The organism is Neobacillus ginsengisoli, from assembly GCF_030813055.1.
This window is the reverse complement of sequence record NZ_JAUSTW010000009.1, coordinates 57,672-115,342: the sequence shown is the minus strand read 5'-3', so window position 1 is coordinate 115,342 and position 57,671 is coordinate 57,672. Positions and strand designations below refer to the sequence as shown.

The 57,671-nt window shown below is 37.3% G+C and carries 55 protein-coding genes, 1 tRNA gene and 5 pseudogenes; 41 read left to right on the top strand and 20 right to left on the bottom strand.

What is annotated here, in order from left to right:
• The first annotated feature begins 189 nt into the window (after window positions 1-189).
• The 8 genes from J2S10_RS22710 (at window position 190) to J2S10_RS22675 (ending at window position 9,773) form a co-directional block, all read left to right on the top strand.
• Window positions 190-1,542: an NAD(P)-dependent oxidoreductase gene (locus J2S10_RS22710; RefSeq protein WP_307412898.1), complete on the top strand. Its 1,353-nt coding sequence runs from the start codon at window positions 190-192 to the stop codon at window positions 1,540-1,542.
• 58 nt (window positions 1,543-1,600) lie between these two features.
• The gene (gene preA, locus J2S10_RS22705; RefSeq protein ID WP_307412629.1) at window positions 1,601-2,887 is read left to right on the top strand and encodes an NAD-dependent dihydropyrimidine dehydrogenase subunit PreA; all 1,287 of its coding nucleotides are present in this window, start codon (window positions 1,601-1,603) and stop codon (window positions 2,885-2,887) included.
• 19 nt (window positions 2,888-2,906) lie between these two features.
• Entirely contained in the window at window positions 2,907-4,325 is a 1,419-nt protein-coding gene (gene hydA / locus J2S10_RS22700; protein ID WP_307412627.1) for a dihydropyrimidinase, read from the top strand.
• 183 nt (window positions 4,326-4,508) lie between these two features.
• The gene (locus tag J2S10_RS22695) at window positions 4,509-4,727 is read left to right on the top strand and encodes a hypothetical protein (RefSeq protein ID WP_307412625.1); all 219 of its coding nucleotides are present in this window, start codon (window positions 4,509-4,511) and stop codon (window positions 4,725-4,727) included.
• 35 nt (window positions 4,728-4,762) lie between these two features.
• Complete coding sequence (locus J2S10_RS22690) at window positions 4,763-4,996, top strand: hypothetical protein (RefSeq protein WP_307412623.1); 234 nt, start codon at window positions 4,763-4,765, stop codon at window positions 4,994-4,996.
• Window positions 4,997-5,088: 92 nt separating this feature from the next.
• On the top strand, window positions 5,089-6,699 hold the full coding sequence (locus tag J2S10_RS22685; RefSeq protein ID WP_307412621.1) for a PucR family transcriptional regulator: 1,611 nt from the start codon (window positions 5,089-5,091) through the stop codon (window positions 6,697-6,699).
• 186 nt (window positions 6,700-6,885) lie between these two features.
• Window positions 6,886-8,346, top strand: a complete 1,461-nt coding sequence (locus J2S10_RS22680) for a CoA-acylating methylmalonate-semialdehyde dehydrogenase (RefSeq protein WP_307412619.1) — start codon at window positions 6,886-6,888, stop codon at window positions 8,344-8,346.
• Between the two features lie 71 nt (window positions 8,347-8,417).
• Entirely contained in the window at window positions 8,418-9,773 is a 1,356-nt protein-coding gene (locus J2S10_RS22675; RefSeq protein WP_307412617.1) for an aspartate aminotransferase family protein, read from the top strand.
• A 223-nt stretch (window positions 9,774-9,996) separates the two neighbouring features.
• On the opposite strand, the gene J2S10_RS22670 is transcribed toward J2S10_RS22675, so the two are convergent.
• On the bottom strand, window positions 9,997-10,704 hold the full coding sequence (locus tag J2S10_RS22670) for a hypothetical protein (protein WP_307412615.1): 708 nt from the start codon (window positions 10,702-10,704) through the stop codon (window positions 9,997-9,999).
• 101 nt (window positions 10,705-10,805) lie between these two features.
• On the opposite strand from J2S10_RS22670, the gene J2S10_RS22665 reads away from it, so the two are divergent.
• The 17 genes from J2S10_RS22665 to J2S10_RS22585 all read left to right on the top strand — a co-directional run bounded on the left by J2S10_RS22665 (window position 10,806) and on the right by J2S10_RS22585 (window position 27,954).
• Entirely contained in the window at window positions 10,806-13,067 is a 2,262-nt protein-coding gene (locus J2S10_RS22665; RefSeq protein WP_307412614.1) for an AAA domain-containing protein, read from the top strand.
• Between the two features lie 362 nt (window positions 13,068-13,429).
• Window positions 13,430-13,795: a MarR family winged helix-turn-helix transcriptional regulator gene (locus tag J2S10_RS22660; protein WP_307412896.1), complete on the top strand. Its 366-nt coding sequence runs from the start codon at window positions 13,430-13,432 to the stop codon at window positions 13,793-13,795.
• Window positions 13,796-13,824: 29 nt separating this feature from the next.
• Window positions 13,825-14,223 carry a DoxX family protein gene (locus J2S10_RS22655; RefSeq protein WP_307412612.1) on the top strand — a complete coding sequence of 133 codons (399 nt, stop codon included), beginning with the start codon at window positions 13,825-13,827 and terminating at the stop codon, window positions 14,221-14,223.
• A gap of 125 nt (window positions 14,224-14,348) precedes the next feature.
• Window positions 14,349-15,284, top strand: coding sequence for a ring-cleaving dioxygenase (locus tag J2S10_RS22650; protein WP_307412610.1), 936 nt, complete (start codon window positions 14,349-14,351; stop codon window positions 15,282-15,284).
• 20 nt (window positions 15,285-15,304) lie between these two features.
• A complete protein-coding gene (locus J2S10_RS22645) occupies window positions 15,305-15,913 on the top strand; it encodes a flavin reductase family protein (RefSeq protein WP_307412608.1) in 609 nt (202 codons plus the stop codon).
• A gap of 39 nt (window positions 15,914-15,952) precedes the next feature.
• Window positions 15,953-16,564 (top strand): alpha/beta hydrolase, encoded by a 612-nt coding sequence (locus tag J2S10_RS22640; RefSeq protein WP_307412606.1) that lies wholly within the window; start codon window positions 15,953-15,955, stop codon window positions 16,562-16,564.
• A gap of 337 nt (window positions 16,565-16,901) precedes the next feature.
• Window positions 16,902-18,014 carry a glutamate 5-kinase gene (proB, locus tag J2S10_RS22635; protein WP_307412604.1) on the top strand — a complete coding sequence of 371 codons (1,113 nt, stop codon included), beginning with the start codon at window positions 16,902-16,904 and terminating at the stop codon, window positions 18,012-18,014.
• Window positions 18,015-18,019: 5 nt separating this feature from the next.
• Complete coding sequence (locus J2S10_RS22630) at window positions 18,020-19,261, top strand: glutamate-5-semialdehyde dehydrogenase (RefSeq protein WP_307412602.1); 1,242 nt, start codon at window positions 18,020-18,022, stop codon at window positions 19,259-19,261.
• A 264-nt stretch (window positions 19,262-19,525) separates the two neighbouring features.
• Entirely contained in the window at window positions 19,526-19,765 is a 240-nt protein-coding gene (locus J2S10_RS22625; RefSeq protein ID WP_307412601.1) for a hypothetical protein, read from the top strand.
• Between the two features lie 238 nt (window positions 19,766-20,003).
• The gene (locus J2S10_RS22620) at window positions 20,004-20,243 is read left to right on the top strand and encodes a hypothetical protein (protein WP_307412599.1); all 240 of its coding nucleotides are present in this window, start codon (window positions 20,004-20,006) and stop codon (window positions 20,241-20,243) included.
• A gap of 201 nt (window positions 20,244-20,444) precedes the next feature.
• Entirely contained in the window at window positions 20,445-20,630 is a 186-nt protein-coding gene (locus J2S10_RS22615; protein ID WP_307412598.1) for a hypothetical protein, read from the top strand.
• A 75-nt stretch (window positions 20,631-20,705) separates the two neighbouring features.
• Window positions 20,706-20,957 carry a hypothetical protein gene (locus tag J2S10_RS22610; RefSeq protein ID WP_307412596.1) on the top strand — a complete coding sequence of 84 codons (252 nt, stop codon included), beginning with the start codon at window positions 20,706-20,708 and terminating at the stop codon, window positions 20,955-20,957.
• 285 nt (window positions 20,958-21,242) lie between these two features.
• The gene (locus tag J2S10_RS22605; RefSeq protein ID WP_307412595.1) at window positions 21,243-23,528 is read left to right on the top strand and encodes an ATP-dependent DNA helicase; all 2,286 of its coding nucleotides are present in this window, start codon (window positions 21,243-21,245) and stop codon (window positions 23,526-23,528) included.
• 46 nt (window positions 23,529-23,574) lie between these two features.
• On the top strand, window positions 23,575-24,099 hold the full coding sequence (locus J2S10_RS22600; RefSeq protein ID WP_307412593.1) for a type 1 glutamine amidotransferase domain-containing protein: 525 nt from the start codon (window positions 23,575-23,577) through the stop codon (window positions 24,097-24,099).
• Window positions 24,100-24,252: 153 nt separating this feature from the next.
• The gene (locus tag J2S10_RS22595; RefSeq protein WP_307412591.1) at window positions 24,253-25,740 is read left to right on the top strand and encodes a spore germination protein; all 1,488 of its coding nucleotides are present in this window, start codon (window positions 24,253-24,255) and stop codon (window positions 25,738-25,740) included.
• The gene (locus tag J2S10_RS22590; protein ID WP_307412589.1) at window positions 25,730-26,839 is read left to right on the top strand and encodes a GerAB/ArcD/ProY family transporter; all 1,110 of its coding nucleotides are present in this window, start codon (window positions 25,730-25,732) and stop codon (window positions 26,837-26,839) included. Before J2S10_RS22595 ends, J2S10_RS22590 begins: the two co-directional genes overlap by 11 nt.
• Complete coding sequence (locus tag J2S10_RS22585; RefSeq protein ID WP_307412587.1) at window positions 26,836-27,954, top strand: Ger(x)C family spore germination protein; 1,119 nt, start codon at window positions 26,836-26,838, stop codon at window positions 27,952-27,954. The genes J2S10_RS22590 and J2S10_RS22585 overlap by 4 nt, the downstream gene beginning before the upstream one ends.
• Window positions 27,955-28,098: 144 nt before the next feature.
• Here J2S10_RS22585 and J2S10_RS22580 read toward each other — a convergent pair whose 3' ends face one another.
• Genes J2S10_RS22580 through J2S10_RS22570 form a run of 3 tightly spaced genes read right to left on the bottom strand, consistent with a single transcriptional unit; the run spans window position 28,099 to window position 31,757 of the window.
• Window positions 28,099-29,184, bottom strand: coding sequence for a Ger(x)C family spore germination protein (locus tag J2S10_RS22580; protein WP_307412586.1), 1,086 nt, complete (start codon window positions 29,182-29,184; stop codon window positions 28,099-28,101).
• A complete protein-coding gene (locus J2S10_RS22575) occupies window positions 29,177-30,262 on the bottom strand; it encodes a GerAB/ArcD/ProY family transporter (protein ID WP_307412584.1) in 1,086 nt (361 codons plus the stop codon). Before J2S10_RS22575 ends, J2S10_RS22580 begins: the two co-directional genes overlap by 8 nt.
• Before the next feature lie 19 nt (window positions 30,263-30,281).
• On the bottom strand, window positions 30,282-31,757 hold the full coding sequence (locus J2S10_RS22570; protein ID WP_307412582.1) for a spore germination protein: 1,476 nt from the start codon (window positions 31,755-31,757) through the stop codon (window positions 30,282-30,284).
• A 166-nt stretch (window positions 31,758-31,923) separates the two neighbouring features.
• On the opposite strand from J2S10_RS22570, the gene J2S10_RS22565 reads away from it, so the two are divergent.
• On the top strand, window positions 31,924-32,088 hold the full coding sequence (locus tag J2S10_RS22565) for a nitric oxide synthase oxygenase (RefSeq protein ID WP_307412894.1): 165 nt from the start codon (window positions 31,924-31,926) through the stop codon (window positions 32,086-32,088).
• Between the two features lie 31 nt (window positions 32,089-32,119).
• Here the strand turns inward: J2S10_RS22565 and J2S10_RS22560 are convergent.
• The 5 genes from J2S10_RS22560 to J2S10_RS22540 all read right to left on the bottom strand — a co-directional run bounded on the left by J2S10_RS22560 (window position 32,120) and on the right by J2S10_RS22540 (window position 35,979).
• Window positions 32,120-32,204: transfer RNA gene (locus J2S10_RS22560), tRNA-Asn, on the bottom strand.
• 53 nt (window positions 32,205-32,257) lie between these two features.
• Window positions 32,258-32,554 carry a hypothetical protein gene (locus J2S10_RS22555; protein ID WP_307412581.1) on the bottom strand — a complete coding sequence of 99 codons (297 nt, stop codon included), beginning with the start codon at window positions 32,552-32,554 and terminating at the stop codon, window positions 32,258-32,260.
• A gap of 178 nt (window positions 32,555-32,732) precedes the next feature.
• Entirely contained in the window at window positions 32,733-33,467 is a 735-nt protein-coding gene (locus tag J2S10_RS22550) for a biosynthetic peptidoglycan transglycosylase (protein ID WP_307412580.1), read from the bottom strand.
• A 446-nt stretch (window positions 33,468-33,913) separates the two neighbouring features.
• Window positions 33,914-35,494 carry an alkaline phosphatase family protein gene (locus J2S10_RS22545; RefSeq protein ID WP_307412578.1) on the bottom strand — a complete coding sequence of 527 codons (1,581 nt, stop codon included), beginning with the start codon at window positions 35,492-35,494 and terminating at the stop codon, window positions 33,914-33,916.
• Between the two features lie 215 nt (window positions 35,495-35,709).
• Window positions 35,710-35,979: a hypothetical protein gene (locus J2S10_RS22540; protein WP_307412577.1), complete on the bottom strand. Its 270-nt coding sequence runs from the start codon at window positions 35,977-35,979 to the stop codon at window positions 35,710-35,712.
• A gap of 195 nt (window positions 35,980-36,174) precedes the next feature.
• Between J2S10_RS22540 and J2S10_RS22535 the strand changes: the two genes are divergently transcribed.
• Complete coding sequence (locus J2S10_RS22535) at window positions 36,175-36,447, top strand: DUF1292 domain-containing protein (protein WP_307412575.1); 273 nt, start codon at window positions 36,175-36,177, stop codon at window positions 36,445-36,447.
• 37 nt (window positions 36,448-36,484) lie between these two features.
• Here J2S10_RS22535 and J2S10_RS22530 read toward each other — a convergent pair whose 3' ends face one another.
• Window positions 36,485-37,774, bottom strand: coding sequence for an NCS2 family permease (locus tag J2S10_RS22530; protein ID WP_307412892.1), 1,290 nt, complete (start codon window positions 37,772-37,774; stop codon window positions 36,485-36,487).
• Window positions 37,775-37,999: 225 nt separating this feature from the next.
• On the opposite strand from J2S10_RS22530, the gene J2S10_RS22525 reads away from it, so the two are divergent.
• Together J2S10_RS22525 and J2S10_RS22520 are read left to right on the top strand one after the other, a co-directional pair.
• A complete protein-coding gene (locus J2S10_RS22525) occupies window positions 38,000-38,248 on the top strand; it encodes a hypothetical protein (RefSeq protein ID WP_307412574.1) in 249 nt (82 codons plus the stop codon).
• A 103-nt stretch (window positions 38,249-38,351) separates the two neighbouring features.
• Window positions 38,352-39,143 (top strand): alpha/beta fold hydrolase, encoded by a 792-nt coding sequence (locus tag J2S10_RS22520; protein ID WP_307412572.1) that lies wholly within the window; start codon window positions 38,352-38,354, stop codon window positions 39,141-39,143.
• Window positions 39,144-39,350: 207 nt separating this feature from the next.
• Here J2S10_RS22520 and J2S10_RS22515 read toward each other — a convergent pair whose 3' ends face one another.
• Window positions 39,351-39,890 carry a helix-turn-helix domain-containing protein gene (locus J2S10_RS22515; protein ID WP_307412890.1) on the bottom strand — a complete coding sequence of 180 codons (540 nt, stop codon included), beginning with the start codon at window positions 39,888-39,890 and terminating at the stop codon, window positions 39,351-39,353.
• Window positions 39,891-40,026: 136 nt separating this feature from the next.
• Between J2S10_RS22515 and J2S10_RS22510 the strand changes: the two genes are divergently transcribed.
• The 6 genes from J2S10_RS22510 (at window position 40,027) to trhO (ending at window position 45,778) form a co-directional block, all read left to right on the top strand.
• Window positions 40,027-40,671, top strand: a complete 645-nt coding sequence (locus J2S10_RS22510; protein WP_307412570.1) for an alpha/beta hydrolase — start codon at window positions 40,027-40,029, stop codon at window positions 40,669-40,671.
• 24 nt (window positions 40,672-40,695) lie between these two features.
• On the top strand, window positions 40,696-41,478 hold the full coding sequence (locus J2S10_RS22505) for a DODA-type extradiol aromatic ring-opening family dioxygenase (protein WP_307412568.1): 783 nt from the start codon (window positions 40,696-40,698) through the stop codon (window positions 41,476-41,478).
• A gap of 195 nt (window positions 41,479-41,673) precedes the next feature.
• Window positions 41,674-42,441, top strand: coding sequence for a 3-hydroxyacyl-CoA dehydrogenase (locus tag J2S10_RS22500; RefSeq protein WP_307412566.1), 768 nt, complete (start codon window positions 41,674-41,676; stop codon window positions 42,439-42,441).
• 163 nt (window positions 42,442-42,604) lie between these two features.
• Window positions 42,605-42,904, top strand: coding sequence for a 4a-hydroxytetrahydrobiopterin dehydratase (locus tag J2S10_RS22495; protein ID WP_307412564.1), 300 nt, complete (start codon window positions 42,605-42,607; stop codon window positions 42,902-42,904).
• A gap of 12 nt (window positions 42,905-42,916) precedes the next feature.
• Window positions 42,917-44,704: an oligoendopeptidase F gene (gene pepF, locus J2S10_RS22490; protein WP_307412562.1), complete on the top strand. Its 1,788-nt coding sequence runs from the start codon at window positions 42,917-42,919 to the stop codon at window positions 44,702-44,704.
• A gap of 114 nt (window positions 44,705-44,818) precedes the next feature.
• Window positions 44,819-45,778, top strand: coding sequence for an oxygen-dependent tRNA uridine(34) hydroxylase TrhO (trhO, locus tag J2S10_RS22485; protein WP_307412560.1), 960 nt, complete (start codon window positions 44,819-44,821; stop codon window positions 45,776-45,778).
• Between the two features lie 46 nt (window positions 45,779-45,824).
• Here trhO and J2S10_RS22480 read toward each other — a convergent pair whose 3' ends face one another.
• The 5 genes and pseudogenes from J2S10_RS22480 to J2S10_RS22460 form a co-directional block, all read right to left on the bottom strand.
• A complete protein-coding gene (locus tag J2S10_RS22480; protein WP_307412558.1) occupies window positions 45,825-46,988 on the bottom strand; it encodes a glycosyl hydrolase family 18 protein in 1,164 nt (387 codons plus the stop codon).
• Between the two features lie 159 nt (window positions 46,989-47,147).
• Window positions 47,148-47,531 carry a hypothetical protein gene (locus J2S10_RS22475; RefSeq protein ID WP_307412557.1) on the bottom strand — a complete coding sequence of 128 codons (384 nt, stop codon included), beginning with the start codon at window positions 47,529-47,531 and terminating at the stop codon, window positions 47,148-47,150.
• 193 nt (window positions 47,532-47,724) lie between these two features.
• The gene (locus J2S10_RS22470; RefSeq protein WP_307412556.1) at window positions 47,725-48,786 is read right to left on the bottom strand and encodes a phosphodiester glycosidase family protein; all 1,062 of its coding nucleotides are present in this window, start codon (window positions 48,784-48,786) and stop codon (window positions 47,725-47,727) included.
• A gap of 276 nt (window positions 48,787-49,062) precedes the next feature.
• A pseudogene (locus J2S10_RS22465) lies at window positions 49,063-49,446 on the bottom strand (TetR-like C-terminal domain-containing protein); the annotation flags it as partial.
• 342 nt (window positions 49,447-49,788) lie between these two features.
• A pseudogene (locus J2S10_RS22460) lies at window positions 49,789-50,319 on the bottom strand (PLP-dependent aminotransferase family protein); the annotation flags it as partial.
• Here J2S10_RS22460 and J2S10_RS22455 point away from each other — a divergent pair.
• The 3 genes and pseudogenes from J2S10_RS22455 to J2S10_RS22445 form a co-directional block, all read left to right on the top strand.
• A pseudogene (locus J2S10_RS22455) lies at window positions 50,315-50,710 on the top strand (AzlC family ABC transporter permease); the annotation flags it as partial. The pseudogenes J2S10_RS22460 and J2S10_RS22455 sit on opposite strands and share 5 nt — an antisense overlap.
• Window positions 50,707-51,039 (top strand): annotated as a pseudogene (locus J2S10_RS22450) (branched-chain amino acid transporter permease). The pseudogenes J2S10_RS22455 and J2S10_RS22450, both read left to right, overlap by 4 nt.
• A 98-nt stretch (window positions 51,040-51,137) precedes the next feature.
• Window positions 51,138-51,593 carry a PaaI family thioesterase gene (locus tag J2S10_RS22445; RefSeq protein WP_307412553.1) on the top strand — a complete coding sequence of 152 codons (456 nt, stop codon included), beginning with the start codon at window positions 51,138-51,140 and terminating at the stop codon, window positions 51,591-51,593.
• Window positions 51,594-51,861: 268 nt separating this feature from the next.
• Here the strand turns inward: J2S10_RS22445 and brnQ are convergent, their stop codons facing one another.
• The 3 genes from brnQ to J2S10_RS22430 form a co-directional block, all read right to left on the bottom strand.
• A complete protein-coding gene (gene brnQ, locus J2S10_RS22440) occupies window positions 51,862-53,232 on the bottom strand; it encodes a branched-chain amino acid transport system II carrier protein (protein ID WP_307412550.1) in 1,371 nt (456 codons plus the stop codon).
• A gap of 142 nt (window positions 53,233-53,374) precedes the next feature.
• Window positions 53,375-54,184: a TrmB family transcriptional regulator gene (locus tag J2S10_RS22435; protein WP_307412549.1), complete on the bottom strand. Its 810-nt coding sequence runs from the start codon at window positions 54,182-54,184 to the stop codon at window positions 53,375-53,377.
• Window positions 54,185-54,326: 142 nt separating this feature from the next.
• A complete protein-coding gene (locus J2S10_RS22430; RefSeq protein ID WP_307412547.1) occupies window positions 54,327-54,611 on the bottom strand; it encodes a hypothetical protein in 285 nt (94 codons plus the stop codon).
• 574 nt (window positions 54,612-55,185) lie between these two features.
• Here J2S10_RS22430 and J2S10_RS22425 point away from each other — a divergent pair.
• A complete protein-coding gene (locus tag J2S10_RS22425) occupies window positions 55,186-55,572 on the top strand; it encodes a DUF1259 domain-containing protein (RefSeq protein WP_307412545.1) in 387 nt (128 codons plus the stop codon).
• Between the two features lie 82 nt (window positions 55,573-55,654).
• Here J2S10_RS22425 and J2S10_RS22420 read toward each other — a convergent pair.
• A pseudogene (locus J2S10_RS22420) lies at window positions 55,655-55,798 on the bottom strand (excalibur calcium-binding domain-containing protein); the annotation flags it as partial.
• Window positions 55,799-56,153: 355 nt separating this feature from the next.
• On the opposite strand from J2S10_RS22420, the gene J2S10_RS22415 reads away from it, so the two are divergent.
• A complete protein-coding gene (locus J2S10_RS22415) occupies window positions 56,154-56,462 on the top strand; it encodes a hypothetical protein (protein ID WP_307412543.1) in 309 nt (102 codons plus the stop codon).
• Between the two features lie 687 nt (window positions 56,463-57,149).
• Window positions 57,150-57,410, top strand: coding sequence for an isochorismatase family protein (locus tag J2S10_RS27530; RefSeq protein WP_370876269.1), 261 nt, complete (start codon window positions 57,150-57,152; stop codon window positions 57,408-57,410).
• Window positions 57,411-57,671: the final 261 nt, after the last annotated feature.

Here is a 57,671-nt window from a genome sequence, read left to right as displayed (position 1 = left end):
GAATTTTCTGTAAAATACATAACCGCTCTAAAGGAGGATTGGTACCTACTCAAGAAGAGAGTTTTTTCGTCATCACTTTTTAGTAAAGCGCTTTCATTTCTGATAATACCTTTTTTAGGTAAAAAATTTCAGAGTTTGTAACCTCTATATCATTCAATTAAGGAGGGTTTCTTTTTGGCAAATGAAAAAATGCAGCGTATTTCCTTATCCAATCTTGAAAAGAACTTTCAAGAGGTGGAACAGGGTTTAACCAATCGGGAAGCAGTTGAAGAATCTAATCGATGCCTTTATTGTTATGACGCCCCTTGTATCAAAGCCTGTCCAACAGGAATTGATATCCCGACATTCATTAAAAAAATTGCCTCAGGAAATTTGCTTGGTTCGGCCAAAACGATTATGTCTTCAAATCCAGTTGGTGCAAGCTGTTCCAGGGTATGTCCAACAGAAGAGCTTTGTGAGGGCGCATGTGTGTTAAATCATTCAACAAAGCCGATTATGATTGGTAACCTGCAACGGTATGCGACGGATTGGGCGATAAAAAATGAGCAAACTTTGTTTCAGCCCGGTAACTCCAATGGGCGGACAGTTGCCGTCATTGGCGGCGGTCCTGCAGGATTATCTGCTGCAAGGGAGCTTGCAAGATTAGGTTATGAGGTTACAATTTTCGAAGCAGCGGAAAAGTGCGGCGGATTAAACACTTTCGGTATCGTTTCCTTCCGATTGCCGCAGGCTATTTCCTTTTGGGAAGTAGAACAAGTTGAAAAATTGGATGTAAAGATTAAGACAAGCACGTCGGTCGGAAAAGATGTTTCACCTGAATTCTTACTGGAAAATTTTGATCATATCGTCTTAGCTGCCGGGATGGCCCATGTTCCGAACCTCGGTGTTGAAGGTGAAGACTTAGATGGTGTCCATGATGCGATCGAATTTGTAAAAGCAACAAAAAGCGGTCAGCTATCAGAGGACTTTGTTGGAAAGCAAGTTGTTGTGATTGGTGCCGGAAATACGGCAATTGACGGAGCTACCTGTTCGGTTCGCTTAGGAGCTGAGAATGTAAAAATCTTGTATCGAAGAACGGAAGAGGAAATGACAGCCTATGACTTTGAATATGAATTTGCTAAGCAGGATGGCGTCGAATTCCGCTTTTTAACAGCACCAAAAAGAATTATCGGCGATTCATCAGGTAAGGTTACCGGTATTGAGTGCATCAAGATGAAACTCGGTGAACCTGAAAAAGATGGACGCAGGAGCCCGGTACCAATTGAAGGATCCGAGTACGTTATTCCCGTAGATGCTGTTGTAAAAGCAATCGGACAAACAAAACATTTAAATTTAATCGAGTCATTAGGCCTCAAACATGAATACGGTGTCGTTCAGGTGAATCAAGAAACATTCCAAACGTCAAACCCTAAAATCTTTGCATGTGGAGACGTTGTTTTCGGCAAAGGAAAAGGGGATGCCATGGTGGTAACGGCAGCAAAACATGGAAAAAAAGCTGCTTATGCCATTCATATGCAATACAGTGCGGTGGGGACAGTTTGATGCTATTCGCCGGCAACCTATTAATCTTCTTATTTGATAACAAAGGGGAGAAAAAGAGATGGCTGATTTAAGTATTAATCTTGCAGGTATTAAATCTCCTAATCCGTTTTGGCTTGCCTCAGCACCTCCTACCAATTCAGGCTATCAGGTGCAAAGAGCGTTTGAAGCAGGCTGGGGCGGAGCGGTTTGGAAAACGTTGGGGGATCCAATTTTGAATGTTTCCTCAAGGTTTGCTGCGGTAAGCTTTAACGGACAAAGAGTAGCCGGTTTCAATAATATTGAACTCATCACCGACCGGCCATTAGATGTTAATTTAAAAGAAATCTATGAAACGAAAAAGCGTTTTCCAAACCATGCGATTATCGCCTCGTTGATGGTTGAACCGAAGCAAGAAAAATGGCATGAAATTGTTAAACGGGTCGAAGATGTCGGCGTTGACGGACTTGAATTAAATTTCGGCTGTCCGCATGGAATGGCTGAGCGGGGAATGGGAGCAGCCTCCGGTCAGGTACCCGCGCTTGTAGAACGGCAAACGTTCTGGGTGAAAGAAGTTGCTAAAACACCTGTCATTGTCAAATTAACACCAAATATTACCGATATTACAGCTACTGCTGAAGCAGCCGTCAATGGCGGTGCAGATGCCGTTAGTATGATCAATACAATCAATAGTTTGGCAGGAGTTGACCTTGATACCTGGAATACAATTCCACATGTTGCGGGAAAAGGGGCACATGGCGGGTATTGCGGTCCTGCAGTTAAACCGATTGCCTTAAATATGGTGGCTGAATGTGCAAGGAACTCAAGAATTAACGTTCCAATCTCAGGAATTGGCGGCATTTCCAATTGGCAGGATGCGGTGGAGTTTTTACTAATGGGTGCAACCGGTGTTCAGGTCTGTACGGCTGCGATGCATCACGGTTTCCGCATTGTCGAAGACATGATTGAAGGACTTAGCCATTATTTAGATAGTAAGGGTATTGCTTCTGTTTCAGATATTATTGGGAAGTCTGTCTCCAGATACTCTGATTGGGGTAATTTGGACCTTAACTACAATATTGTTGCCAAAATCAATACTGATGTTTGTATTAATTGTAATAAGTGCCACATTGCCTGTGAAGATACCTCCCATCAATGTATTGACATGCTCACAGATGCAAACGGAAAGAGCTATTTGAAGGTTCGTGAAGAAGATTGCGTCGGCTGTAACTTGTGTTCGATCGTTTGTCCGGTTGACGGGGCTATCGATATGATTGAAGTGCCGAGCGAGCTGCCGCCGATGACCTGGAATCAACGCCAAGCTGCACTGAAATTGAAAGCAGAATGTAAAGTCGATATAAAAGGATAGTTTGAGGAGGGTATAAACGATGAAGAAGCTAATTAAGAACGGTACGATTGTAACGGCTGCAGATACTTTTCAGGCCGAACTATTAATTGAAGATGGAAAAGTTACTCAAATAGGAACGAACTTATCAGCAATTGGTGCTGAGGTAATCGATGCAAAAGGCTGTCTTGTTCTACCCGGAGGAATTGATCCCCACACTCACTTAGATATGCCATTTGGCGGAACGGTAACTAAGGATGATTTTGAATCAGGAACCATAGGAGCGGCTTTTGGCGGAACAACAACGGTCATTGACTTTTGTTTAACCAATAAAGGGGAGCCATTAAAAAATGCCATCCAAATCTGGCATGACAAATCAAAGGAAAAATCGGTGATTGACTATGGTTTCCACTTAATGATTTCGGAAATCAACGAGGATGTACTAAATGAACTTCCAGAGGTTATTAATGAAGAAGGAATTACTTCCTTTAAAGTATTTATGGCCTACAAAAATGTCTTCCAAGCGGATGATGAAACATTATTCAAAACGCTTGTATCGGCAAAAGAACATGGAGCACTTGTTATGGTGCATGCGGAGAATGGTGATGTAATCGATTATTTAACGAAAAAAGCCATTGAAGAAGGCAAAACAGAGCCGATTTACCATGCTTTGACAAGACCGCCTGAATTAGAGGGTGAAGCCACAGGTCGTGCTGCCAGTCTGACGGGTCTTGCAAATTCTCAATTATACGTGGTTCACGTATCCTGTGCAGATGCGGTAGAAAAAATTGCCCAAGCTCGCAGTAAAGGCTTTGATGTTTGGGGAGAAACATGTCCGCAATATTTGGTCCTTGATCAAAGCTATTTGGAAAAACCGAATTTTGAAGGTGCCAAGTATGTTTGGTCCCCTCCGTTGAGAGAAAAATGGAATCAAGATGTCCTTTGGAATGCGTTGAAAAGCGGCCAGCTCCAAACTATTGGATCCGATCAATGTTCTTTCGATTTTAAAGGACAAAAGGATTTAGGACGCGATGATTTTACGAAAATTCCAAATGGCGGGCCGATTATTGAAGACCGACTATCGATTCTGTTCTCTGAAGGTGTAAAGAAGGGGCGGATTAGTTTAAATCAGTTTGTCGATATTACTTCTACACGCGCTTCGAAATTGTTTGGTTTATTCCCGCAAAAAGGGACGATTGCCGTTGGATCGGATGCTGATATTGTAATCTTTGATCCAAATGCAGAACGGGTAATTTCTGCAGAAACTCACCATATGGCAGTTGATTACAATGCGTTTGAAGGAATGAAGGTCACCGGTGAGCCTGTTTCTGTTTTATCCCGCGGGGAATTTGTTGTCCGTGAAAAGCAGTTCGTCGGCAAACCGGGTTCAGGCCAATATTTGAAAAGGGCAAAATACAGTGTAAATACGCCGGTAACTCAAAATGAAACATTATCAATCTAACGTAAAACAACTTGCTTCATCCTCTTGTTAAATGAAAGCATTCCGCAATTGCTCGTTTCATTGAGCAATTGCCCTTTTTATTAATAAGTTATTTGAAAATTCAGAGGAAACAACACGGTCTTTATCGAATTTAATAAATGATTAAAGAATGCGTTTTTCACCATTTTGAATAGGGGGGATAAGATGTCAGAGTATCAACAATTTTTAGATGAAAGAGACAAAATCGATTTTTTCATTCAAAAGGGATATCGCATTAACGGAGTTAAGGAACAATTAAATGGGGATAGCGTCGGTTTTTTATCTCCGAATGGAAATATTACTGAAACAATTCTTATAAAAAATCCGAATGCAAGGAAATATTTTTCAAGTCTCCTTATTCAACAGAATCAAGGGACGAAGTAATGGAGAAAAAAAGATTTTGAAAATGGGGGAAGTAGATGGAATTCTTCTTAAAATCCAAGGACAATGCATACCCATGCGTTGTGACCATTGATGAGGATAATGGCCGTTACATGATTCGCAAGTCTGACTCAAGCGGTGAGGTTTTCAATACACCGGCAGAATTAGTGGTATGGATTCTGGAAAATTGGGGGGTAGATGATTTTATTGATAAAGAGGAGTTTGTATCGATGCTAAATGCAATCAAAGAATACTTCCCAATCATTCATTAATTTACTATTGGTCTTAAGGAAAGGGGTTGGTTAATCGTTGCCAATCCTTTTTTGTTCATTCCCAAATAAATAACTTCAAGGAGATTTAAAGGATGAAGGAACATTTACAACTTACGGTTGCAGATATTTTGGGGCGGAAGCACTTTGAAAATGCTATTTTGATTGCTGGGGAGGAAGGCATCCACCGGATCGTAAAATGGGTCCATGTTGTGGAAGTAACAAGTATTCGAAATCTCCTGAATGGAGATGAACTTATTTTATCCACAGGGGTAGCGTGGAAGGAAAATATCGAACTATTTGTCTCCATGGTTAAACAGTTAATTGAATTTAATGCTTCAGGGCTTTGTATTGAGATGGGGACTTATTTGTCGGAGATTCCGGCTGAAGTTATCGAAATTGCCAATCAGTATCAATTCCCTGTAATTGTGTTTCAGCAGGAGGTTCTGTTTGTGGAAATCACCCAAGATATTCATTCCTGTATTATCAATCAGCAATATCAAATGATTTCCGATTTAGAAAACTATTCACAAAACCTCAATAAACGGCTTTTGACAATTGAATCGTATGAAGATATTCTTCAATTTATCTTTGCAACGTTAGATATCCAAATCATTTTCCGAATAAAAGACAGGGAATATGAGTTTGTTCCTGAAATTAAACCAATTGAACAAAACGGGATTATTCAGCTACTAGAGAGGGCAAACAAGCAAAACAGTGATCATTTTGCGTTTGCCCCAATTTACCTTTTCGGTCAGGAATACGCAGATTTAGTCATTTTTTCGAAGGAAATTCCCATCGGTGAATTTGATTTATTAATTTTGGATCGTACGTCAACCGCTTTGGCTCAGCACTTATTAAGAGACTTATATGTCGAGGAAAAGAAGAGAGTAGAAGAGTTTGAGTGGTTGCAAGGGTGGCTTGAGGGTGAACATCCGCTCGAGAGCATTAACGATTATTTGCTTGAGAACGGTATCAAAGCCAGGACGAATGATGCAGTAGTTTTAATCACAAAGTTTTTTGCTATAAAAGGAAAATCTGATGTTACATACCTAAAATTATTATTTCGTTCTGTTTTTGAACAAAACGGTTTTTCTGTTTTTGCGGTGGAAAAAAGAAACGAAATAATTTTTATTCTACTGAACAATCGAACGAAAACAAATTTGAAAGAACGAATTAAAAAAGCGATTGAATCAATTAAAGACTCTGATTTTATCAAAAATCAAAGCTCGGCAAAAATGTTTATTGCTGCGGGAAGGTTTATTGATACGCTTAGTGATGTACATAAAAGCTATTATTCTGCTAAGGAAACCGTTCGAATTCAACACAAAATGACAAAGAAAGAAATCTATTATTTTTATGAAGATTTACATTTGTATCGTCTGATTTCCAAAATGAGCAAGCATATGGATTTACAAGAGCTTGCCATGGAGTACCTGCAGCCTGTTGTCCAATATGACGAAAAATATAATGGCAAGCTACTTGAAACGTTAAAAACCTATTTAGAGTGCAATGGTTCAAAGCAGGAAACATCCAGTAAGCTCTTCATCGTTAGGCAGACACTCTATCATCGTATTCAAAAACTGGAAAGCCTTCTTGGAAATGATTTTATGGAGCATGAAAAACGGGTTGCCATTGAATTTATGCTGCTTGTAAATGATTATGCAACTCCATTTTCCCAAAAGAAGGAATTTAAAACACGCTGATTTATGCTTTTAGCAAAGGAAATAGACAAAAAGTTGAAGAAGTGTTCACTATGTCGAAGAAACGAAGGAACTCATTTTACATTCTGTCTAATGAAAGAATTTTCAAATTACGAGATAATTACATTATAAAGTTTTTATAAGCTATTTATTCCAAATTAATTTTTAAAAAAATAAGGAGGCTAAAACATGAGTGTAACAAAAAATGATACTGCCATTTTAAAAAATTTTATTAACGGTGAGTGGGTTAATTCAAATAGTGATCAAACATTGGACGTCCCAAATCCGGCAACCAATGAACTTTTGACAAAAGTGCCGGTCTCAACTAAAGAAGATGTCGATCTAGCCGTTGCAGCTGCAAAAGAAGCATTTAAAACTTGGAAAAATGTTCCTGTGCCTAAACGCGCAAGAGTCCTGTTTAAGTTTCACCATTTGTTGACAGAAAACCATGAGGAACTTGCCAGACTAATAGTTTTAGAAAATGGAAAGGCTTACAAAGAAGCCTATGGAGAAGTTCAAAGGGGAATAGAGTGTGTTGAATTTGCTGCGGGGGCTCCGACATTAATGATGGGTGAAACCCTATCCGGAATTGCCGAAGAGATTGATTCCGAAATGTTCCGTTTTCCTTTGGGGGTTGTCGGCGGGATTACACCATTTAATTTTCCAATGATGGTTCCGCTTTGGATGTTCCCAATGGCCATTGCTTGCGGAAACACTTTCATTTTAAAACCTTCTGAGCGTACACCTATTTTAGCGAATAGACTAGCAGAGTTATTCCGTGAAGCAGGAGCTCCGGCCGGGATATTAAATGTGGTTCACGGTGCACACGATGTTGTCAATGGCTTGCTCGAACACAAGGACATTGCAGCAATCTCTTTTGTTGGCTCCCAGCCGGTTGCAAAGTATGTGTACGAGCGTGCCGCAGCCGAAGGCAAGAGAGTTCAAGCCCTTTCCGGTGCGAAAAATCATCATATTGTCATGCCTGATGCCGATTTGGAAAAAGCAGTCCAAAATATTATGAGTTCAACGTTTGGAAGTGCTGGGCAGCGTTGTATGGCATGCAGTGCTGTTGTCGTTGTTGGTGATAATGCTCCATTTATCGCCGCCCTTAAGAAGAGTGCGGATGAATTAACCATTGGAAATGGAATGGATGATGAAGTGTTATTAACACCGGTAATCCGCAAAGAACATCGCGATAAAGCTCTTGGCTATATTGAAAAGGGACTGGAAGAAGGTGCGGACCTGATTAGGGATGGACGTAGAGAAATGGATGAACTTCCTGATGGGAATTTCTTAGGACCAACCATTTTTGATCATGTTACTACCGACATGACGATTGCGAAAGAAGAAATCTTTGCACCTGTATTAAGCTTGCTGCGTGCAAAAGATTTAGATGAAGGCTTGGAATATATTCGGAAATCACGATTCGGAAACGGGGCAACCATCTATACAAACAGCGCTAAAGCTGTCCGTCAATTCCGTGAAGAAGCAGATGCAGGTATGTTGGGAATAAATGTAGGGGTACCGGCAACAATGGCCTTCTTCCCATTCTCCGGCTGGAAGGATTCTTTCTACGGTGATCTCCATGTAAATGGCAAAGACGGATTAAACTTCTACACTCGTAAAAAAATGATCACTTCAAGATTCTAAAGAGAAATTGCAGAATGCAAATTAACTGGGGGTCTATTCATATAAAGAAAAAGGAACAGGGGGAAATAGGAATGGTTCAAACAAGTAAATCCCAAGAAACGTTACTTGAACAGGATGAAAAGTATCTTTGGCATTCTATGAAGCCTTATAATCCCAAGGCCACTATCGTTGCAACGAAAGCGGATGGTTCGTGGGTAACTGATGCGGATGGGAATCGTTATTTAGATGCAATGGCAGGCTTATTTTGTGTCAATGTAGGCCACGGGAGAACAGAGCTTGCAGAAGCAGCATACGAACAGTTGAAGGAAATGGCTTATTTTCCACTTTCACAAAGCCATGTACCCGCGATTAAATTAGCTGAAAAGCTCAATGAAATGCTTGGCGATGAATATGTCATCTTTTTCTCTAATAGCGGTTCCGAGGCAAACGAAACAGCCTTTAAAATCGTTCGCCAATACCATCAACAAAAAGGCGAGCATAGCCGCTACAAAATCGTTTCTCGCTACAGGGCCTATCACGGTAATTCGATGGGAGCCCTAGCGGCAACTGGGCAGGCACAAAGGAAATACAAGTATGAGCCACTTGCACCTGGGTTCATTCACGTTTCGCCGCCGGATTCCTACAGGGATGATTGCAATGTTGCCGACCCGAAGGAATTATCTTCAGTAAAAGAAATTGATCGCACGATGACCTGGGAACTAAGTGAAACAATTGCTGCTATGATTATGGAACCAATCATTACAGGCGGTGGAGTCCTTGTACCACCGGAGGGTTATTTGCAAGCGGTAAAAGAAGTCTGTGAAAAACACGGAGCACTTTTAATCGTTGACGAAGTCATTTGCGGTTTTGGCCGCACCGGTAAGCCATTTGGCTTTATGAACTATGGGGTGAAGCCGGACATCATTACGATGGCAAAGGGAATAACCAGCGCCTATCTGCCACTTTCGGCAACAGCTGTAAGAAAAGAAATTTACGAAGCGTTCAAAGGATCCGAAGAATATGATTTTTTCCGTCATGTGAATACATTTGGCGGAAGCCCGGCTGCTTGTGCTTTGGCCTTAAAAAATCTTGAAATTATGGAAACGGAAAAATTATTTGACCGCTCTCATGATTTAGGTGCACAGACTTTAAATGATTTAACGAATCTGTTACAGGACCACCCGTATGTGGGGGATGTCCGTGGGAAAGGGCTTCTGATCGGTATTGAGTTGGTTAAGGATAAAAAGACGAAGGAACCTTTGGATAATAAACTCGTTACTCAGGTGATTGCCAATTGCAAACAGAAGGGTTTAATAATTGGTAGAAATGGAACCACGGTAGCTGGCTTTAATAATGTGTTAATCTTATCACCGCCTCTGAACATTGAGCAGGAAGATTTGGACTTTATCGTTCAAACCCTAACAGACTCGTTAAATAAAATACTTTAATCTTTAACGTAATGAACACTCGCTATTTACATTTTGTAAAAAGCGGGTGTTTCTTTTATGGGAATAATTCAAAAAGCGACAAAAAATACTAGATTACCCAGTTTGAATATTGCTCATTTGCAATTGGAGATATGTCGATTTAAAATTATAAAATTTAGATAAAATCGCCCTAAAGGCGATTTTTTATATAAAAAAAAAGACCAATGGTCTTTTCTTTGATAATTTATCTATATCTTTTCCTTTTTGGTCTATAGTGGAAAACATCTTCACTTTCGAATGTATTTATTTCTTCATCCAGTTCTTCTACATCAAAAGTTTTAACTTCATTACTAACAATTCCAACTTTTTCAATTACATTTGCACTTTTATTGCTTCCAACTTTAATTTTATCATTTACCGCTCGTTCAGCAGTAACACCAACATCCTTAGGATCATGGACTACGTTTGCACCACCAGTTACCACACTAACTTCATCAGCTGCATCTTTTTCTTCATCATCGTCCTCCTTTTCACTACTTATTTTAATTTCAAGACCTTCATCCTCCTCATCATCCGCTTCATCTTCCTGCATGGATTTTTTGATCCTTCGCAAGGTATCTGTTCTTGAATTTGCGACTCCAATAATCTCATCAAGTAGCGTTGTGAAATTATCAAAATCTACATTATTTACACCACTATTTTCGATAATACTAAAAAAATCATCATAAAACATATGATATTCTTTATTATATTGTTCGCTGGTCATATCTCTGAACAGTGTGCCGTTAGTTCGAATAAATCCATAAATTAATTTCGTTAATACCTGAGTAGTGGCTTGTATTTGTTCTTTATCCAATTCAGTATCATTTATGAGATAATAATTCACATCGCGAAGTGTTCGATAATAGCTTTTAAAATTTCGATTTATTTCTAAAAATTCCAATTTACTCATTAGAAATTCCTCCTAATATTATTAAAAAATTCGTCAAATGAACCATATTTCCATTGTATTACCGATATGTAAAGAACGTTCTTATAGAAGGGAATTATTTAATGAAGGTCATAACAAATATAAAAGAATGGCAGCAGGCACTTCAAAACGAAATTATTCATTTAAAAAAATACGGTAGTAATAAATTTCTTCTATCGAATGGCAGGCTGTTATCAAGCGAAGGGTCTTTTACCTATTACTTTGATACCGTTGCTCCCGTTCGAATTCCTGTAGGCTCCTCCATCAAACTGGAGTGGGGGGGCAGCCGGCAGAACGGGCGTGTACTTTCTTCAGAAGATCAAGGCGTGATGCTTGCAATGGAGCAATCATTCGGGGAGTTAATTCGTGAGGCCTATTTATATCATGATCCCTGGGAGCTGCTCGAACAGCTTATTCAAAGGTTTGATGAAATCAAGAAAAGTAAACAAAAACGGTTACGAGTGAAAAAATTGATGGATCCCTCGATGCCGTCAAAGCATCCAATCGATAAAATTAAAAGTAATATCCATGAGCTCGTTTTAAGGTCTAAATACAACCCAGTAACCTTTGTCTGGGGGCCGCCCGGTACCGGTAAAACCTACACACTTGCACGAGTTGCTGCAAATAAATATTTTCATGAAAATCGGGTGTTGATTTTATCTCACAGTAACCAAGCAGTCGATGTTATTTTAAGTGAAATCTCAACCTTTATTAAAAAGAAAAACCGTTTCCAAGAAGGAGATGTGCTTCGATACGGTTTTAATTCCGGGGACACTCTAGCGGTTTCTGAAGCTGTTACCACCGGTCAGTTGCTGCAAAAGCACGACCCGCATCTTGCTGAGGACAGACAAATGTTAATAAATGAAAGAAGAAAACTAAAGCATGATTTGGCGCGGTCTTTTAGCAAAAGGGATTCTAACCGGTTATTAGAACTTGAGACACAGATTGCAAGAGTTCTCGAAAAAATTCGTCAAAAAGAAATCCAGTTTGTAAAAGATGCGTTTGTTGTCGGAACTACACTTGCAAAAGCAGCCGGTGACGCTGCTATTTATGAAAAGGAATTTGATATTGTCATCGTGGATGAAGCAAGTATGGCTTATGTCCCCCAGGCAGCATTTGCTGCTACGCTTGGAAAACGAATTATAATATGCGGGGATTTTAAACAATTACCACCGATTGCATCGTCTAGGGATCCGTTAGTCACGAGGTGGCTTAAAGAGGATATTTTTCACAGAGCAGGTGTTGTTGAGTGGGTAAAGGAAGGGAAACTGCATCCCCATTTATTTTTATTAAAGGAACAGCGAAGAATGCATCCGGATATCTCTGCTTTCACGAATCATTACATCTATCATTCCCTAGTTGGTGATCACGAAAGTGTTCAAAAGAGCAGAAATAAAATTGTCGAACAAGCACCGTTCCCAAAGCAGGCAGCAGTTCTGGTGGATACAAGCTATACTGGGGCACATTGTATGAATGAAAGGGCGTCAAATTCACGGTTGAATCCATGGCAAATGCTGTTATCTTTTCAAGTTATTCATGAATCCTATATGGGAGGTGCCAGATCAATTGGTTATGTGACACCCTACCGTGCTCAAGCCAATTTAATGGAATTATTATTAGAGGACGTATATGAAAAAGAACGTTCATCGGCTGATATCATTGCTGCGACAGTACATCGCTTCCAGGGCAGTGAGCGGGATGTGATGATCTTTGACACAGTTGATAGCGAACCGCAGGAACGCTCAGGTATGCTATTAACGGGAAAAGATAGCGAACGATTGATTAATGTTGCCATTACGAGAACAAAGGGAAAGTTCGTTCATATTAGCAATCAATCATTTATTCGCAAGCATGTCTATAATGGCAAAACACTTAGGCAGCTTGTGGAACATCAGGAAAGGCACCATCAAGCAGTACGGATAAAAGAAATAGGTGCCTGGATAAAAAAACAGCACCCTCAATTACAATGGATGCATGCACGTAAACTGGAAAAAGTGTTCCAAGATATAGAGGCTGCACGGGTCTCAATCGTTATTTCAATTCCAGTGCAAACAGCTTTACCAGAGGAATGGAGGCAAAAACTGAAAAATCGTGGCATAGGCGTTAAACTGATCATTTTTTCAGAGGAACAATGGCCGGAGCTATTACCGGATGAAGAGTTTGAAGAAAGCTTGTCGTTTCCGTTTATTATTATCGACCGACAGCTTTTCTGGCTTGGTTTGCCCTTGGAAGGTGCTATAGGTGTAAAACCGCCTTTCGTCGCCGCCAGACTGGATTCTGAGAAGGTTGCGGATTATTTTTTAGGGCAGTTTCAGGCAGGTGAGCAGTATACATGGCAAAAATGAAAGTTAAAATAGATCGATAAAAAAGCATCCTAATTGGATGCTTTTTTATCTTATTGAGTTATCCTTTCATTCAATTCTGCTTTGATTTTTTGGGAAGCTTGGTCATGTTGGACAGAGTTTTTCACTCTAAGAGTTAATAATAACCCTAGGCCTAAACAAATTGAGGGAAAAAAAAAACCGCTTTTTGAGAAAATAAAATTAAATAAAATGGTTGACGTAATTGAATACATGTTTTATTATTATCTCATATTCAAGATATTTTAATTCAAGATAAAATTATCGGAGGTGGTGAGATGGAAAAGGAACTTACTTTCAAAGCTTTTGTGGTTTTCATGAAAGCTGCGAAATCTGTTTAAGATAGAATTAAACATGATATAAACAATTACAGCCTCAGTCCAACAGAGTTTTCTGTGTTAGAGGTTTTATATCATAAAGGAATGCAAACTGTTCAACAAATTTGTAACCGGATTTTATTAGCCAGTGGCTCAATGACTTATGTGATTGATAAATTAGAACAGAAGGGTCTACTAAAACGTAATTTTTGCCCTGAAGATCGACGCGTCATTCATATCACAATTACAGAATCAGGAAAAAAAATAATGGATAAGATTTTTCCACAGCATCGAAAAGTAATTGAAAAATTATTTGATGGAATTGATCAAGAAGAGAAGCAACAAATCATCAGTGTCCTTAAAAGAGTTGGTCAAAAAGCTAGCTCGGGCATTTAAAAACAAAACCTATTTTGGAGGAAGAGAAAATGTTGAATATTGGGTTATTATTAATACGTTTAGTGATTGGATTATTATTTATTGGTCATGGTTCACAAAAACTATTTGGTTGGTTTGGCGGCTATGGTATAAAAGGTACAGGCGGCTGGATGGAATCGATCGGAATTAAACCTGGTTTTGCAATGGCTCTTATGGCTGGATTAGCAGAATTTTTTGGAGGTATTTTATTTGCAGCAGGATTGCTTACTTCTCTTGCTGGTATAATGATTGCATTAACAATGGTAATGGCAATTGTAAAAGTGCATGGTCCAAATGGCCTATGGTCTACACAAAATGGTTATGAGTATAATTTAACATTATTTGTAGTAGCAATTGCTGTAGCTATCGCAGGTCCTGGGCATTATTCAGTTGATGCATTTTTATTCTAATATATCTCGAATTAGAGATTCTTGAATATAGGGTGATTATGTTATGACCAAGTTTCAAATAATAGTGGTAAAGATACTTGGTCTTCCTGCTATTCTTCAGAGGAAAATAAGGAGGAGAGATGGATATGAAAAAAACAATGGGAATCCACCATATCACAGCAATTGTGGGACACCCACAAGAAAATGCTGATTTTTATGCGGGTATTTTGGGATTGCGACTTGTCAAACAAACTGTTAATTTTGATGACCCGGGAACATATCACTTATATTTCGGTAATGAAGGGGGGAAACCTGGAACAATTATTACATTCTTCCCGTGGCCTGGTGCATACCAAGGAACCATAGGTGACGGTCAAGTGGGAGTTACTTCCTACGTTGTTCCAAAAGGCTCTTTTGGCTTTTGGGAAAAAAGATTGGAAAAGTTTAAGGTCCCTTATACAATAATTGAACGATTTGGTGAGCAGTACTTAGAATTTGACGATCCTCATGGATTGCATTTGGAAATTGTAGAGCGAGAAGAAGGCGAAGTAAATACGTGGAATTTTGGCGGTGTTTCCTCAGATGTAGCAATTAAAGGTTTTGCTGGTGCAACACTGTTATCTGCCCATCCTGATAAAACGGCAGAATTATTAGAGAATGTCCTCGGTCTTGAAAAAATCGGAACAGAAGGAGATTTCGTTCGTTTTCGGTCTTTAGGTGATATTGGAAATGTAATTGACCTAAAACTAACTCCGATTGGCCGCGGGCAAATGGGCGTTGGGACTGTACATCATATTGCTTGGCGTGCCAGTGATGATGCGGATCAAATAGATTGGAAAAAATACGTTCAGAGCTATGGATATGGAGTTACTCCCGTTCAAGACAGAAATTACTTTAATGCCATTTACTTTAGAGAACACGGAGAAATCTTATTTGAAATTGCCACTGATCCGCCAGGATTTGCACATGATGAGTCACGAGAAACTATGGGAGAAAAATTAATGTTGCCTGCACAGTACGAACCACAAAGAGGAAAAATTGAAGCAGTTTTGGCTCCATTTACATTAAGAGAGTTAGATTGATTTCTGAAAGGAGGATCTAAATGCGTACGATTGACCCGTCCCTTAATACTGAAAGGGAAAATTATAAGCTTTTAATTGGAAGTATTATCCCCCGACCTATAGCGTTTGTAACGTCTATTACCGAGGATGGAACATTAAACGGGGCACCATTTAGCTACTTTAATATTGTAACAGCAAATCCACCAATGATTTCCTTAGCTATACAAAGGTTGGATGGGAGACGGAAGGATACAGCCCGTAACATCCTTAAGTCAAAGGAATTTGTTGTTCATATTGTTGATGATCTCAATGTTGAAAAAGTCAATAAGACAGCAGCAAATCTTGCTTCTAATCAAAGTGAAATCGAAATTGCTCATCTCACTCCTATAAAGAGTACCAAGATTTCAGTTCCAGGTATAAAAGAAGCAAAGGTGCGGATGGAGTGCATATTAGAACAATCTTTAGAGTTGGGTGGTAATGATTCTCCAGTCTGCGATTTTATTATTGGAAGAGCCATTCAATTCCATATTGATGATGCTATTTATGAAAATGGGCGGATTAATCAAGTAGGATTAGGTGCAGTAAGTCGATTAGCTGGGAATGATTATGCTAAAATTGGTGAGGTATTTACGCTTGAAAGACCAAAATAAACTCAATTTTCCAGCTATTGAACGGAGAGGAGAAAAAAGATGAAACATTTTTTTCAAAAAGGAAAAGACGGAACGAAGCCAACTTTTTTATTGCTGCATGGGACTGGTGGAAATGAATTGGATCTTATTCCTTTAGCAGGAAAAATGGATGAAGATGCTTCATTTCTGAGTGTCAGAGGAAATGTATTGGAAAACGGAATGCCGCGTTTTTTCCGAAGATTAGCGGAAGGCATTTTTGATGAGGACGATTTGGTGTTTCGGACGAAAGAACTATATGAATTTCTTGACGAAGCATCTGCGAAATATGGTTTTGATCGGAAAAATATAATTGCGGTTGGGTATTCCAATGGTGCAAATATCGCCGCAAGCATGCTTTTCCATTTTCAAAATGCATTAAAAGGAGCAATTCTACATCATCCGATGGTTCCTTTAAGAGGAATTGAATTACCTGATTTGACTGGAATCTCTGTGTTCATTGGTGCCGGTACAAATGATCCTATTTGTTCACCGTTGGAATCAGGTGAGCTCGAGTCATTATTGGCAAATGCCAATGCTAAAGTACATCTTCATTGGGAGAATAGAGGTCATCAATTAACTTTTGAAGAAGTGGAAGCTGCTGCTAAATGGTATAAGGAAACTTGGTTAATTTAACAGATTATAAATTAAAATTTTCAAAAAACTATCTTGACAAGTTGCCATTTTCTGAGGATAATATCAAATAAATCTTAAAATCGAAAATGGTATGGGATTAGTAAAACTTTGGAACGTGATAGAGAGTGAGACCCATTGGCTGAAAGGTTTCTCACGGAAAAAAGCTTGAACCTGCCCACAATGCGCCGCTTATGCAAACATAAGCCGTTTTCCCTCGTTACGGGTTCAAAGTGGATGCAAGGCATCAATGAAGGTGGTACCGCGGAAACGACTTTTCCGTCCTTTTTTAAGGACAGAGGAGTCGTTTTTTTATTTTATAAAGAAAGGTACGAATAAAATGAAGAAACAGCTGGTGGTTGTAAAAATAGGCAGCAGTTCTCTAACAAATACATCAGGGACCATTTCGGAACAGAAAATGTACGACCATGTAAAGGCACTCGCATATTTAAAAGAACAGGGACATGATGTCATTCTTATTTCATCTGGTGCTGTTGCCGCGGGATTTGGCTCGCTTGGATATCCATCCCGCCCAAAAACGGTTGCTGGAAAACAGGCAGCGGCGGCTGTCGGCCAGGGGCTTTTAATGCAGAATTATATATTACTATTTAAAGAATTTAAAATTGTACCTGCTCAAATATTATTAACTCGAGAGGATTTTTACAGTCAGGAACGATTTCACAACTTATTTTCAACCATGAATGAGTTACTCCAGAGAGGTGTCATACCGATTATCAATGAAAATGATTCGGTTTCCATTGAAGAGTTAACCTTCGGAGACAATGATATGCTCTCAGCACTTGTCAGTGGGTTTCTACATGCAAATGCGCTGATCATATTAACGGATGTCAACGGACTTTATGATGGCAATCCGAAGGTATCAAAAGAGGCAAAAAAATATCATTTTATCCCTGAAGTGTCGGATGAGCTCCTGGGTATTGCAGGGGATAGCGGGTCTTCCGTTGGTACCGGGGGGATGAAATCGAAGTTACAGGCAGCGAAAAAAGCTTTATCGCTGGGTGTCAGCGTTTTCGTCGGAACTGGAAATGGAAGGGAAAAACTTTCTGATATTTTAGCGGGAAAAGGGGATGGAACTTATATCGGTGGTCCGTTCCAAACACAAATGCAAATGAGAAAACAATGGATTGCGTATCACTCTCATGTTGGCGGGATTATTGAGATTGATGAAGGGGCGGAAAAAGCAATTGTGCAAAATGGCAAAAGCTTGCTCCCGGTAGGGGTTACAAATGTAATAGGAGAGTTTAACGCTTTAGATGTTGTCGTCGTTCGTAACCAAAAAGGTAGGGTTGTTGGGAAAGGGCAATGTTATTATTCCTCGATTGATTTACAAAAAGTAAAAGGATTACCCAGTGACCATTCGAAAGGTTATTCTATAAACAAAAAAGCAGAAGTGATTCACCGGGATAATTGGGTCACGATGCCGAAGGAGTGAAGGTAATGGCTGAGTTGTTAGAAAAAGCGATTAAATTACAAAAAGCATCCAAGACTTTAGGAATGTTAACCACCCGAGAAAAAAATGATGCCTTAGCTAGGATGGCAGATTATATTTTAAATGAAAAAGAATGGATAATAGCGGAGAATGAGAAGGATATTCACGTAGGAAAAGAAAAAGGACTATCTGATTCCCTATTGGATCGCTTACTATTAACAGGAGAAAGAATCGACCAGATTGTGGATGGGATACGCCAACTAATCAATTTAGAAGATCCTATTGGTGAAACAATCGAATCCTGGGAACGTCCGAATGGTTTGCGCATCCAAACGGTTCGTGTACCGCTTGGAGTCGTCGGAATGGTGTATGAGGCAAGGCCGAATGTTACAGTTGATGCAGGCAGCCTCTGTTTAAAAGCCGGGAATGCTGTTCTGCTACGAGGCAGTTCTTCAGCCCTCCATTCCAATAAAGCGCTCGTTCAAGTTATGCAAAGGGCGCTTGGCAGTTCTGCCATTCCTGAAGATGCGGTTCAACTTTTAGAAGATACGAGCCGTGAAACAGCGGCGCAAATGTTTAAGCTTAATCAATATCTTGATGTCTTGATTCCCCGAGGCGGGGCAGGTTTAATTCAATCGGTGATTCAAAACGCAACAGTTCCTGTACTGGAAACAGGCGTTGGCAACTGCCATGTTTTTATTGATGAATCAGCAAATGAGAAAATGGCTACCGACATTACAATTAATGCAAAACTACACCGACCATCTGTTTGTAATGCAACCGAAACGTTACTTATTCATGAAAAATGGCCATATATTTCCGAATTAGTCAGCACCCTAAAAGAAAAAGGTGTCGAACTGCGCGGTGATGAATCATTATCTTCAACCTACCCCTTTGTAAAACAAGCAACAGAGGACGATTGGCAAAACGAGTTTTTAGCGCCGATTTTAGCAGTAAAATTAGTCAGTGATGTGAAAGAAGCAATTGACCATATTGATCAATATGGTACAAAACATTCTGAGGCGATTATCACTGAAAATGATCAAAACGTAAGGCTCTTTTTCCAGGCGATAGACGCAGCTGTGTTGTATCATAATGCGTCAACCCGTTTTACCGATGGAGAGCAATTTGGCTATGGTGCAGAAATCGGCATTAGTACCCAAAAGCTTCATGCAAGGGGACCGATGGGTCTGAAGGCGATCACGACTACCAAAGCAATCGTTCAAGGAACGGGGCAAATACGGGTTTAATTTGTAACTAGAAGCATAATTTTGCCGCAACGGCAGGGTTATGCTTTTTTTAATCTAGGTAAACTTATTCTTGAAAACTTACTTTACTCGTTTATTTTTCTATTCATCCCTTTAAAAGGGTTTCCCTTCATTCAACATTACAATACCAAAGCAATCAAAACACTTGAATAAGAGTATTTTTGGTAAAATTAGGTATTAAAAATGTAAAATAAATAATAAGATTTTAATGAATATATGTATAGTTTTTACAAAAGGAGGAAAATAATGGTTCAACTAACAGCATTTATTTACAAACCTCATTATGGACCAGACAAACATATTGTTTATTCAGTGGATTGTAATAGTCCTGAAACTGCAAGTGGCTTTATACAAGGATGTTGGAAATGTAAGCATTGCAGAGAAAAAAATCATTTCAGATTGTATGTTGATTCAAAACAAACTAAATATATAGCGAGATGTCCAAAGTGTAAAAAAAAATTTATTGCCATTGATGATGCTAAATAAGAGAAGAATATAAATTGATCAATGATAATTGAATTTCTTTAAAATATAAGGACAGGATGTTATTCAGAATTTGTAGGTACATTTTTTAGTTCTACAGGTAATTGAGGATATATAACAGTTGAAGCATCCAAATAAAATCGGGTGCTTTTTCTTATTTTAAGAAAAATTTAATAGCAGTAAACACAAAGAAGTCTTATAATTACATTGTTTTGAAAAAAGACTTGACGGGTGATATTTTATGGTTAAAAAGAAAAATAAACTTTCAGTAATTCTGGGGTTAGTAATAACAATTATTATTATCTCGTGTATTAATTTATCAAAGGATAAAAATGTTAATAATCCAATTCATCTATTAGAGGTACATAAACTAGAAATATCAATGGATTTCAAAGAGGCAATTATATCAAATCAAAGTGATGAAGCAACAGTTAAAGACTGGGATCAATTATTGGATAAAATCATAGATATTGATGGGTAAGTAAATTCTAAGGAGTCCATTGGGGGTTGCTTTATTATTTTGTTTTAAATTCGATTCATACTCAGTTTACCGATTATTATTGATAATTTAATGATTAAATCAGTTTTGTTAAATTTGTGTAAAGTTTGATAATTACATAAATGCGAAGAAGGACTACCTCCTAACTTGGTCTAATTATAGATAGGTTGGGAGGTGAGATGAGTGGGTAAGTTTTTATTAAAATGTGACTGTGGTGAAGAAGTAGAACTTGAAGGCTATAATTACAGTGGTAATATCAGTGATTATTTAAGTATTGAAATTGAGGTTGATGAAGTCGATCATACTGATATAAATGTAAATTTTAAGTGTGGAACGTGTGGAAATCACTTTTACATTGCAAATTTCTAAATTACAGAATAGTCCATATTTTTTGTAATTTTCCAGTATTATTAGAATATTATATATTGGTGAGGAGCAGGGGAAATGGTTTTTACTGATTATGAAAAGAAAATTTTGGAAAAACTTTATTTTGGTGAAAGTTTAGATGATTTATTTGAAGACACTGAAAAAAGCAGAGATTATAGAAAAGCTCTAATCGATTTAAAAGGAATCCTGGTTGATGGATTTAAAGAAGTAAAAACTTCTGAGGGATTTCAAATTTATAATATAAGTGAACTTAAAATCTCCTTAACGCCATATGGTAGGGAAATGTATGAGGAATATATTTTAAAATAAAAGTTAATTTTAGTACAAACAGGAACTATGGTTCAGTTAAAAGGAACAGGAAAATTAGGAGTAGTTTATTAAGTCACTAATTAGCGAGTGGCTTTTTTGTTGTCTGAATGAGGTGTTTTTTTGGTAGAGATTCTATAAAGGTGGACAAGTACACAAGCACAAAGGATGTAAATAAATATATTAAAAATATAATGGGTGAAAGAAGGGATTAATTCACCTATCTTTCAATGAAGGATTTTGTTATACTAAAATACAAACATATATTCTCCTTTAGCGGGTGATCACATGTCTAATAATGTTCAGATTTCCGTAAGAACACTTGTGGAGCATGTGTTCCGAAGCGGGAGTATTGATAATCGTTTCCGTTCACAAACTACGCTTCTCGATGGAACAAGGGCTCACCAAAAAATACAAAAAACGTATCAAGACGGTGATCTGAAAGAAGTCTATGTCAGTATTGAAATCCCATTCGAAGGTCTCACATTTATTATTGATGGCAGATGTGATGGGCTTTTGTTTCAGGACGGAGAGGTGACGGTGGACGAAATCAAGTCTTCTTCTCTTCCGCTCGACCGGATTGAAGGTGACGGTTACCCTGTTCACTGGGCTCAAGCAAAAATGTATGCTTACATATATGCGAAGGACCATGATTTGCCAAACATTTCTGTACAGCTAACCTATGTGCATGTTGAGACTGAAGAGAAAAGATATTTTAGAAAGACCTATACAATTTTCGAATTGGAAAAATATATTTATGATGTTATTAAAGGGTACGCCCCATATGCCAAGCTGCAACTTGGGCATCGAAACAAACGTAATGAAAGCAGTAAAGAGTTAACTTTCCCATTTGATTCCTATCGGGAAGGACAGCGGAAACTAGCCGTAGTTGTATATAAGTCAATTTCTGATGCGAAAAATCTTTTTGTTAAAGCTCCAACAGGGATTGGCAAGACAATATCTACACTTTTTCCTACGGTAAAGGCAATGGGTGAAGGTTTTCTAAATCGAGTTTTCTACCTTACGGCTAAAACGATTACCCGGACGACGGCCGAAGAGGCGTTTGGACGTATGAAGTCTTGCGGACTATGTATGAAATCCGTGACGATTACGGCCAAGGACAAAGTTTGTTTCAAGGATGAAGCGAAATGCCAACGGGATTATTGTGAGTATGCTAATGGGTATTATGATCGAATTAATGGTGCAATTCTTGATATTTTTAAGAATGAAAATGGAATGACCCGTGAGGTCATCGAAACTTATGCACGAAAGTATACCATCTGTCCGTTTGAATTTTCGATTGATCTTGCATACGTGGCTGATGCCGTAATATGCGATTACAATTATATTTTTGATCCACGTGTGTCGTTAAAGCGATTATTGGATGAACAAAAGAAATCAACGGCTTTACTGGTGGATGAGGCTCATAATCTTGTGGATCGTGGAAGAGAGATGTTTTCGGCAACTTTAAACAAAGAGATATTTCTTCAATTGAAAAAGGACTTCAAAGGTGTCAATAAAGCAATTTATGAGGCTGCAGGTAAAATAAATTCATCGTTCATTAAATTGAAAAAAGAGAATGCCGAAAACAGTGAGATGGTTTTACATCAATTGGATGATGGGTTTATCGGGCAACTCACTCAATTTGTTTATGATACTGAACAGGTTCTTTTACTTGGAGATACAGGAACAGCTGTAAACCTTTTGGAAGCTTACTTTATGGTACAGAAATTCTTAAAGATCGTGGAGTTACTTGATGAACAGTTTATTATTTATTCAGAGAAAAGTAGAAATGATCAAATCGTAAAACTATTTTGTATTAATCCCTCCGAGCTGCTTAAACAGATGGGAAAAGGCTATCGGGCAAAGGTGTTTTTTTCGGCCACACTTTCTCCATTGCCTTATTATCAAGATGTACTGGGTGGAATAGAAGGAGATTATGTACTTTCCATTCCTTCACCTTTTAAAGAAGAGCAGGTTGACGTTTTCATCAAACCACTGTCCACCCGCTACCATGACAGAGATCGTACGAAAGATGACATAATTGCAATGTTACAATTCTTGATAAAAAAAAGACCGGGCAACTATTTCGTCTTTTTTCCGTCCTATCAATATTTACTGGCGGTTTTTGATAAATTCAAACAAGTTGATGATGTGACGAATACTCTTATTCAAGAAGCCGGGATGACAGAAGCAAAAAGGGAAGCGTTTTTGGAGGCGTTCAAGCCTGATCAAAAAGAAACATTGGTGGGCTTCGCGGTTCTTGGCGGTGTTTTTTCTGAGGGAGTAGATTTAATCGGAGATCGATTAAACGGGGTAGTCGTGGTTGGTGTAGGGTTGCCACAGATTTGCTTTGAGAGAAATCTTATCAAGGATCATTTTTACAAAAAAGAAAAGAACGGATATGATTATGCCTACGTCTATCCCGGCATGAACAAGGTATTACAGGCAGGCGGGAGATTGATTCGCTCGGAAGAGGATCATGGTACGATTGTACTGGTTGATGATCGATTTTTACAAAGGCAATATCAATCGCTCCTTCCACAGGAGTGGCGACAATTTAAGATCATATAAAAGTGTATTTCACTGAATTTAATTACAAAAAGGAGGAAGAATTAAAATGCGATTAAGTGGAAAGAAAATTGTGAGTCTCGTGCACCATGATTTTGAGGATCTAGAGCTATGGTATCCAATTCTAAGATTAAAAGAAGAGGGAGCAGTTGTTCATCTTGCGGGTGAAAATGCTCAAGAAAAATACATAGGTAAATATGGAGTCCCAGCCATTTCTGATTATTCTTATAGTGATATAATTGGTGAGGAATACGATGCAATCTTAGTGCCGGGTGGCTGGGCACCGGATAAGATTCGCCGCTTTTCTGAGGTAATTTCCCTTATCCAACATTTTGAAGAAAACAAAAAACCAATCGGACAAATATGCCATGCTGGCTGGGTTTTGATCTCTGCTAAGGTTTTGCAGGGTAAAAAAGTGACAAGCACTCCAGGCATTAAAGATGATATGGAAAACGCAGGTGCTAACTGGTTTGATGAGCCGGTTGTAGTCGATGGTCATCTTGTATCAAGCCGTCGTCCGCCAGATCTTCCAGATTATTTAAGAGAGTTTATTAAAGTATTAGAACAAAAATAAGTAGTCAATGTTAAAAATAAAGCAGATATTTTGATGAATTAACGTTAAAAAAAGAGTGTTAAATCTCCAGGATTTAACACTCTTTTTTTATATAACGTATAACTGGCTTATAAATGAAGAAACCTATAACTACCTAGTATGTGGAGGCTTATGATGGTAGAAGATACATTAAGTAAAGGTGTCGGATCAATTCATTCTGATTTTGAATTGAATATCCAAACTTTATGCAAAACTTTTTCTAATATGCATGATTTTAAGATGAAAATTTTTGAGATAAAGGAACGAAAGATAGGTATTGCTTTTGTGGATTCAATCACGAACAAGGATATTGTGAATAGCAGAATAATAAATGAAATTTACAAATTAGATCTCAGTGGAACCGTACTTGATTTACCAATAGCTCATATCAAATCAACAGATAACTTTAAGAGTATCTATTCCGGTATCTTGGAGGGGAATGTTGCTTTATTTGAGGAGAATTCCAATATCGCCTATTTGGTGGATACCGGTTTATTTGAATCGCGTGCGATTTTGGAACCTGATTCAGAAAAAATCATCGTTGGTTCTCATGACGGGTTTGTTGAGAGTTTAAATAAAAACGTGAATCTCCTTCGGAATAGAATAAGGACGCCATATTTAAAGAACGAGCTGCTTCGTGTGGGTGAAGGTGAAATAACTACCAATGTATCCATACTTTACGTTGAGAATATTGCGAATCCTGAAGTTATCAAAAAAGTAAAAGATCGTATATCTACCATAAAACTTGAAAACAATCTCACTCCGGGAAAATTAGAAGAATTCATTGAAGATAGTTCTTACTCACTTTTTCCACAAATATTGGAAACAGAGAGACCGGACCGTGTTACTGCAAATTTGTTGGATGGTCGTATTGCGGTTCTAATTGAAGGGAGCGCAATGGCTTCAATTATGCCAGTGACCTTTTTTTCTTTTTATCAATCGCCCGATGACTATAATACCAGATTTATTTTAGGGTCATTTTTACGAGCAATCCGTCTTATCAGCTTTTTTATTAGTATTAGTTTACCATCCATTTATATTGCGATTGTTTCTTTTCATTATGAAGTTCTACCATATGAATTAGTGACAAATATTAAAGCAAGCTTGGAATACGTTCCCTATCCGCCTGTTATCGAAGCCTTGATTATGCAGATTACACTGGAATTACTAAGAGAGGCAGCGATCCGACTTCCTAGTTCTATGGCTCAAACCGTGGCAATAGTGGGGGGGTTAGTGATAGGAACAGCCATTGTGGAAGCAAATCTTGTTTCTAATACCATGATTATTGTCATTGCGATAACCGCCATCTCTTCTTTTACTGTACCCATTTTTGAGATGAGTTCATCGATTCGTTTATTAAGTTTTCCGATGATTATCGCTGCTTCCCTGCTTGGGGTAGTGGGGATCGTTACAGGGTTTATGTTTTTAATGATTCATTTAGTAAAATTAGAATCTTTCGGTGCTCCCTACTTTGCACCTTTGGGGCCAATACGAATGACAGATTTAAAAGATAGCTTAATAAGAGTTCCAATGTGGAAAATGAAGTCCAGACCAAGTACAGCCCAACCTATCGATCAAGAGCAATCCACAGGGAAAAAGGGGTGGGTTGAGGATGGAGAGTAAGGAAGAGTCTATTTCTTCTTTTCAAATGTTCTTTTTCATTGTTTTAACCTCAATAGGTGATGGTATATTGACATTTCCAAATATGGTTTATAAAGATGCGCGTCAAGCTTCCTGGATTTCTATTTTTATAACAGGCCTTTTGGCAGGATTGCTTGTTTTGACTTATGTTTATTTGAACAAGCAATTTCCTAAGCAAACGATTTATGAAATTTGCATGGTTGTTTTCGGAAAATGGGTAGGGAGAATCATTATAGTAGGGTATATTTTGTATTTTTTTCTCATTTGTATCAATATTAATCAGATGTACTTGGTGACTATTAACAACTGGATTTTAACCTCTACACCTAAATGGGTAATTTTATTGCTCATGCTAATGCTTGGGATTTACTTGGGAAAAGAAAATTTAAGAATTATCGTCCGCTTTTTTCAGCTTAGCTTCTGGATCATTATTTTGCTTATGTTAATGAATCTGGGAGCGATTCCTTATCTTCATTGGAACTATTTACTTCCTTTTAATGGAATTCCTTTTGTCAATATTTTGAAAGGCAGCAACAGCAGCATTTCTTCTTTTTTAGGGTTTGACAGTATATTAATAATTTTGCCGTTTGTAACGGGGAATTTGAAAAGTAAGCTTACATCCTCCTTTTTTTCAATTTTATTCATTACAGTCACATATCTATATATAATCCTAACCTGCATTTTGTTTTTTAGTTCAAAAGAAATGATTTTAATTCCACAACCGATTCTATATCTATATAAATCGTTGACGATTTTCGGTGTCATTGAGAGGTTGGATTTAATTGTTGTTGCATTATGGATCGTGATGATCATGACCAGTTATATTTCCTACTTATATCTATCAAATATCGGAATCTGCACTCTATTCCATTTAAAAAAACGAACCATACCAACGATCGTAATGGCAATTCTTGTTTATATTCTTGTATTATTTTTACCCTACTCCAGAGAATCGATTTTAATGCAGTTTAAAATGATTACTTTTTTTAGCTATATTTTTTCAGCGGGAATTCCGGTTTTGGTCATTATTGCGTCCTTCTTATTTCATAGGAATGACAAGAAGGAAGGGAATACGCGGTGAAAAAACTAAAAGGGTTATTCGTGATGATTCTCTTGATCATTCAAACAGGTTGTTGGGACGAAAATCTCTTAAAAGATAATGCACTTGTATTGAGTATAGGGTTCGATTTAGCTGAGGGCAACCAATTAAAAACCACTTCTTCGATTCGAACAAGTAAAGTCATCTCAGGCGGACAAGCCGAATCAGTTAACTATATCGTCGAAGAAAAGGGACATACGTTAAGGGATACAAGATTGGAAGTGGATAAGCAAATACCGGGTGTTTATGCCCCTAATAAATTACGGGTAATTTTGCTTAGTGAAAACATAGCGAAAAGGGATCTTTATCCATACTTTGATGTGTTTTTTCGTGATCCGAGAAGCTCGCTTGCAGCAAAAGTGGCTGTTGTAAAAGGCCAGGCTGGGGATATTATCAAAATAAAAAAACTAAAAGAAAATCTAATTAGTGAGGCACTGATTGAGCTCATTAAAAGTGCCGAAAACCACACCATTGTTCCTGTTGAAAATCAACAAACTATTCTCACAAGTATGTTGGACGAAGGAGAAGATTTTACCCTTCCCTATCTTGAAAAAATCGATAAGGAAACGGTCAAGGTTACTGGCGTTGCCCTTTTCCATCAAAGAAGCTATACAGGTAAAACGCTAAATGGAAACCAACCGGTCATTCTATTAATGGCTAAAGGCGATACGAACAGAGACATTAAGCTAACAGAAAATATAAATAATGGAAAAAATCACAGTGTAACAGATTTTGTATCATTTTCAGTAAATAAAACGAAAAGAAAAATAATGATTAAAATGGTCAATGGAAGGCCGGAAGTAAACTTAAACTTGAAGTTGTTGATCGATATAAATGAGTATCCAAAAGGGTCCTTATTAGGTGAAAAAGAGGAAAACGAGCTTAATAAAAAACTCGAAAACAGAATCGAAAAGGAAGCCAAAGAAATGGTTTCGACACTCAAAAGTGCCAATTGTGATGCGTTTGGAATTGCACGCTTTTTAATTGCAGACCATAACAAGGAATGGAAGAAGTTAAATTGGGAGAAAGAATATCCGGATATGCCATTTACTATGCATGTAAAGGTCGAGTCGGTGAAAAGAGGGATCATCTATTAATTAAGCTCTTTTCTTAAACTTTGTTATTATATCAAACTATGCGAAAATAGCCATTAATAAAAACGAAAAAAGACCATAATCATGGGTAAATTAAAAATCTGTATCCATTATTATGGTCTTTTTTAATAAAATCTTAAATGAGTTTTAATCGATAATACCAGATTGTTCTATTGCTACTTGCACATTTACATGAACCTTGGCAGAGGGGTAGACAGTTTTCCAATGCTTTTCGTTAAAACCGCGATAATGCTCTTTATATATAGCACCTAAACCTATTGGGTCCACATCATTGTCTTTAAATTGATGGATGATTTTTAAAGCGTTTTTTTCTAATTGCTTATCAACTTGGTTTTGAATCTTTTTTTTATCTATCGGGACCCTTTTTTTCTTTGGAGAAGTGAATTCCAGAAGTCTTGAATTCACTTTTATATTTATGGTGAATTCAGGATTTCCATTTACTGTTTTTACTTGATAGTTTGCTTTTGAATTAAGATTATCAAGTACGAGCTTTTCACCATTTTCTAAAATGAATTGATGTAACCCATACTTATATTTGTCAACCAAACATTTAAAAATGAATAGATCTTCAAATGGCAGAGTGGTGACTAATTGATCATCTCTAAGTATGGCAATTCCACTAATTTTGATGTTATCTTTTTCCTGTTTGATTAAGGGCAAATAGGGATCCTGCCCGATTTGATTTAATTGAAATAGAAATGATTGTAAATCAGTTCGAGGGAGATTGCCTGATTTCATGATTTGGTCAAGCATTTCCTGGACGTACAACGAAACATTTTCCGTTTTGAATTTTCCTATCTTGAATAAAGCGTTCGAATCGCCATCAACAATCGCCACTTGAACTAGACTTCCGATAGAAGGATCACGGTTTAAGGTATCAACCATATCATAAATCCCTTTTTTTGCAAGCGATTTGCCATAAAGCGCTAATCGAAGCTGTCCGCTAACTACCGGGTATCGAGATTCACTATTAATGTTTATTCGAATTTCTTTACTTGTTTCTCCTAAGCTTGTTTTGACTACAGTTGTAGAAGTTTTATCCTTTTTATAAGCTGGATAGGTAAAGGTTCCCTTTATGATCTTCTTTCCTGCCAAATCATATCCTACACCCTGCAACATATTTAATTCATTGACAATATTGGTCGGGATCATTGAACATCCGGATAATAATAAACTAACGACCAATAATCCTAATGATGATCGTTTAACCATTTTGATTACCCCTTTTTAGCACGGTGAAAATAAGCAAGAGAATAGGAATATAACCATAAAATATCCATAAATTTAATTGCGTGACGTATTTATCTAGAATTTCCTTGATTTGATCGTTTATTAATTGTGATAGAATCACACTTAGAATGCTAAGGACGAGTAAAAAATACTTTTGCTTTTTATTAAAAATCCTTTTTAACCCTCTAGTAGAGCACCATAATAAAAGTGCAATCAATGCAATAACAATAATTAAATACATCGAGATATATAAGTACTCAAAACGTTCCAAATAAGAAAGACGAATAATCTTTGTTAAAGATAATTCCGGCCAAATGTTTTCACTTAACTGATTTTCGCTATAAAAAGTAAAGGAAACAATAGCTGAAATTGTATATAACAAGGAAGTAAACAGAACTCCTAAGTGAGCAAATTTTTGGGAGGATTTAGCATCCCTTATAAATGGATAGTACATCAGTAAAGCCTCAGTTCCCGCCAATGTATACATCGAGCTTTTGATCGAATCCAATAGTTCAATGAAGGAATGATTCATAATCGGTAATAAATTTGAAAAATGAGCAGTTTTTAATGGGAAAATATAAAGGATGATTAACATGATTTGCGGAAAAATGAAAGACGTAAAAGATATACCGACAACCGTTCTAAATCCTCCGGACACAGAGTAATATACCAAAAGCAAAATTAAGGTAGAAAGAATCCATGAGGGAAGGGTAGGGAACATCCATACCTTAATAATCTTGATATACCCAACTAAGACGGATACGCTTGCCAACCAGTAATAGATCATGATGATCAAGCTGAAAAATTTACCTAGAACATTTCCAAAAATTGTTGAATGAACATCGACAATATCTCCATCAGTTTTTCCCAGCAGTTTATACATAATCCAAATGAACACTTGAACGATGCATCCTGCTGCTAAAACACCAATCCACGCATCATAGCCTGCTTTCACGGCAATGGTTCTTTGGAATCCTAAAATGCCAACACCAACCTGCGAATTGTAGACAATAAAAAAGACTAAAAAGGGAGAAACTTGATGCCTAATATTCGCTTGCAAGTGAATACCCCTTTACGATTTATTCATAAAAATCGTTCACTGGCTCTGGGTTTTTTCCCTTGCCAGTTGATTTTTTCTTCTTTTGCGGTCTTAAATTGGTTGGGTTTCCTTTTTGCATAGAAAAAGGAAGTCTAACCCATAGATCTTGTATTGAAGTTAACCGTAATGGAAAACTGCTAATATAGGGACGCCCGAGTGAGGTTAACCGAAGTAAATGAACACTAAAAATTTGGAAACCAATAAACACCCCAAACAAACCAAACCATTGGGAGAGTAAAATTACAGGAAATTTAATAAAGCGGACAGTGTTGCTAAATTTATAGATAGGGGAGGTATACGAAGATAATGTACCGAGTCCCACTAAAATTAGCAATACATTACTTGTTAACCCCGCTTCAACGACAGCTTGGCCAATTACAATACCCCCTACAACTCCCAGAGATTGACCGATTTTTAAGGGTAAGCGGATTCCTGCCTCTTTTACCATTTCGATCATTAATTCTAAAAATATTGCCTCTAAAAAAGGGGGGAAGGGAACAGAGGCCCGAGAACCAACCAGCGTTTCCAATAAACGGGCAGGAATCAATTCATAATGATATGTCATGATAGCAACATACATTGGACTTGCCAGCATTGAAATGAACAAAGCAATCAATCGTAAAATCCGAAAAAAATTACCAATGATCCAGGAATAACTATAATCTTCCATGGCTATAAAAGATTCAATTATGGTAACAGGAACAATAACTAAATTGGGTGATCCATCGACAGCAATGATAATTTTTCCTTCTGTAAGGCCTGCCGCAACACGATCCGCTCTTTCAGTTGAGATTGATTGTGGAAACAAAGAATTAGAATTGTCCTCAATCATCGAAGATAGATAAGAACTATCCAGAATGTGATCATACTGCACATCTTTTATTCTTTGAATGACTGTATTTACATTTTCGGGATTGGCAATCCCATCAAGATACAAAACTGCCACTCTTGTCTTTGATAGTTCACCAACTTTCATTTCCGTTACGATCAGCTCAGGTATGGGTATTCTTTTTCGAATTAGATTAATATTGGTGTCTAATTCTTCAATAAAGCCCACTTGTGGACCGACAGCAGAGGCTTCCATTGTTGGCATACCAACATCTCGAAATTTACTGTTCGCAATATTGATTAATAGGCAAGCTACATCGTGCTGATCGTGTTGAATGGCCAAATATCCATTCATGATGCTCTGGATGATTTCCGTCGCATCTTTTGTATAAATAATCTGTTGTACAGGGATTTTGCTTTTTAATTCCTCCAATAAAAGCTGCTCTTGTAAATAGGGCAAAACATCTTTATGGAGGATGTCTGATGAAATCAGTGTCCGATAATAGGAAAGCCAAAAAGGATGCCCTTCGATTAAAGACGTGTGTTCATGCACAAAGTCATTTGATTTCGATAAACGTTCAACCCAATTTTGATCCTCTTTTGCAGTATTAGGTGATTTTTCCATCATTGGCAACCCTCAAAAAAACTTTTTTCTAAGTATGTGTAGAATGGTAAATTTTATTCAAAAGCATATATGTTTCCTCTTTGACTTAAAGAAGCAAAGGGATTTATTTGCTCTTGTTATCGGGAATTAAATAAAACTGAGTTGGACATAGAAAAAAAGACTTAAGGAAATTAACAAACAGGTACAAAGTCAGGGTTATTATGATCATACTGCAGAAGAACTGGAATATGGAGAAAAAGTCGCTTGGCGCAACCGTTGTATTGGAAGAGTATTTTGGGATCATTTAACTGTTATCGATAAGAGACACATAAATACAAAAGAGGAGATTGCTTAGGCACTATTTGAACACATAGAGAATGCAAAAAAGGACTTGGCGGGATTTGAACCCGCAAGATACACTATAGTTAACATCAATAACTGCAGGTTGCTCTACCATTGAGCTACAAGTCCTGTTTTTATTTTGAACATAAACTGGATAATTATTCACGAATAAAATGTTTAATTCATTTCAATTTACGAATTTCTTCCGTAACGACAAATGCCAAATCCTCATTTCCAAACAATGATAAAACACCAAGCAAGGTATCGTCGGCAATTTCTCCTGCTTCCTCTTTGGGCACCGTTAACTCAATTGCTTCCTTCAACGCATGGTTATTGTGTTGGTCCGGATATGCCGTTAAATATAACCCCTCCGGGTTCAGATTATGATTGATACACCATTGTGCAAAGATAAGGATCATCATTTTTTCATCCCGTTGATAACTTTGGATTATTCTTTCTTGAGCATTATTTTGATTCATTTTTTATTCTCCTTCTTAAGCTAATAGATAAATTATAAAAGAATTTCTGTTGATTTCATATTTAAAGGCTTTTTCAACAGTTTTTGGCATTACGGTTACACTCTTGAAAAAAATATAAATGATACCACTCTTTACAAAATTAAAAGCAGACATCTCAACGTAAGGTGCCTGCTTTGTTTTATATACGGTGCTGCTTTAGTCGAATCGGTTCCATCAAAATTATATTTGCCTGAGACTGTATAATCTTTCCTGAATCCACCATGTTGAGTAGAACTACCTTCTGACGTTCTTTCGCAAGGGTTAAGGAATAGAAAGGATCGTATACATTCGGAGCATTTGGTATTCCGGCAAGCATAGTCAATTCACCATCATTGAGTTCAGCTGGAGATTTGCCGAAGTACGTTTCTGATGCATCGTACAACCCATATGCGCCTTCACCAAAATAAATGTCATTTGCATACTGCGAAAATATTTCTTTCTTGGTCATTGTGTCGTATAGCCCAATGGCGTAAAGCATTTCGACTACCTTCCAACGTAAGGTCTTTTGGTAACCACTGAGCAGAGCGTTGTGAACGAGTTGTTGTGTGATGGTCGAACCACCTTGTGCATACTTTTTGTTCTTTACATCAATGTACACAGAACGTCCAATGCCGATAGGATCAATCCCGATATTCGAAAAAAAGTTTCGATCCTCGGTAGCCACAACCGCATCGATATACATTTTGGGGATTTGATCATAGTTCAGAAAATGGCTGTGTTCAGACGCTACTCTCGCGGCAACGTTTTGGCGTACCTTGTAAGCAATGTTGTTTACGCTAGTAAAATAATAATAAATACTATACCACAATAGCACGAACAGGACTATAATGAAACCGACTATCCGAACGGGCCAACGCATCAAACGACGGCGCATAAGCCACCTCACCTGAAATAATTAATAATATTTTACATTTATGACTACAACCACAAACATCAACCATGCAATTAACATATGGTTATTAGTCCTTTAATGACTTCAAGATAAAGAGGTTGATTTAGATATTGTTACTAATACGGTTAGAATTTATTCCACCAAATACAAAGCTATTTTAGTTAATAGAAGCTCAGTCTAAATCCATTAAAGATTTTAAGAAGCTCTTCAGGATGGGGTCTTTTTTTGAGATTGATGGATCAAAAGTAATGAATAATTTAGTTTGAAGCGACCTTCAATTTAAACTTTTAAAAGAATATGAAGAACCGACAAAGGAGTGTCACAATGACACTCCTTTGTCGGTTTTGGTGCAATAGTGAAGAAATCTGTTTGAACTAAATTGATTGAAAATCCCCCGAGGACTAGTCCTCGGCTGTTGTGTTCCTTCTTTATTGTCTATCTTTTTCTCCATCTTTATCTTTCTTCTCAACTAATTCTTTTTCAATTCCAGGTAATACCTGTGTATGTTCCTTCTTTACCGCTTGAAGCGCACGAGGATTTAATCCAAGTGCTTTTAAAATTGTCGGTGCAATTTGAGTTGTTAGGACAGAATCAGATTTTTTCATTCCTTTTCCCATTCCCGCAAATGATACTAATAAAGCAACATTTGTATCATCTTTGCTAAAACCGCCATGTTCAGCAATCTTTTTACCTGGTTTTGTGTAGATGACTCCATCATTTGGTTGAATGATAATATCAGGCACTCTCGAATCCGTAGCAGGATTATTGAAAAGCCATTTTGAACGGGATGTAACATAGGAAGTTACTTCCTTAATGTTCGCTTTTTCCTTATTCTTATTGATCGCAGACACCACTTCAGCTGTTTTAGATTGGTCGGTCAGCCAAATCATACCGATATCATCGGTAGTCAATTGGGCAATCAGATTAGATGGAACACCTGCAGTAATCAGGCTTTCATCTGTTATTTTTAATTTAGCGGGATCCATAGGAGCTTGTCCGTGTTTGGCAGTTAGAACGATCATGGTAGAAGCATACAGATTTTTATCCTTTAATTCATTTACAATTTTGCCGATAGAATCATCTGTGTGTTTCATAGCATCTGCCAGACCTGTACTAAATGTTCCGTTGCCATCTATATAACCATTCCCAGGAAGTTTTTGCGCTACGCTGACTTCTTGAAAGTTCATACCAAACATTGCAGGTACCGGAGAGGATTTTGTTCCTGTATGATCTTTTCCGTCAATTTCATTCTGAATAGCCTTTACTTTTAAATCATCATTTACTTCAGTTGTAGCGATGCTCTTCGTGGCATCACCATTGGCTGCGATTTCAGGTGTATACAAATCTTCCACACCTTTGCCGGACGGACCATTCACTAAATCATATGCCAAATGCTTATCCGCCCATGCAGTGTGCATTCCTGCATTTTTGATCACTTCAAAAATAGTATTTACCCTTACATAATTGTGAGGATATACCGGCTGTTTTGTCTCAGGGTCACGTGGCAGCATAGCTGGATTGATACCGCCGCCGCCATCAATTTTGTTCAAATCATTATCAATAGTCTCGTCGTACAGAACATTCGTACCTGGTTTATCACCCATATTCCATGCGCTAGGAGGTAAAAGCTTTCTATCATAGCTGTTATCATAAAATACACCTGTTGAGTTTGGAGAGCCGCCCGTTACCATAGACAACAAGCCTGGGAATGAGTCTGAAGGCTTTGAAGTTGATGCATTTGAGTAGGTAATTCCATGATTGCTTAAAGCAGCCATATTGGAATTAGGATTGTTTTTTATGTAGTTCGCAAGGTCTTTTGCATGCATGCCGTCTACACTAATTAATAAAACATGTTTGATTTGGTTGTAGTGGTGACTAGCACTATTTATGGTAGTAGTAGTTTTCGGTGTTGCTGCAAAACTTGGTGTTGCAAAAAGACTGCTCAATGCAAGGACACCAGTAGCAAGACCAAGTGCGGTTTTCTTAGATTTCATTTTTCTCGAATCCATTTACTTCAACTCCCTAAGCAATTTAATAAACACAATATAAAAATATACTTTGCTTGTTAAGGGGGAGTTAATTTATTGTATTTGAATAGTTAAATAAGTGTAAATATTTTACTTCTGGTGAAAACAAAAATTTTTGAAGAAATTGATTCAAGTACTTGTTTTTAGAACCTATACAGCCTGGAGAGACGCTCTCTCCAGACTGTGAAGGTGAATTTCTATTTTCGAATATGATGCCATTTTTGAACGTGATCATAACCGTGACCAAAGTGATGGTCCAAATGAGAAGCCATTCCGCCGCCAAAGCCGATCAACACTCCTAGAGCGAAGACACATACAGAATAGATTACCCGATGTTTTCTTTTTTTACGAAAATTGCTAAATTCTTCTTTTAATTCATTTTTAATCTCATTTTTCAGAGTTTGGCTATTTTCTTGAAGTTGTTCTTGAGGCTGTTCTTGAGGTTGTTCTTGTGGTTCGTTTGACATCTTCCCTCACCTCCTTCTTCCCTAATATATGGAACCATAAACTTTTCTTTTCTTAAAGAATTGTTAATTTTTTATGAAAATTTCTAGGTAAAAAACAATCCTGCATAATTTAAATGTATATTTTTAGCATTAATTCCAGTACTTTTAGAAATACTGTCGAATGAGGGAATTATGAAAATGAGAGGAGAATGTCCAATGAGTAAGATTGAAGTCGGAGAAATCTTTAGCATTAGCGATGAGAATGACGAGGAGCAAGAGGTTGAAGTGCTTGCATCGATTAATATTGAAGGAATCAATTATGTGGCTGTAGCCTTTGTTGAGGATATTCAGGAAGAAAGTGATGACGATATTGATATTTTCTTCTTAAAGGTCGATCAAGAAGGTGATCTAGCAGCAATTGAAAGCGATGAAGAATTTGAAAAAGTTTCAGTTAAGTTTGACGAAATCATGGACGAGGAAGAAGAATAAGATACAAAAGAGAGGGGATCACCCTCTCTTTATTTTGTTAACCTAAAGAATGTAATAGAAAATTAGTTAAGAACAAAAAAGAAATAATAAATATTGATAGAGACAGTTGTTTATGCTTGTTGGTAAAAAGCTTAACTAACGGATACGCAATAAATCCGAACGCAATCCCATCCACAATACTGTAGGTTAATGGGATCATTATCATGATTAGAAAAGCAGGAAACGCTTCAGTGAAATCCGCAAAATCGATATTGACAATATTTGTTAACATCAAACCGCCCAAAATTATAAGAATCGGTGCAATGGCGGTATTGGGAACTAATTTTATAAAAGGCAGGAAGAAAAGGGACAATAAAATGAAGGAACCTGTTACCACAGAGGTTAAACCTGTTCTTCCACCGGCAGTGATTCCTGCAGCCGTTTCAACAGTAGAGACCGTCGGACTGGTACCTAATAATCCGCAGACTATCGCAGAAATGGAGATTGCTTTTAAGGATTTGCTGTTTTTTTCAGGAGCCTTCAGCATTCCATCAACTTGGGAATGAAGGAGGCCGATATTCTCAAAAACCAAAACTAATGTCATTGAGAAGGTAGCTGTCCAAAAAGGGATTGTCGTAAATTTCCTAAGATCAAAGCTAAGAAATACATGCTTATAATTCTCAAAAGTAATGAAACTAGTATCGATGTGGGAAAAATTAATCACGCCTAAAAAATAGGATGTAATGGTACCTATGATAATGCTGATTAAAAAATTCCCTGGCACTTTTTTCAAAAATAAAAACAGAGTAATGATAAGATTGATAATCGAAGCGATGACAATTGATGAAGATAAATTACCAAGACCAACGAAGTTATGGGTATTTCCCACAACAATTCCGCTTTTTTGCAGGCCAATAAAGGCAATAAATAACCCTATTCCGACCGTAATCGCTTCCTTTAAAGAGGTTGGAATTGATCTTGAGATAATCACTGATAATTTACTAAAGGCTACTAATGCGAATAGAACGCCGGAAAGAACGACTGCCCCTAAGGCTTCCATATAATTTAATCCTAAGGAACCTACTAACGTATAAGTGAATAAAGCATTAATCCCCATTCCCGGAACAATAATTAACGGTGCATTCGCGATGAACGCTACCAACAAACAGCCAACCAGCGAAGAAAATACGGTCGCAATAATACCCGCTTCAAGCGGTATTCCCGCATCCTGAAGAATATGTCCATTCACTGCGATAATGTAGATGATGGAAAAAAATGATGTTAAACCTGCGGTAACCTCCTTTTTCAAATTTGTCTTGTTCTCTTTAAACTTGAAAACTCCTTTCATATTTATCACACTTTCGTTTGCTCCCTCTCCCACCCGCATTTAGTATTTATTCATACTTATGCCGAAAAATATTATAACACAGATTTATATAATAAAAATAATGTTTAATATAAAGAGAAGTTGCCGGTAGAAGACTCCACACCCTCTTCACTTGGAAATATTACGTATGTATAGAATGTATTGAGTTATACTAATAGAGAAACTATTTTATTAAGGAGCGAAAAAATGTCAATTGACGTGGGTACAAAATATCAAATTTCTCAAGCAGTAAAAGAATTTTTCAATTCCGCTGAGTCCATGACTGTATTGAGTAATAATGGAATAACTGTCCAATTCATGCTTGGAGATAGTAAGGGCCGTGGTTCAATGCCGCTTGAACATTTAAACTATTTATTAAAAAAAGATAATCTTACCCTCATTCCAACTAAAAGATTATTTTTGAATACCGAAAATAATGAAGAACAAATAGGTTGAAACCATTAAGAACTTAAAGCATTACGTCTTTTGGATGTTATGCTTTTTTCTATTTTGAAGGTATACAATAATAGTAACTAATAGTGAATGGAGTGTATAAGCGTTGGAAACAAAAAAGCTTAGCATGGAGAATTCGAAATTAACCTATTTGGATCAAGGAGAAGGAAAGCCCATTATCCTCCTTCACGGATTTTGCGGTAGCTCCGGCTATTGGGAAAAGGTAATTCCGAGGCTGGCAGAAAATAATCGAGTGATCGCACCTGATCTTCCAGGACATGGGGGCTCAAGCTTATTTAAGGAAACATTTACGATTGAAAAACTTGCTGACCTTTTGAAGGAATTTTTAGATGAATTGAAGCTGCAAAACGTAACCATGTTTGGCCACTCATTGGGCGGGTATATAACACTTGCATTTGCCGAAAAATACAGTGACCGGTTGAATGGCTTCTCATTGGTTCATTCAACTGCTTTTCCTGATTCAGATGAGGCCAAAAAGGGCAGGGCTGCCAATGTCGAAAAAGTTATGCAAAATGGTATTCATTCTCTTATTGACGGTTTGGTTCCAAAACTATTTTCACCGGATCATTTGGATAAAGAATATGTTGCAACAGCAAAAACTATTGGTTATGGTACTCTTCCCCAAGGTGCCATGAGTACTTTGCTTGCGATGAAGGACCGTCCGAATCGTAATCATGTCTTAGAAGGAACCGATTTGCCGGTTCTATTAGTTGCTGGGGAAAAGGATCAGATTATTCCTTCCGAAAAAACATTTTCGGTTACGAAAGGGAATATTAAACAGATAATAATAAAAGATTCCGGACATATGAGCATGTATGAGAATCCGGATGCTCTTCTTAACGAAATACAGGGGTTTTTATTAGAAATTGAAAATTAGGCGGCATATTAAAGGACATATTCTCTCTTCGAGGATTAAATTCCACATTTGATTAGGAAAATGTCCTTCAACCGGGTTTTCAAGGACAAAACCCGCTCTGGGAACCGAAGAAATGTCCTTCAAAGGGACTTTCATTTGTTAGTTTTTGTCTTTATAGGACCTTTTAAAAGAGGAACCAGAAATTGGTTCCTCTTTCCCAAATTGCCTTTAAAATAAGTCATTTAGCTCCGTATCCGAGTAAACTGAGATTAAAACAACTGCTTTTCCATCACCAATATTTTTAACGGAATGCGGGACGCTTGCATTCCAGCTAAAAGAATCACCTTCTTCAAGGATGATGGAATCCTCTCCTTGTTCTGCAAGAACCGTGCCTTCTAAGACCAAATGACACTCCTCTCCCTCGTGAGCATGGGCTTCACCAATCGATGCTCCTGGGGGGAACTCCACACTCATCATCCTCAAGCCGCCTTTTGAAGAAATATGCTCGATTTTTAAGTTATTAAACGTACTGTTTGATCTTTCATTTTTTCGAACAAACCGCATATGCTGTTTCTTTTCAAGTAATAAATAAGGCAGTGGAACCTCTAAAAAGCTAGCAATGGTCTGCAGCGTATTAATCGAAGGAGAAGTATTATTATTTTCAACATTACTAATAAACCCCTTAGATAGCCCTGTTCCCTCACACATTTGCGCAATAGTAACTTTTTTCCTTTTTCGAATCGAACGAATTTTGGATCCAATATCCAGTTTAACCACCTCGTAGTTTCCTAATAAAAAACATATTTACATATTAGCAAATAATTCGTTGACAATCTATAGGATAAATTGTAACCTTATAAAAAACAAATATTCATATTTAAAAACCAAAAAGGGATGATCATATATGAATTCATCGATGGTTTATGAACTGAGAAGACCAGTACAAATTGATCCTGATAAAACCTATCCGGCATTGTTTGTCATGCATGGAATTGGCAGCAATGAACAAAAAATGCTGTCCTTGGTTGACGGGTTAGAAGAGCAGTTTTACATTTTCAGTATTCGTGGACATTTACCACAGCCTCCGGGATTTGCCTATTTTACGATTCAAGGCTATGGAAAACCACATCGGGCAGTATTTGATCATGGGGTAAACCGGCTTTCCAGCTTTATTGATTATGCTTGTGAACAATACCCATTAGACAAAAGCCGGTTGTTCTTACTAGGGTTTAGCCAAGGGGCAATCCTTGCAATGACACTTGGTCTGAAACTGGGGAATCGAATCAAAGGCATTGTTGCTCTAAGCGGGTATATCCCGGCATTCGTAAAAGAAGAATATGACATTAAACCTGTCAATAAATTATCGTTATTTATTTCACATGGTAATATGGATCATGTCCTCCCATATGAATGGGGAGTTGCCAATGATGATTATTTCCAGGAATTAGGGGCAAATGTAACCTTCCAAACGTACGAAGAAGGGCATGCGGTTTCATTGAAAAACCAACAGGACTTTTTGACATGGTTACAAAAACAGTTGGAGAGTTAAGTTAAATTAAAAGGGGGAAGGAACATGATACCATCATTCTTTTTCGCACATGGTGCTCCTTTATTAGCTATTGAGAAAAATGAATATACTGAGTTTTTAAATCAATTAGGCCAAAATTTGCCTCGTCCAAAGGCGATTGTATTATTTTCAGCTCATTGGGAAGCTCCGGTCCAAAGAGTGAGTAAGGTCGATCAATATAGTACGATTTATGATTTCGGCGGATTTGACCCGGCATTATACACAATCCAATATCCGGCAAAAGGAAATCATGAAGTTTCCCAAGAGATAACGGATTTGTTCGCAAAAAGCGGTGTTTCATTCAACATCGAAACCAAGCGTGGATTGGATCATGGTGCGTGGGTGGTCCTGCGGTTACTTTATCCGAATGCTGATATTCCCGTGATTGCAATGTCAGTCAATCCGCTGCTTACACCAATGGAGCAATATAAAATCGGGAAAGCCTTATCTGTGTTAAGAGCAAATGATATGATGATTATTGGCAGCGGCGGCACTGTCCATAATCTAAGAGCTTTGAAATGGGCTGACAATGGGCAGGTTGATCAATGGGCACTTGAGTTTGATAATTGGTTGGCACATCATCTAAATACATGGGATGTTGAAAGTCTATTCAACTATCATTCACTTGCTCCATCCTCAGAAGTTGCTGTGCCTCCTTATGGAAATGAGCATTTCATTCCACTTTTTTACGCAATGGGAGCAGCAGATGATCAGCAAGAAGCAACCTTGCTCCATCGCAGCTTTCGGTATGGGAACCTAAGTCATAGTGTGTGGCAGTTTGGGGAATAAAATTATGTAGCAGATGTTTTTTCGAGCAAAGGAATATGGAAGTGACCTAAAATAAACAAGGTGGTTAACCACTTTGTTTATTTTTTATATTCTTAACTTTCTTGAAGAATTATCAGAAAATTGTTATTATTTTAATAAATGTAAACGCTGACATTCGTTTCAAAATAAATAGATTAAATGAGAGGAACAATGCAAATGAAAATACAAGATTCGATTGCGATTGTAACAGGGGGAGCCTCCGGGCTTGGGGAAGCAACTGTCCGTAATATTGTTAGAAATGGCGGGATGGCTGCTATTCTCGATCTCGGAGAAGCAAAAGGAAACCGGTTAGCTGAAGAATTAGGTGAAAATGCAATTTTCATTAAGACAGATGTAACAAGTGATGAAGATGTTCAAAATGCCATTAACGTAACTTTACAGCAATTGGGTCCTTTCAATACAGTTATTAATTGTGCTGGTATAGGCCTTGCTGAAAAAACAGTAAGTAAAAACAAAGCCCATGATTATGATCATTTCAAAAAAGTTATTCAAGTCAATTTAATTGGCACCTTTAATGTCATTCGGCTTGCAGCCGAAAAATTGGTCACTTTTTCGGCAAATGAAGAAGGAGAACGTGGTGTCATCATCAATACGGCCTCCGTTGCGGCCTTTGATGGTCAAATTGGGCAGGCGGCCTATAGTGCTTCAAAAGGCGGTGTAGTAGGCATGACCCTGCCAATTGCCCGTGATCTTGCTAAAAATGGGATCCGCGTCGTAACCATTGCTCCAGGGCTCATAGAAACTCCTTTATTTGGCAGTTTGTCAGAAAAAGCTAAAGCGGCCTTGGAGCAGCAGGTACCTTTTCCATCAAGATTAGGAAGGCCATCCGAATATGCACAATTAACACAGTCCATTATCGAGAATGTCATGCTTAATGGGGAAACCATCCGACTGGACGGTGCAATCCGTATGTCTCCAAAATAACCAGAAGAAAACATTTTACAAAGGGAGTGTTATTTAGATAACAGCTCCTTTTATTTTATTATGTTAATTATAATATGCAAAAACAGAAATCTGAGCTGATTCCTGATAAGATTAGACTTGAATTAGAGAAACATTTATTTGATGTTTTTGAAAGGAGATACTTGTGGAAAAATTATCTGAGCAAGAGATTCAAGAACAATTAGCAACAGTTCCAAAATGGAAGTTAACAGAAGAAAAATGGATTGAAAGAAAGTATCGTTTTCAAGAGTATCTAAATGGCATTGAGTTTGTTCAAATGGTTGCAAATTTGTCTGAAAAAGCTAATCATCACCCATTTATTTCAATCGACTATAAATTAGTTACGCTAAAAATAACCTCCTGGCATGCAAAAGGCTTAACAGCATTAGATTTTGATTTAGCAAACAAGTATGATGAATTATTTTTACAGATCAAAAAGGGATAAGGAGGCATTTAATTGAAAACATACTCTTCCAGAACTGAAGTGCCAATAAATGAAAAATGGAATTTAGCAGATATTTATTTTGAACAAAGTAAATGGGAGGAAGATTATCAGGTTATTGAAAAAATGGCTGGGAAGTTAAAAGCTTCTGATGGTGGTATTCAAGATGGTCATACATTGTACCAATATCTTAAACTAAACGAGGAGTTATCCTTTCGTTTTAGCAAAGTATATGCCTATGCCATGTTGAAAGTGGATGAGGATACAAGGGATACAAGTGCTCAAGTCTTTTTAGACCGCGCCAAACTACTAAGTGTAAAGGTAAGTTCAGCGACTTCCTTCTTTATGCCTTATTTATTGAGCCTTGAGAAAGAAACATTAAAAGGATATATTTCCGAAGAGCAAGGGTTAGCCTATTTTGAAGAGGACTTATGGGAGTCGTTCCGCTATAAAGAACATGTGTTAAGTAAGGAACAAGAAGAAATCCTATCCCAATTGGGTGAAGCACTCTCCGTTCCCACTCATACCTTTGGCATGATGAATAATGCCGATATTAAGTTTGGGGAAGTTACGGATGAATCAGGAGAACGTGTGGAACTAACGCGGGGAATGTATTCGAAATTAATCGAAGATGAAGACCGCGACAAGCGTAGAGAAGCCTATAAGGCATATTACAAGCCATACGTACAATTAAAAAATTCCATTGCTTCCACACTTTCTGCAGCAATAAAAAATAATGTTACTCTGTCTAGGATACGTCATTATCCTTCCGTGTTGGAAAAAGCTTTATTTGGTGATAAGGTACCGAAAGAGGTATATGAGAATCTAATTCAAACGACGAAAAACAATATCGGACCACTCCATCAGTACACGAAGATTCGAAAGGAAAAATTAAAACTGGATGAACTCCGTCAATATGATATGAGCGTTCCGCTTGTTAGCGGAGTAAAACCTGTGATTCCTTATGAAGAAGCCTTTGAAATTATGTGCAAGGCTTTGTCACCTCTAGGGGAAGACTATATAGAGATCCTAAAAGAATTTAAAGACCGCAGTTATATCGATGTACGCGAAACACCTGGTAAGCGTTCAGGTGCCTACAATCTCGGAATATATGGTGTTCATCCGTACATTCTCTTAAATCATCGGGATGATTTGGACAGTTTATTCACGTTAGTCCATGAGTGCGGGCACGGCGTTCACAGCAGACTGAGTTCTGACCACCAGCCGCAAATTACAGCACGTTACAGCATTTTTGTTGCAGAAGTAGCTTCTACAGTTAATGAAGTGCTTTTAATTAACTATTTATTAAACAATGAAAAGGATACAGCCATTCGTAAACACCTAATCAATCATTTTATTGACCAATTTAAGGGAACATTTTTTACACAAGTGATGTTTGCAGAGTTTGAGAAAAAGACACATGAAATGGCTGATAAGGGATTGCCGTTGAATGTAGAGGTGTTCAATCAAACCTATGAAGCCTTATTCAGGGAATACAATGGAGATGAGATCGTATTTGATAACGAAGTGAAGTATGGATGGTCAAGAATTCCGCATTTCTATCGTCCTTTTTATGTATATAAATATGCAACAGGATTTGCTTCAGCAATTCATTTGGCAACACAGATTCTTGATGGCGATCAGGAAACACTCCATTCATATTTGGAATTTCTAAAAAGCGGCAGTTCGGATTATCCTTTAGAATTATTGAAAAAGACAGGTGTAGATTTAACAACACCTGATTCGATTGAAAATTCATTAAAACGATTTGGAAAGCTAGTAGAAGAATTCTCGAAAATCTAGGATAATTATTAAAGTTGAAAGTCAAGTGCATATTTTATATAATAGAAAGGTTATTATTCAACTTTTGAGTATAAAGGTTTCTTTATGCTTTATTATATAGAAGGTGTGGTAAAGATGGATCAAGAATATCGTGTATTATTATATTATAAATATGTAAAGATTGAGAATCCCGAAGAGGTTACAAAACAACATTTAGAATTTTGCACTAAATTAGGCTTAAAAGGCCGAATTATTATTGCAGCAGAAGGAATTAATGGGACTGTCTCAGGAACAGTTGAACAGACCGATACCTATATGAAATATATGAATGAACATCCACTGTTTTCTAATACGATATTTAAAATTGATGAAGCATCAGAGCATGCTTTCAAAAAAATGCGCGTCCGTTTTCGGACTGAGCTAGTTACTTTGCGTTTAGAAGATGATGTCGATCCGAATGTGCAAACAGGAAAGCATTTAAAACCGAAGGAATTTTTCGAGGCTATGCAAGAAGAAAACACAGTTCTCATCGATGCCCGTAATGATTATGAATATGATTTAGGCCATTTTAGAGGTTCAGTACGGCCGGATATTTTGAACTTCCGTGACTTGCCGCAATGGATAAGGGAAAATAAGGAGGATTTTGAAGGGAAAAAGATTCTCACTTATTGTACAGGCGGAATCCGATGTGAAAAATTTTCGGGCTGGTTACTTCAAGAAGGATTTGAAGATGTGTCACAATTAGATGGCGGTATTGTTACGTACGGTAAAGATCCTGAAGTCCAGGGTGAATTATGGGATGGACAGCTTTATGTTTTTGATGAGCGAATCAGTGTTCCTATTAATCGTAAAGAGAACGTAATCGTAGGGAAAGATTATTTCAGTGGTGAGCCATGTGAACGTTATGTAAACTGTGCAAATCCCGAATGTAATAAAAAAATTCTTTGCTCTGAGGAAAACGAACATAAGCATTTACGCAGTTGTTCCCATGAGTGCGGGGTGCATCCTCGGAACCGCTATGTTGCTCAACATGGTTTAAGTAATGAAGAGGTAAAGGAAAGATTACTGGCAATTGGCGAAAAAACAACGGTATAAGAAAAAGGCTGTACACGCTAAGCAACCGGGAGTGTACAGCCTTTTTTTATTTTGCGGCTTTTACTGCATATTGGCTTGCTGAATCTTTAAGTGCTGCAGCAATCGTCTCCGTAATACTATTTGATCCTTTGGCATCTTGTCCTGCTTCCCACATCATCATTCCGCCAAATCCATTATCAAGAGCAAGTTTTGTTTTCTTTCTCATGGTGGCTTCGCCATTATAATGGTAGATGGTGCCATTCATGGTTACAGTATCACTTTCGGCATTAGCCGGGTTTTGATTAATAATTGCCCCGTATGATGCCTGCTTAATGGCTTGATTTTCTGGCTGGGCATAAAGGGGAACACCTAAAACAAGCTTATCTTTTGGTAGATTATGAGTCTCAAACAGGTGAGACCAATAGTTTACGATTTTCTCAGCAAATGGATACGGAGATAGATTAGCTGCATCATATTTACCATCCCATTGACCGTCATAGGCCATAATATTCACATGATCGACAAGCTGAAACATCGAGGGTTCATACTTTACAGCCGCCATTTCAGTTCCTGTTGCGGCATTTATTTTAGAATAAACAGCCATGGATAGCTCCTTACCTTTAGAGTGGAGCATTCCGCTTAACTGTTTGGTGAAAGCAGTTAAATTTTGAGCATCGACTGTAGTCCGCGGGTATTCAAAATCGATGTCAATTCCATCCAGTTTTTCACGATCTGCTATGCCTGCAAGTTCATTGGAAAGCTTGGTTCTAGATGCAGGAATGGAAATGGCTGTTTTGAAATATTTATACGATTCCCCGCCTTGGATGTTATACCATCCACCCACGGCTAACATTACTTTTGTGTTGTATTTCTTTGCTTTTATTACCACAGCTCGAAGGTTTTTTAAAGCTGAGTCTCCGTTTAGCAAAATCCCGCCGTCCACTTTAGGATGGGCAAAGGAAAAAATAACATGTGTTAACTTGGAATAATCAACAACATTTGGATCACGATAATCCTGAACATAACCGATTAGAACTTTGGATGTTTCTTGGTTCAACTTCGGAATTGCTTTTTGCTTGGGCTTTATTGCTGAAGAAGGTTGTTGTTTTATTTTTATCGTTTTAGAACGATCTTGCTGCCCGTTGTTAGTGGTAAATAAAACTCCTGAAAAAAATCCTCCAATAAAGGTAGTCGCAATAACCAATCCAAGGAGGAGATTACGTTTATTCATAGGTTACTTTCCTCCCCAATTTTTATCCACTTAAGAAGTGTAACAGAAAAAAGCGGAGAAGGGGTTGGTATATCTAGGTAGTTAAAAAATGTCGGAATTTGCTCAGTTTTAAAAATTTTGCGGATTTTGAAAACTAATACTGGAAATTCGTGAAATCTTTTAATACAGTGGGTGATGACCAACGTATTTTCCATCCAAAAATGCGAACATTTCTACAATTCCTTTTTTAACAAATGGAAAACCAACTAATATATCACCTGTTTTATTATTCTTAATTACCTGGATATCCTCAGATTTATCCCATTTATAACCATTTTTATTGGCATCCATTAGCATTTTTACAAACTCTTCACTAAGGACGATAGAAGCGATGATTTTATACTTTTCCGTGCCAACAAGTGGTGTAACATTGCAACCGCAATCTAATGTTGCTGGTACAACACTATTTGCGGAATTACCGGCCGCTTTTACTGAATTACCTGGAGTGCCAAACATTAATAAGACGAATAAGCTTACACATAATACCGACAAAAATTTCTTCATTTTTTTCCTCCTTTTTTTTAACTCCATTACTTTATTCCTCTAAAATCGACAAATTCCTTCTTAAATTTTGGGGATTTTTGTGACAGATGCCCCATTTTTTTCGGATGGGGGATTAATTTGAAGGTAAGAATACATTTTTAATAATCGGGAAATAACAAAAATACACCCTCCATGCTGGAAGGTGTATTTTTGTTTAGTGTGGGATGACAACCCAAGCATTTGGCAAGTAGCGCATGCCGACAGAGGTGCTTGTTGCCGGTTTTAAAAGCAGTTCTCCATCCTTGATCATTGTAGTGGAGCCGCCGCCATCCATCGCTATTGCATTTGTAACATTGTATTTTTCAAACATATGAGCCATATCCGACATAGAGGCACCACGGTGGGTTTTATCCCAATAAAAACGGCCATCGGTAATAATCATTACGATACTTCCGTTTTTCTCTTGTCCGATAGCTGTACGAGGTGCCCAACCCCAAGCTCCATCAACGGTAGATGATACACGATTTTCACCGTTAACAATGAGCTGCGGGCCAAAACTTACAGCATCTGTTACGCCAAGCTTTAACAATTGACTAGCTGAATAATTCCCGGTAATAAATTGACCATCCTTTAGGAATCCGCCAACCAGTGATGGCACGTTTTTACCGCCCGAAGGAACAGATAGGATGTTGCCGTTACTTATAACAATGCCAATCATTTCACCACCGGAGCCTCGGCCGCTTGGGTCAAAAAATCCACCTGCGTTAATCCCTGCAACTCCGTTATTTTCTTTGATTAAATCGGAAAGGGGCTGCCCTTTGGTTGCAAACTTTGTTCCAACCATGTGAACGGTAGTGGGATCAGGAATGATCATAACCTTCGCCGTATAATTGGCAGTAGTAATCGTATCCACTTGGATGTTTTCTGTTGTTCCGGTTTTAACTGTGGTTTGATTATCCTGTTGTGCCTGAGCAATTGTTGTTTGAACCGTTTGCGGGTGATTTCTAGCATTATACAACGCATCGATTTCCGATTGCGGAAGTAAAAGTCTCATAAATTTTTCATATTGCGGATGATAAGTTGAAAATACTGTCCCTAATAGCATCCTCCGCATTTGCAGTCCTTGGTTTGTACCATATAAAAACCCGCCTCCACCTAAGACGAGGATTAAACAGATCGTTAAAAATATACGCCAAATACGTTTGCGTTTTGGTTTTGGATTTGGTTTTCGGTTTTGGCGCGAAACGTAGGCAGTATCAGTAGTTTGAAGTTCCATGCCACATCTCCTTTAAAATTTAATAGTAAATACGACTTACTTAATAGTAAAATCGACTTAATTCTACATGGAAACTAGTAAACTGACAAGTTAATTTTTCATTAAAAATCTTAACTACATCTTAATTGTTGCATTAGCGGTTCATATCAGTACAATCCTTCACAATCAGCATATTCATTAAATATTAAGAGACAATATTACTAATTAAAGCATCTTTCAAGAGGATTCATCCTCTTCTTCCGCGCTAAAATGATGTAGGTTTTTCATAGTAATTAACTATAAATTCCTCTCTAACAAAATCCCCACTTGGTCTGCCATGACATGAGGTGGATAAGGCATTTCATTCGTGATCCACCATTCCACTATCCCTACGTAAGTCGTCACAATAAATTGAAGAATAACATCTTCATTTAATCCTTTATTTTTTCCTTTTGTTATATTCACTTCATCCTTGAACTCTTCGATGAGAAACTCAAGAAACTGACTACGAAAAGAAGGGGCTCCTTTACTGGCTAACATCGTCGAAAAGAATAAATAATGACTTTCAAGGTATTCGAACCAAGGCAGATTCGCATCTTTATATTCTGCTTCGGATGTGGATTCGCATATTAACCGCATTTCGTTAATATGTTCTGCAATGAGCTTATCTAGTAAATCATATTAATAATAATGAAGTATGTAACAAAACATGATTAATCATCTTTTAACTAGACAAAATTAATCGATGAGACCTTGGTTCATCAAACCGATATTCAATTTTTTATTAATAAGCAAGGTTGATCGTGTACAGCAAATAGCTACTATTAAATGTTCAGTGGTATTGATTAGCCAACTCGCTTTTAAAAATTTGAAGACTTAATAGAATAGATTCTTAAAAAATACCTTCCTATCGACATAATACGAGTTTCAAAAAATGACGCTCTCCCAAGATAAAAAGCTTGATCTTTCAAGCTTTTTATTTTTTTTGGGGCTTTTGCTAAATAATGTTGTATTTTTTATCAATTAGTTGAGATACTGTTTTAATATTTTTATTCCTATTTTTAACTCCTCTAATGAGTTTGTAGAAGAAAGTGCAATACGCAAATACTTATCAGGGGTGGTCTGCCCGCTTAGAAAACGATCAGAATGAAAAACTCGAATACCGAGCATTTTCAAATCTGTTTCTAACTGTAACGCATCGTTATGTTCTTGAATTGGAAGCCAGCGATAAAAACTAAGAGGATTTCCAACATTCTTTCTTAAAGGAAAATATTCCGAATAAATATCATTTGCAGACTGTGCAAGCTGTTTCTTTTGAGAAACAATTTCATGTGCCTTCCCAGATAAGATAAGCTCTGTGATAACCTCTGCATCTAAAGAAGAGGTTTTTACATTGATGTTAAAAATTGCCTGCAAAATTTTCTCACGTAATGCATCCCCATAGACCATATAGGCAACTCTTATTCCAGAACATATTGACTTAGAGGTGCCACAAATATAAACGCTTTGTTCTGGAAGTAAATGGAACATTGGCTGCTGATAATCGGATATGATTTATGGGCTTTGCGATGAGTCTTTTTCTATTAATTGTACCGTTGATGTACCGAAGAATGTAGACAAGGGCTGGTTTATGCTCTTTGTTACACTGCTCAATCATTCCTATTGGGTCATAGGAGCAACGATTGGTGGTATTTTTGGATCGCTTGTTAAGTTCAACACTGAAGGACTCGATTTTGTTATGACAGCTCTCTTTGTTGTAATCTTCATAGAACAGTGGATGAAAGAGAAAAAGCACCATAGTGCTCTCGTAGGGCTTGGGCTTTCAACTGCCAGCCTAATGATTTTCGGTGGAAACAATTTCATTCTCCCTGCTATGTTTGTAATTTTGGGAGTACTTACCCTACTTAGAAAGCCATTGGAGAAAGTTGAGGTTAGCACCACATGACTATGAATTTAACGCAACAGATTATTACGATTGCAATGGTGGTTTTAGGAACAATGCTTACAAGGTTTCTTCCATTCATTGTTTTCCCATCAGGTAAACCCACACCGAATTATGTACAGTATCTCGGTAAAGTGCTGCCATCGGCGGTAATTGGACTTTTGGTCGTTTATTGTTTTAAGGATGTGAGTTTACTATCTGGAAGTCACGGTATCCCCGAATTTATTGCGGTAGCGATAGTTGCACTGCTTCACTTTTAGAAGAAAAAGATGCTGCTCTCTATAGCAGGGGGAACGATTGTCTACATGATTTTGGTGCAATTGGTTTTTTAATCACATTGGTAATGACTAGTGCTTCATCTCCTATTACCATTCCTTATCTAAATGTGGGTAGGAGTAAAATGTCCAATAAATTAAAGGGGTAGGTATTAGTGAAGAAGAAAATTGATGAGTTTCAAATTTATGAAAAACACTACGAACAAATTTATAAGCAAGTAAAAAACGATCCGTATGCTCAGTCGTTAGGCATTCAGTTAACAAAATTTGAGGCTGGTTTTGCAGAAGCAATGCTAGAAGTGCAAAGCCATATGGTAAATGCATATGGAACTGTTCACGGGGCAGTTATTTATGCTTTAGCAGATCATGCTTTTTCCGTAGCCTGTAATGCATATGGAAAAACATCATTAGGTCTCTCGACAACAATCCAGTTTATTGAATCAGCTAAACCCGGAGACAAGATAGTAGCCCGTGCAACAGAAATTAAACGAAACTATCGTACAGGATTCTATCGAATCGACATTTATCATAAGCAAAATCTGATAGCAACCATGGAGGCAGTGTCTTACCGTAAGGATCATTATTTTATTGAACTTGAAGAACTTGTTTAAGTGGTGCAAGAGTTATAGCTCAGAGTAGTCCTTATGGCATGTATTTTGTTTAAAAAAGGGGAGTTGAAGAAGGAACAATAAATAATTAGAATTAATTTCTAAGTGGAACTTTTAGACTACAGATATATATAGTTTATTTGAAAAAATGAAAAATCTCCAAATTCACTACTTAACTATTAGAGGAGGTACGTGAAATATAAAAATTAGTATTTATCGGAGTCGGTTCAATGGCGGAAGCAATTACGAAAAAAGAACTGTAGGGAAAACTCTACAGTTCTGGTTGGTGTTTTCTACTAATATTTCTCAAATCACCCTTTGGCCAAAAACAGCCGATGATTGCTCCAATTAAAGCGGGTAAAATCCAGCCAAGACCAATGCCGTAAAGTGGTAGGTAATCCATGTAGAACGCTTTAATGGAATCGAATAATGAGACAGTGGCATTTGGTAAATTAGCGACTAATGTGCTGTAGCCGTCGAAGAAACTTACAAAGAATGCTAGCAACATGGAGCCTACATAAACGCTATGTTTATTATTAAATAATGGCGAGCATAGGGTCAATAGAATAAGAACAATTGCTAGCGGATAAAGGAACATTAATACTGGCACTGCGAATTGAATGATATTGTTTAAGCCGAAGTTTGCGATTGTAAATGAAACGATACATAATATTCGTACAAACCATTTATAACTAATTTTAGGAAATATATTATGGAAAAATTCACTACATGATGTAATAAGACCAATGCTTGTTTTTAAACAAGCAAGTACAATAATAATTGCCAGCAGTATCGTGCCGAACGATCCAAAATAGTGCTGAGCAACTGCTGCAAAAATCTGACCACCATTATCAAATGATCCTATAACCAGTATGCTCGTTGCCCCCATATACGTAATAAGTCCGTATATCAGCATCATTAAAGCCATCGCGAAAATGCCAGATTTCCATGTTACTTTGGCTATATCATTTGTGTTAGTGATGCCTTGTCCCTTAATGGCATTAATGACAACAATACCAAATGCGAGTGATGCAAGGGCATCCATTGTATTATAGCCCTCTTTAAAACCTGTAATGAATGCAAGCTTAATATAGTCCCCTGAAGGTTCCCCGAAATGACCCATTGGCTTGACGATGGCAGTTACAATTAATATAAACAGAAAGACTAGAAATGCAGGTGTTAAATATTTTCCAATATAATCCATAACTCTTGCAGGATTTAGTGAGAAATAGTAAACAATGGCAAAGAATACGAAGCTAAAGAGTCCTAGCCATAAGCTAGCATGCACCGGATTTATGTACGGTTCAAAACCGACTACAAATGGTACTGTTGCTGTACGTGGAATGGCGAAAAATGGTCCAATTGTTAAGTAAAGAGCAATGGCAAAGACCACACTAAATAGCGGATGGACTCTACTTGCTAATTCACGAAGTCCGTTACTTCCGGAAAGACCAATCGCCAATATTCCTAAAAATGGCAGCCCGATGGCTGTTACTAAAAAGCCAGTTAATGCTGGCCAAAAGTTTGTTCCAGCAAGTTGTCCTAATTGGATAGGAAAAATCAAATTTCCCGCACCAAAATACATTCCGAAAAGCATTGTTCCGATGACTACATAGGTTGAAAACGATATTTTTTGTTGCATCTAAATTGCTCCTTCTAGTTGTAATAATCACGATTCAATGTCATTTTAAACTCTTCCTTTTTTTCCTCCTTTTCCTCCTTTTTTCTATTTCTAGGAGTTATTTTTCAAACTACTATAAAATAATGAAAGAAAATACGGCCCCTTATTCGAACCGTTTTCCTGTAACCACATAGTACAAATCTGGATCATTTTTCCAAAAGGATTGAACCTTATCTTCTCCTACTATTTTAGTTAGCTCTCCAAAAGCAATATCATGTCGAATATATTCAATGGCGACTAAAACGAGAGCGGGGTCTGTGGTCTTTACTGCCCAAGAAATTGTATTAGGGGCAAATTGAGCAATTAAAACTTCTTCATGATCCCGAACAACAATGGTTAAACGGCCACCCATCCGTTTTTCAGTGATTTCCGGTGCCATGTAATTGTGATGAAAGGTAACCCCAAGTTGCTTTTCTGGTTCTGAAAAAAGCATGGAAAAAACTTTGATTCCCTCTTGAACTCGTTTTTCGATTAAATCCTTGACTGAGGATGCCTGTGGGTTCCAAATGGACATCCAAACTTCTTCATTTGCTTTATTAATGATATCCACGATTTCAGCCATTACATGCTCGTCACTTTTCAAACGCCAAATGACATCGGTATCCCTTTCATTTTCTAATTTCTTTAAGCTAGTCTCAAGAAAATTAAAGGATTCATTAAAATTTTTACGTAATCGCTGGATTAACTCTTCTGCCGGAAGAGGAACGTATCTCACGGGTTCAGAAGGGACAGTATAAATGGCCCCTTTATCTAAAAGTTTCCCTAGAACTTCATAGATCATAGAACGTGGTACGCCAGACCGCTTACTGACCTCATACCCTGTCATAGGTGAATTTTTCAACAAATTTATATATGCCTTGCATTCATATTGAGAGAAACCTAATTTTTGTAATTCTTTGATAATCTCATCCATTTTGACTCCTTTGGAACTTCTTTTATTAGTAGTTAGTATAATACTCACTATATATTTTTGTTTATATCAAGTCAATTGTAGATTTAAGTATTTTTAGAATGTGGTAGGGGAGTTTTAGAATTACGCTAAATTCATGGTGAATTTAGTACACGCTCCAGGATTTTGTAGATTTATATGGAACTATTAAACTTTTTAGGAGGATAAGATTATGACAAACGGAATTAAAATTGTAACAATTGGGTTTTCGATAAATGACAGGTAAAGGAACATGAACTACGATATTCTGACTAGCCAATTTTTGTTCTGTTTTTAATTTTTCCCAATTCATTTGTTGATAAAAACCCTTATTGATTAAGCTAGTTTTATTTGTTGCTGATTTTCTCGAGACATCGATTCCATGATCACGATCATCCGAGTAAAAAGTCATTTTAGTACCTCCATTTATTGGTACTTTAATTTATGAAATATGTAAATATTAAATGTAAATTTGAAGCCGATTTTCATTTCTATATTTAAATATTTATATGAGGTTTGTCCTTAAGTGCTAGTTTCAATTACGAAATTTAGTTCCACAAGAATTTTGGCCACCCATAATCGATCATTCTCTTATTCTATATCGTAATAACTTATATCTAAATCCATATTTTGCAAGCATGTTTGGTGTTTCGTCTACATTTACTGATGTAATTATGGAAATTCCATACAGGTACTTATAATGGGAAGAAAATCACTGAAACTAATTACTGGCGAGCCGAGTGCATAGGAAACTTGCACGCTCGGTTCTGGGAGAGGTACTTGGAAAAGTGCTACCTTCGGTAGTAACTCGCTGGATGCCTACTCTACCGCATGTACGGTGCTAGCTGGGGAAAAGGGGGGGGTAACGCCAAACCCTTACCTATCTGTCATGAACATCGTAAATTATTATTACAAAATAGTTGCATGTCCGTTTCGGATCTATTCATTTATTCATATCCTAGTAATACTAGTGAGGAGATGAATAGATGGTGTCTAATGATGAATTAATTTGTCAAGAGTTTGCTAGAATTATCGGCGGACAGGAGGGATTTGCGGGAGGAAAATGCGTGGCAACCATAAATAGAAATGAAATACAAGTAATAATTTTAGAAAAACGTTTCAGAGTAACCTCTTCTTTCTCATTTGAATCAAGAAATAATCAGACAGGACGAGCATTGTGCCTAGGTAGGGTAGCACTCTTGCAAAAAGAAGTCGAGAATTTTGTTGCTTCCATTCTTAAACAAGGAATAATAGTTTCATCCATACACAATGAGTGGCTTTTTGATAATCCTAATTTGATTTACGTTAATATCGAAGCTGTTGATGATCCATTAGTTTTTGCAAGGAAAGTCAGAAGAGCGTTAAGGAACTAACGGGTGCTTGAGTTTAATAAATTTAAGATGACTCAGTATAAAAGGAAAAGCGACGAGAAAATAATCTCATCGCTTTTTTTTGTTATCTTTCACAAGCAAAGCCAGCTTTGTCCCGGTCCATTTTATCTTGATAGGCGGGGTGGCCTTTTGGAACACCGTTTGGATACTTCTTTCTAAGCTCCGTACAATTAGCAAAATACTCTGTGCCACTACCAGTCGTGGTACTAGGTATGCTAACAGTATTTGGAAGCAGTGTTAGTGGTAGCAGGTTTCTTTGAGTTGATTTTGAAATTCTTTTACAAGTGCGGTGATAAGGAACCTTTTTGTTCAGCTAACGAGGCAGTTGAAGAAAGAGATGATATTTTTTTCTCTTTTATGTCGCATTTGACCAAAATTGCGTAACAAAAGGAGTGTGGGGGAGTGAAGGATTTTTATAAAAAGGCATGGCATACGAACATACGTAACAATTATTACAATATAAAAACAAATCGAACAAATAAAAGGGAAATTAAGAACCTCTGAAGAAATAGTTCAAAATATGATATTTGACATTTAAAATTTATTTATCTAGGGGGGATACAATGAATATACTTAAGAAGGCAGTTTTATCTTTGGGGTTGGCAGGAGCGTTATTGGCTAATAGCCATCCAGCAGCTGCAGCAAATTCTTTACCCGTGAAAAATGTTGTTACGGTTCATAAGCCAATCAGTGGTACCTTTACCGGCTGGGCGGATTCACATTCCTTTGAAGCAAAAACACAGCAAGGCTATAAGGTATTCCAAACATATAATCATTGGTATTTTACCCATTTAAAAGAAGGTCACCACTACACCTTTTTCTATGTAACTAATCAATACGGTCAGGACATTATAAATAAAATCAATAAATAATGTTACACACATAATGAACTATACGAGAATAATGGGGCAATTAAAGAGGTGCTAGTCAACTAACAGATGCATTAATCTAAAAGATTAGTGCCTTTTTTATTGCACTAACGGAGTTGAATAAGAGAGATGAAAATTTTCCTCTCACATTCCTCATTTCTATAAAAATTTTTGGGAAAAAATAATTTACCCTCTTTTAGAAAAATTGTAAAAACTCACCTAAAAGACGGGTGAAGTGGTAAAGATGGAAGGATTCTTTTTATTCTTTTAGAATTCACCATTAATGTTATGAGTTCATTTAACCAAGCTATCATGTTTAGTTAACGTAAGCAGTTGAAGAAAAACTAGCATATTATGAACGTTATTACCAGTAAAGATGGTGTATCTTTGGAAAAATTAAAAAAGTGATTTCGAACTTCAAGTTAACGAAATAAAGTTCATTTTAATTGTGTTGGGGAAATGAAGATTGATTATATTTAAGATAAAGTTTAAAATCCCTAATAATGTAATGCCGTTAAAACAATAAGTGGGAGGTTTTTTGTTAAATAATATCGAATACTTTTAATATTTTAAGTGAAGAGGAGGAGTAAAAATGCAAAAGACTGCATTGTTGGTTATTCAAAATACCATGTTTGACAAATCTAATCCGATTTATGAAGGAGAACACTTCTTAGAAATCTTCAGGACTTAATTAATAAGGCACGTTCTGCTAACGTCCCTGTCTTTTTTGTTCAACATAATGATGAAGAATTCAAAAGCGGAACTCCTCAGTGGGAATTTCATTCTTCAATTGCTCCAAATGAGGGGGAAGTTGTAATCCAAAAATGTACGCTTATAATAGCTGGAATACTAACTGTAACACCCTATATTATTACCTCATTTGCACTCGCCTTTATGCTGAAACAATTTATATATGACTATAAGGCTATAAAATTACCATTTCAAAGGTGATAAAAAAAATTACACGTTTAGACACCTTCAAAACTACTCGGTCTATATCAACTTGGCAGCGTTCGGTTTTTATGGATGTCAAAAACAACAAGGCATTGTTAAATAAACATTCGTTAGATCCATCCCTTTAAACAGCGGCTCTTTGCTTTCCCCATAAGTTAGTATGATAATTTCTCCTTTCTAAAAGGAAGGAACCAACGAAAGTAAAGGGGAAGAAACAAAAACTTCACACTCAATCGAAATTATTCGTTATAAAATATT

Bases quoted from the DNA above. Each gene is read 5' to 3' on its own strand.
- J2S10_RS22710 (WP_307412898.1), top strand. From the start codon at position 190: ATGCAGCGTATTTCCTTATCCAATCTTGAAAAGAACTTTCAAGAGGTG.
- preA (WP_307412629.1), top strand. From the start codon at position 1,601: ATGGCTGATTTAAGTATTAATCTTGCAGGTATTAAATCTCCTAATCCG.
- hydA (WP_307412627.1), top strand. From the start codon at position 2,907: ATGAAGAAGCTAATTAAGAACGGTACGATTGTAACGGCTGCAGATACT.
- J2S10_RS22695 (WP_307412625.1), top strand. From the start codon at position 4,509: ATGTCAGAGTATCAACAATTTTTAGATGAAAGAGACAAAATCGATTTT.
- J2S10_RS22690 (WP_307412623.1), top strand. From the start codon at position 4,763: ATGGAATTCTTCTTAAAATCCAAGGACAATGCATACCCATGCGTTGTG.
- J2S10_RS22685 (WP_307412621.1), top strand. From the start codon at position 5,089: ATGAAGGAACATTTACAACTTACGGTTGCAGATATTTTGGGGCGGAAG.
- J2S10_RS22680 (WP_307412619.1), top strand. From the start codon at position 6,886: ATGAGTGTAACAAAAAATGATACTGCCATTTTAAAAAATTTTATTAAC.
- J2S10_RS22675 (WP_307412617.1), top strand. From the start codon at position 8,418: ATGGTTCAAACAAGTAAATCCCAAGAAACGTTACTTGAACAGGATGAA.
- J2S10_RS22670 (WP_307412615.1), bottom strand. From the start codon at position 10,704: ATGAGTAAATTGGAATTTTTAGAAATAAATCGAAATTTTAAAAGCTAT.
- J2S10_RS22665 (WP_307412614.1), top strand. From the start codon at position 10,806: ATGAAGGTCATAACAAATATAAAAGAATGGCAGCAGGCACTTCAAAAC.
- J2S10_RS22655 (WP_307412612.1), top strand. From the start codon at position 13,825: ATGTTGAATATTGGGTTATTATTAATACGTTTAGTGATTGGATTATTA.
- J2S10_RS22650 (WP_307412610.1), top strand. From the start codon at position 14,349: ATGAAAAAAACAATGGGAATCCACCATATCACAGCAATTGTGGGACAC.
- J2S10_RS22645 (WP_307412608.1), top strand. From the start codon at position 15,305: ATGCGTACGATTGACCCGTCCCTTAATACTGAAAGGGAAAATTATAAG.
- J2S10_RS22640 (WP_307412606.1), top strand. From the start codon at position 15,953: ATGAAACATTTTTTTCAAAAAGGAAAAGACGGAACGAAGCCAACTTTT.
- proB (WP_307412604.1), top strand. From the start codon at position 16,902: ATGAAGAAACAGCTGGTGGTTGTAAAAATAGGCAGCAGTTCTCTAACA.
- J2S10_RS22630 (WP_307412602.1), top strand. From the start codon at position 18,020: ATGGCTGAGTTGTTAGAAAAAGCGATTAAATTACAAAAAGCATCCAAG.
- J2S10_RS22625 (WP_307412601.1), top strand. From the start codon at position 19,526: ATGGTTCAACTAACAGCATTTATTTACAAACCTCATTATGGACCAGAC.
- J2S10_RS22620 (WP_307412599.1), top strand. From the start codon at position 20,004: ATGGTTAAAAAGAAAAATAAACTTTCAGTAATTCTGGGGTTAGTAATA.
- J2S10_RS22610 (WP_307412596.1), top strand. From the start codon at position 20,706: ATGGTTTTTACTGATTATGAAAAGAAAATTTTGGAAAAACTTTATTTT.
- J2S10_RS22605 (WP_307412595.1), top strand. From the start codon at position 21,243: ATGTCTAATAATGTTCAGATTTCCGTAAGAACACTTGTGGAGCATGTG.
- J2S10_RS22600 (WP_307412593.1), top strand. From the start codon at position 23,575: ATGCGATTAAGTGGAAAGAAAATTGTGAGTCTCGTGCACCATGATTTT.
- J2S10_RS22595 (WP_307412591.1), top strand. From the start codon at position 24,253: ATGGTAGAAGATACATTAAGTAAAGGTGTCGGATCAATTCATTCTGAT.
- J2S10_RS22590 (WP_307412589.1), top strand. From the start codon at position 25,730: ATGGAGAGTAAGGAAGAGTCTATTTCTTCTTTTCAAATGTTCTTTTTC.
- J2S10_RS22580 (WP_307412586.1), bottom strand. From the start codon at position 29,184: ATGGTTAAACGATCATCATTAGGATTATTGGTCGTTAGTTTATTATTA.
- J2S10_RS22570 (WP_307412582.1), bottom strand. From the start codon at position 31,757: ATGATGGAAAAATCACCTAATACTGCAAAAGAGGATCAAAATTGGGTT.
- J2S10_RS22555 (WP_307412581.1), bottom strand. From the start codon at position 32,554: ATGAATCAAAATAATGCTCAAGAAAGAATAATCCAAAGTTATCAACGG.
- J2S10_RS22550 (WP_307412580.1), bottom strand. From the start codon at position 33,467: ATGCGCCGTCGTTTGATGCGTTGGCCCGTTCGGATAGTCGGTTTCATT.
- J2S10_RS22545 (WP_307412578.1), bottom strand. From the start codon at position 35,494: ATGGATTCGAGAAAAATGAAATCTAAGAAAACCGCACTTGGTCTTGCT.
- J2S10_RS22540 (WP_307412577.1), bottom strand. From the start codon at position 35,979: ATGTCAAACGAACCACAAGAACAACCTCAAGAACAGCCTCAAGAACAA.
- J2S10_RS22535 (WP_307412575.1), top strand. From the start codon at position 36,175: ATGAGTAAGATTGAAGTCGGAGAAATCTTTAGCATTAGCGATGAGAAT.
- J2S10_RS22530 (WP_307412892.1), bottom strand. From the start codon at position 37,774: ATGAAAGGAGTTTTCAAGTTTAAAGAGAACAAGACAAATTTGAAAAAG.
- J2S10_RS22525 (WP_307412574.1), top strand. From the start codon at position 38,000: ATGTCAATTGACGTGGGTACAAAATATCAAATTTCTCAAGCAGTAAAA.
- J2S10_RS22510 (WP_307412570.1), top strand. From the start codon at position 40,027: ATGAATTCATCGATGGTTTATGAACTGAGAAGACCAGTACAAATTGAT.
- J2S10_RS22505 (WP_307412568.1), top strand. From the start codon at position 40,696: ATGATACCATCATTCTTTTTCGCACATGGTGCTCCTTTATTAGCTATT.
- J2S10_RS22500 (WP_307412566.1), top strand. From the start codon at position 41,674: ATGAAAATACAAGATTCGATTGCGATTGTAACAGGGGGAGCCTCCGGG.
- trhO (WP_307412560.1), top strand. From the start codon at position 44,819: ATGGATCAAGAATATCGTGTATTATTATATTATAAATATGTAAAGATT.
- J2S10_RS22480 (WP_307412558.1), bottom strand. From the start codon at position 46,988: ATGAATAAACGTAATCTCCTCCTTGGATTGGTTATTGCGACTACCTTT.
- J2S10_RS22475 (WP_307412557.1), bottom strand. From the start codon at position 47,531: ATGAAGAAATTTTTGTCGGTATTATGTGTAAGCTTATTCGTCTTATTA.
- J2S10_RS22470 (WP_307412556.1), bottom strand. From the start codon at position 48,786: ATGGAACTTCAAACTACTGATACTGCCTACGTTTCGCGCCAAAACCGA.
- brnQ (WP_307412550.1), bottom strand. From the start codon at position 53,232: ATGCAACAAAAAATATCGTTTTCAACCTATGTAGTCATCGGAACAATG.
- J2S10_RS22435 (WP_307412549.1), bottom strand. From the start codon at position 54,184: ATGGATGAGATTATCAAAGAATTACAAAAATTAGGTTTCTCTCAATAT.
- J2S10_RS22430 (WP_307412547.1), bottom strand. From the start codon at position 54,611: ATGACTTTTTACTCGGATGATCGTGATCATGGAATCGATGTCTCGAGA.
- J2S10_RS22425 (WP_307412545.1), top strand. From the start codon at position 55,186: ATGGTGTCTAATGATGAATTAATTTGTCAAGAGTTTGCTAGAATTATC.
- J2S10_RS22415 (WP_307412543.1), top strand. From the start codon at position 56,154: ATGAATATACTTAAGAAGGCAGTTTTATCTTTGGGGTTGGCAGGAGCG.